Consider the following 57,671-nt stretch of genomic DNA (forward strand, 5'->3'; position numbering starts at 1 on the left):
CAGTTCTTGCCGGAGATGACCATGGACGCCTTCAGGATGGTGCCTTCCAGCAGTACGTTCTGCTGGTACAGCGCGTCGAACAGCGAACGCAGGGTGGCTTCGGTGACTTCGTAGCAGGTCTCGATGTCGTGGTCGCCGTCCATGATCACTTCCGGCTCGACCATCGGCACCAGGCCGCATTCCTGGCACAGGGCCGCATAACGGGCCAGCGCATGGGCGTTGGACTCGATGCAGGTGCCCGACGGAATGCTCTCGCCGATGTTGATGACCGCACGCCACTTGGCGAAGCGCGCACCCAGCTTGTAGTACTCCTGCAGGCGCTCGCGCAGGCCGTCCAGGCCTTCGGTGACCAGCTCGCCCGGGCAGCCGGCCAGCGGGTGCGCACCCTTGTCCACCTTGATGCCCGGAATCATGCCGTGGTCGGCCATGTACTTGGCGAACGGCACGCCGTCCCTGGTCGACTGGCGGATGGTTTCGTCGTACAGGATGGCGCCGGAAATGTGCTCGTTGAGCTTCGGCGTGGTCAGCAGCAGCTCGCGGTAGGCACGACGGTTCTCCTCGGTGTTCTCGATACCGACGCCGGCGAAACGCTTGGCGATGGTAGCGGTGGATTCGTCGATCGCGATGATGCCCTTGCCCGGGGCGACCATGGCCTGGGCGGTTTCGGCCAGCTGTTCGATGCTCATGTATTTCCTGTGGCGGGTGCGGGAAAAACGTAAGTATAGCCCCGCTGCCCGTTGCCCCGGTGTCGAGGCCAGGATGGAAACGATTCCAATGTCCGCGCAGGACAAGGGATGTCCTGCGGCATGGGGTCAGAGCCTCTTTGGGGATCTGACCCCGGGTCGGATCCGCGCAGCGGCTCCGACCCGAGGCCGACTGGGTTTACAGATCGCCCAGCCCAATGGCGCGGCCGTCTTCACCCACTTCCAGCAGGCGCAGGGTATTGGTGGCACCGTGGGTTTCCATGTGCTCGCCGCTGGTGAACACGACGCGGTCGCCGGCCTGCAGCAGTTCGGCTTCCACCAGCAGGCGGATGCTGCCGCGCGCGGCTTCGCGCGGGGTCAGGCCGCGGCTGTCGAAGTTGATCGGGAACACATCGCGCATCAGCGCCATCTGCCGGCGCGCGCCGTCATGGCGGGTCACCGCGAACACCGGCGCCTTGGCGCGGAAACGCGACAGGTAACGCGCGGTGCCACCGGACTCGGTCATTGCCACGATCGCGCGCACGCCCACGTGCTGGGACAGGAACATGGTGGCCATGGCAATGGCCTGGTCGGCACGCTCGAGGTTGCGCGGCGAAGCGTTGAAGTCGGTCTCGGTCTGGAACTGGCGCTCGGCCCCCAGGCAGATGCGCGCCATTGCTTCGACCGCCTTGACCGGCCAGGCACCTGCAGCGGTCTCGGCCGACAGCATCACCGCATCGGTGCCGTCGATGACCGAGTTGGCCACGTCCAGCACTTCGGCACGGGTCGGAATCGGGCTTTCCACCATCGACTGCAGCATCTGCGTGGCGGTGATCACCACCTTGTTCTGTGCCAGCGAGGCCTTGATGATCTTCTTCTGCAGGCCCGGCAGTTCGGCATCGCCGATCTCCACGCCAAGGTCGCCACGGGCGACCATCACCACGTCGCTGGCCTCGACGATTTCTTCCAGGTTCTCGATGGCCTCGGTGCGCTCGATCTTCGACACCAGTGCAGCATCACAGCCATGCGAGCGGGCGATGTCACGCGCATCGTTCATGTCCTGCGCGTTGCGGCAGAACGACACGGCGATGAAGTCGACACCGATCTTGGCGACGATGCCGATCAGCTCCTTGTCGCGCTCGGTCAGCGCGCCCAGCGAGAGGCCGCCGCCCTGCTTGTTCAGGCCCTTGCGGTCGGACAGCACACCGTCGTTCAGTACGGTATTGATGATGCGTTCGCCCTGCACCTCCACCACCTGCAGCTGCATCAGGCCGTCGTCGAGCAGCAGGACGTCGCCCGGACCCACGTCCTGCGGCAGGCCGAGGTAGCTCACACCCACCTGGGTGGCATCACCCGGGCCGGCGCTGGTGCTGGCGATCAGGTCGAAGCGGTTGCCCGCCTTCAGCTGCACCTTGCCTTCTGCGAAGCGCTCGATGCGGATCTTCGGGCCCGGCAGGTCGGCCAGGATGCCCACTTCCACGCCGACGCGGGCGGCGGCGGCACGCACTTCGGCGGCACGCTTGGCCTGGCCGGACGGGTCACCATGGCTGAAGTTGAGGCGCACCACGTTGACGCCGGCGCGGAACAGATCCTCCAGCACGCCCGGCGGATCAGTGGCCGGACCGAGGGTGGCAAGGATCTTGGTGCGACGCTGACGCTCGAACATGGTGAATGGGCCTCTCCCGATAAAGAACGGAAATTAGCACATCCTTCACGCCGCATGTATACGGTTACAGCCTTGTGCTGCCTGACTTCGCGGGTCATGGAACGGACATCACCCGGACATACGCTGGCGCAGGGTGTTCTGTAGAGCCGGGCCATGCCCGGCTGCACCGTGGGCCGCAATCAGCCGAGCGTGGGGCCAGCTCTCCAGGCGGGGTGGCTAGGCCAACAGCGTCGTCAGCTGTGCCGGCTCGCGAGCCAGCTGGCCCGCACCGGCTTCGGTCAGTTCGGCTTCACCGCCAAAGCCCCACAGCACACCCACGCTGCGCAGGCCGTGGTGGCGTGCGCCCTCGATGTCCATGCGGCGGTCGCCGATCATCCAGCACTGTGCGGGCTGCAGCTGCAGGCGGCGCAGTGCCTCCCCGACCAGCTCGGGCTTGTGGCTGCGCGAGCCGTCCAGGGTCGAACCGACGATCTCCTCGAACAGCCCGCCAAACGGCAGGTGCGCAAGGATGCGGCGCGCATGCGGCTCGTTCTTGGCGGTGACCACCGCCAGGCGGTGGCCTCGGCCATGCAGCGTGCGCAGGGTGTCTTCCACCTGCGGGTACACCGTGTGTTCGCGCCAGCCTTCGGCATCGAAGCGCTCGCGGTAATAGCCCACCGCCTGCTCCACCCGCGCTGGTTCGACGAACAGTGGCGTGAAGGTGGTACGCAGCGAAGGACCGATCCAGCCCAGCAGCGTCTCCTGCGGCGGCACCGGATGGTCCATCTTCTGCAGCGCATAGGCGATGCAGGCGGTGATGCCCACCTGCGAGTCGATCAGCGTGCCGTCCAGGTCGAAGAACAGGACATCCTTGCCGTGCCCGGCACTCATGCGCCGCGCGCGTCGAGTGCGGCCACCGCCGGCAGGGTCTTGCCCTCCAGGAACTCCAGGAACGCGCCGCCGCCGGTGGAGATGTAGCTGACCTGCTGGGCGATATCGAACTTGTCGACCGCCGCCAGGGTGTCGCCGCCACCGGCGATGGAGAACGCCTTGGAGCTGGCGATGGCGCGGGCCAGCGCTTCGGTGCCCTTGCTGAAGGCTTCGAACTCGAACACACCGACCGGGCCGTTCCAGACCACGGTGCCAGCCTTCTCGATCAGCTGCGCGTACTGCGCCGCGGTCTGCGGGCCGATGTCCAGGATCAGATCATCTTCGGCAACGGCGTCGACCACCTTCACCTCGGCGACCGCGTCGGGCATGAACTGCTTGGCGGTCACCACGTCCACCGGCAGCGGGATGTCGGCGCCGCGCGCCTTGGCATCGGCCACGATCTTCTTCGCGGTGTCCAGCAGGTCCGGCTCGTACAGCGACTTGCCGACGTTGTAGCCGGCGGCAGCGATGAAGGTGTTGGCGATGCCACCACCGACGATCAGCTGGTCGACCTTGCCGACCAGGTTGGCCAGCAGTTCCAGCTTGGTGCTGACCTTGCTGCCGGCGACGATGGCCAGCAGCGGCTTGGCCGGCGCATCCAGCGCCTGCGCCAGCGCGTCCAGTTCGGCCATCAGCAGCGGGCCACCGGCAGCAACCGGGGCGAAGCGGATGACACCGTGTGTGGAGGCCTGCGCACGGTGCGCGGTGCCGAAGGCGTCCATCACGAACACATCGCACAGGGCGGCGTACTTTTTCGACAGGGCTTCATCGTCCTTGCCCTCGCCGACGTTCATGCGGCAGTTTTCCAGCAGCACCAGCTGGCCCGGCTGGACCTCTACACCGTCGACCCAGTCGCGCACCAGCGGAACCTCGCGACCGAGCAGCTCGGACAGGCGCTGGGCCACCGGCGCCAGCGAATCGGCTTCGCTCCACACACCTTCCTTCGGGCGCCCCAGGTGCGAGGTGACCATCACCGCCGCGCCCTGCTCCAGCGCGCGCTTGAGCGTCGGCAGCGAAGCGGTGATGCGCTGTTCGGAAGTGATGCGGCCATTCTCGATCGGCACGTTCAGATCCTGGCGGATCAGCACGCGCTTGCCGGAGAGGTCGAGGTCGGTCATGCGGACGATGGACATGGGCAACTCTTTGGCTCGGGGACGGGATGCCGGGGTACGGCAGACGGCCATTGTATCGGGTGCGGGTGGTGGGAGGGTCGATGCCTGCGGCAGGCAGAGGCGCACAGCAACAGCAACGGCAACAGCAACTGCCAAAGCGCTGACGCTTCATGATGCTGGGGGTGGGCCGGGGCGGTGTGGGCTGGCAGGGGGCGCCGTGAATCCGTCCATGGAGGCTTGGCAGCCGCATCCATGCGGCTGACACCCCTGCCAACCCACACCGCCCCGGCCTCGACAGGTTCATGTGACGGAGCGGATGGCAAAGGCAAGAGCGGTTTCTGATGTCGGATGGAGAAAGAAGGGGTCAGATCCGTTTTCCTGCGGAAAACGGATCTGACCCCGAGGGCCCCGCTGTTCTGTAGAGCCGAGCCCATGCTCGGCTGGAGATTTCGCGGAGAGCAGCCGAGCGTGGGCTCGGCTCTACAAGAAGCGCCCAGCGAAGCTGCTTTGCTCTTGCTCTTCTTCTTTCTCTTCCGTGGGTGGAAGCAACCGGAAACTGTCAGAGGCCGGGCGGGGTGGGTTCGCGGGGGTGTCAGCCGCATGGATGCGGCTGCCAAGCCTACAAGGACGTACTTGCGGCGTCCCCCGCGAACCCGCCCCGCCCGGCCAAGCGCTGCTTTTGCTTTGCACGCCCCCCCCCCCACCCACGAGGGGCTCCGCCGTTCGCTGGACCCTATTCCGAAGGCGCCGGCTTCTGCCGAAGCAGGCTGACCGCCAGGCCGCCAACAACCAACACACCCAGCCCCAGCAACGCCCACAGCAACCACGCCTTCCAATCGTGCTGCGGCTTCAGCGCCGCGTCACCGGCCAGCGGCTCCGGGCTGCCCTCCAGGCGCGCCAGCGTCGGCTGCCACGACGGATCATTGCGCTGCCGCAGTTCCTCGATCAACACACCAATCGGCGCTTCCATGCGGCGCGCGGTCGCGCTGCCCACTGCCAGTGCATACGGTGCTGCCCCCTGGCTCAGGAACACCAGTACTTCCGGCTGGTAGCCCAAGCGCAGGGTCGGTGCGGTCGCAGTTTCCGCCGGGTTCGCCACCAGCTTCCAGTAGCGGTCACGATGCACGCCCCCCAGCGGCTGGGCCGCTGATTGCTGGCGCTGGCCCTGCGCGCCCTGCTGCAGTTGGTACGCGATCCATGGCGCACTGCGGCGCTGCCATTCCGCACTCTCGTCATCGCGGCTGAACAACGTCCACTGCACCAGGCTGTTGTCGGCGCTGGCCACATCCGCGCGCGCTACCGGGAAACGGCCGTCGAGTTCGAAGGTGTATTCACCCTTGCCCTTCGAGGTCGGTTCCAGCGACAGCCACTCCCACGGCAGCGTGGCCGGCGCCGGCGGCAGCTCGGCCAGCACGCTGCGCAGCGTCGGCAGGCGCGCATCGCCCTGCGCCAGCACGCGCAGATAGCGCGCCTCGCCGTCCACCTGCAGGCGGCGCTGCAGCAGGCGCTTGCCAGCACTCTGCAGGTCGACCAGCGGGATGTCACGCCCGATCGGACGCCAGTGCTGCAGGTCGTCGCTGGCATCCAGCTGCACCTGCGCCTGCAACGGCTGTCCGCTGTCAGCCCAGTCCAGCACCAGTGCCGCCAACGGTTGCTGGCCGAGCACGCTGGCATCGATCAGCCAACCACCCTGCCCGTTCGCTGCCGCACCGCCGCTCACGCGTGCTTCGACGCGACGGACACGGCCATCGGTATCGCGCTCGGTCAGCAACTGCAGATCGTTGCGCTGTGCTTCGGCCAGCGGCGGCAGCGCGAACCACGGCAGCTCACGCTGCACCGGCGGCTGTGCCAGCGGCTGGTCCGGCGCCAGCAATGCCGATGGCAACGATTGGCCGGCGGCGTTGAACACCTGCAGGTCACCCAGGTCTGCGGCACCTGCACGGCGATAGATCGCCGGCTCCAGAACCACCCTGTACGCACCGGACTGTGCGCTGGACAGCGTCAACGGCCACTGCTCGGCGTACTGCGTGCGGTAGTCGGCGGCCTGCACCGCGACGGCGGCCAGCATGCCGAACATCGCCGGCAGCAGCGCCCTGCTCCACTTCCTCATTGTTTTTCCTCCACGGACGGCGCCGCGCTGGGCGGTGCCGGTGCCAGATAACCCACGACCGTGCACAGCAGGCCGTAGGCGATGAACGATGCGATGCCCAGCAGGTTGCCCAGGTGCTGGCGATCGACGATGACCAGCTTGGCCAGCACCACGCCCATCAGCACGGCACCGACCATCCACAACACGCGCTGGCCACGGCGCGATCCCCACACCCAGGCAATCACGCCGAGCACGCTCCACAGCACGGTCAGGCTGGTCTGCGCCAGGCTGGAACGCATCATCGACGCACTCCACGACAGGCCGCCCCACTGATGCACGCCATGCAGCACCACGCTGGTCAGCGCGACGAACGTTGCCAGTGACAGCAGCGGCATGCGGATTCCCGACAGGGTCTTCGGCGCCTGATCGCTGTACAGCCAGCGTGCAAGCAGCAACAGGCTCAGCCACTGTCCGAGCTCGGCCGGATTCAATACCGGCAGCCAGAGCAGCGGCGCAGCATCGCCCGGCAGCAGCTGTCCGAACAGCCAGCCGATCGACAACAGGCCGAACAGCACGCACTGCAGCGGCTGGCGCACGCGATCGAACGCTGCACCCAGCGGCCAGCGCAGCGCATTCCAGCGCCACAGCGACAGCGCCGCCATCAACAGCCACGGCACCGTCACCAGCAACGTGGTCCAGCCCTGTGCCAGACCGGCCTCGCCACCGCCCCACAGGGCCAGCAGCGAAAGCAGAGACGGCCACAACAGCCACCACAGGAACTGCGCGATGCGCGCCACGCTGTCGCCCCCCTGGCGCAGGCAGAGCAGCGTGCGCACGCCCATCACCGCGAACACCGCCCAGGCCAGCGCACCGTAGCCGGCGAACGGCTGATGGTGCGCGTCGCTCTGCATCAGCGCCAGCGGGAAGCCCAGCGCCAGCATGGCCAGCGCGGTCACGCCCAGTGCGCGTGCCGGCTGACGGCGCTGCATTTCGGCGGCCAGCCAGGCAGTGACGGCGGCCAGCACCAGCAACGCGTCCACTTCGGTGCGGTACGGGAAGAAGCGGGTGATCTCATGCACCATGCCGCCCAGCCACCACAGCAGGCCCCACAGGTAGTAGACCAGGGCGATCTCGTGGCGTGACCTGCGCTGGTAGCTCCAGGCCGACGCGAAGCCGGCCAGGGCCAGCAGCAGCGCCCCGATGGCAGTCGGATTGATCAGGAAGCGCAGGTCCTCATGCCAGTGATCGCCACCGGCCACGAAGGCGAACGCAGCGCCCATCTGCAGCAGCGCGCCGGACACCTGCGGCAGCCAGCGCTTCTGGCGCAGGCCCAACCAGGCCAGTCCGGCGCCTTCCAGCGCGAACACCGCGCCGGTGGCCCGCGCCGACAAGGCCAGCGGCACCGCCAGCGTGGCAAAGCCCACCGCCAGCACCGCGTGCGACTGCGCCAGCACGGTGTACGACGCGCGCCTGATCAACGCCCACGCCAGCGCCGCGTAGATCGCGGCCAGGCCAAGTGCGCACAGCGCCAGCGTCATCGGCTGCTGGTACAGCATCCCCGCCTGCAACGAGAACGCGACCAACGGCGTACCGAACACCAGGCTGCCATCGACCAGGTCACGCTGCCCGGCGGGCTGCCGGCGTGCGTAGAGCAACGGGATCAGCAGGTAGAAGGCGAAGAACAGCAGCAGGAACGGCTCGGTGCTGCTGAACTTGTCAGGCGCGTACTGCAGCACGCCCCAGAACGTGCCGATACCGAAGGTGAAGGCGAAGCCCAGCAGGTTCAGCGCGCGCCACGGTCGGAACCAGGCAATGGCGAAGATGCCGGCGTTGAGCACGGCGTAGTAGCTGAACAACCCCACGTGGTTGCCGCTGCCGGTGGACAGCCACAGCGGTGCCATGAAGCCGGCGAGGATGCCCAGCACCGCCAGCGTACGCGAGTTCTGCACCACCGCCAGCACGCACAGCGCGGCCACCAGTGCAATGGAGCTGACGAAGGCGAAGCCCGGCGGAATCAGCTCGAAACGCTTGAAGGCCGCGAAGATGGTCAACAGCAGCACGCCGATGGCACCGCCCTGCAAGGCCAGCGCAAACAGGCGCCGGCGCTCGCGCTGGTGCCAGCCGAACGCCAGCAGGCCCAGTGCACCGACGGTGACACCGGCCAGGCGCAGCTCGATCGGCAGCACCAGCCAGCCCTGGTCGCTGACGTACTTCAGCAGCGCAGCGACACCGGCCAGCAGCACCAGCATGCCGATCTTCACCGGCACGTTGCCCTCGGTGAACCAGCGCTTGACCGCGCCACTGCCGCGCTCGATGAAGTTCGGCAGCGCCGGTCCGGAAGGCAACGGTGGCTGCATCGGCGCGGGTGGCACCGGCGGTGGTGCGATCGGGCGCGGCGCCTCCGTTGCCGCAGGCACCGCTTCGCGCACCGGCGTTGGCTGAGGCGGAGGCTGAGGCGGAGGCGGAGGCGGTGCAGCAGCCGCCACCGGCCGCAGGAACCGTGGATCGGCACTGGCCACAGGGGGGGCCGCAGGCCGTTCAGGCGCGTGCATGGCGGCGACCGGCGCGGCAGCCATGGCGCTTTCCAGCGCGGCGACGCGGCGGCGCAGGCCGGCAATCATCACCAGCGCCACCACCAGCAGCAGCGGGATGGCCAGCAGGACCAGTACGACCAGGGCAATCAGTGCTTCCATTGCGTGCTTCCATAGCGTTCCCGCGCCCCATCGGCAGCGGTCGACCGGCCCATGCTACGACAGGGCCGGCCCCATAAACGACGAACCCCGGCCAGGCCGGGGTCCGTGTGCGATCTTCGCCGGCCTTACTTGGCGGCGATGACCTTGGCCATTTCCAGGCACTTGTTCGAGTAGCCCCACTCGTTGTCGTACCAGGTGACCAGCTTGACGAAGGTGCCGTCCAGGGCGATACCAGCGTCGGCGTCGAACACCGAAGTGCAGGTTTCGCCGCGGAAATCGGTGGCCACCACCTTGTCTTCGGTGTAGCCCAGGATGCCCTTCAGCGGGCCTTCGCTCTGTGCCTTCACTTCCGCGCAGATCTCGGCGTAGGTGGCTTCCTTTTCCAGTTCGACGGTCAGGTCGACCACCGACACGTCCGAGGTCGGGACGCGGAAGCTCATGCCGGTCAGCTTCTTGTTCAGTTCCGGGATGACCACGCCGACGGCCTTGGCCGCACCGGTGGACGACGGGATGATGTTCTCCAGGATGCCACGGCCACCGCGCCAGTCCTTGTTGGACGGGCCATCGACGGTCTTCTGGGTGGCGGTTGCCGCATGCACGGTGGTCATCAGGCCGCGCTTGATGCCCCACTTGTCATTGATGACCTTGGCCAGCGGGGCCAGGCAGTTGGTGGTGCACGAGGCGTTGGAAATGATCGCCTGGCCGGCGTAGGTCTTGTCGTTCACGCCGTAGACGAACATCGGCGTGTCGTCCTTCGACGGCGCCGACATGATGACCTTCTTGGCGCCGGCATCGATGTGCTTCTGCGCGGTTTCCTTGGTCAGGAACAGGCCGGTGGCTTCCAGCACCACGTCGGCACCGACTTCATCCCACTTCAGGTTGGCCGGGTCGCGTTCCTGGGTCAGGCGGATCTTCTTGCCGTTGACCAGCAGGTCGTTGCCCTGCACCGCCACGTCGGCCTTGAAGCGGCCGTGCACGGAGTCGTACTTGAGCATGTACGCCAGGTAGTCCGGCTCCAGCAGATCGTTGATGGCCACGATTTCGATGTCGTCGCCGAAGTTCAGCACCGCCGAGCGCAGGACGTTACGCCCGATGCGACCGAAACCGTTGATACCAACCTTGATTGCCATTTCTCAAGCTCCTGCGGCCGCTACGGGTGCGGCGGGATGGATAGGGCCCACAAGTCTAGCAAACCGGGGCTGGCCACCGTGGGCCAGCGCCCGGGCCAGAGGGCCGGCGGACAGGATTTGATCCGGATCAAAGCGTTAGCACGGCGTGAGGCCGAGACTGTCGCCATCCACCCAGCAACGAGATCACCCCCATGCGCAAGACCTCCCCCCTGATCCTGGCCGGCCTGGCTGCCGCCCTGTCCCTCGCCGCCGCCCCGGCCATGGCCCAGTCAAAGGGCGACTGGACCGTCTCGGCCGGCGTCCACCAGGTGGCGCCGAAGTCGAACAACGGCTGGCTGGCCGGCCACACGCTGAAGGTCGACGTCGACAACGACGTCAAGCCGACCATCACCGGCGAGTACTTCATTGCCGACAACCTGGGCATCGAAGTGCTGGCCGCGCTGCCGTTCAAGCACGACATCAACATCAATGGCCTCGGCCGCGTCGGCAGCACCAAGCAGTTGCCGCCGGTGGTGACCCTGCAGTACCACTTCAACAGCAAGGGCAAGGTCTCGCCGTTCGTCGGCGCGGGCGTGAACTACACGACCTTCTTCAGCGAAGACACCACCGGTGCGCTGGCCGGCAGCAAGCTGAAGCTGCAGGATTCGTGGGGTCTGGCCGCGCATGCGGGCATCGACTTCGCGATCGGCGAGAAGGGCGCCCTGCGTGTGGACATGCGCTGGATCGACATCGACAGCAAGGTGAAGTTGAACGGCGAGAAGATCGGCACGGTCAACATCGATCCGCTGGTCTACGGCGCTTCGTACGTCTTCAAGTTCTAAGCGGTGTGTTGGGCGCGGGGGCTTCGCCCCCGCTCCCCCGCCATACGCAAAACCCTCGCAGCATGTTGCCCCGGTGATTGCCGGGGCTTTTTTGTGCCTGGGACAGAAGCGGTTCCGGAGCTGGGGCGAGGCGGGGAGCAGAGCCGGGACACGCCGCGCCTCCCGCTGCGCTCCCGCTTCGGAACAGGAACGCGCCGCTCTTCAATCCACCTACCCCGCTAGAATGTGCACATGAAAGCCCTGCATTCCCTGTTCCTCGCCGCCGCCCTGGCGCCGGCCCTGCTGTCCGCTTCCGCCCCGGCCCATGCCTGGGGCGCGCAAGGCCACCGCCTTGTCGCCGAAGTCGCCGACGCCCGCCTCAATCCCACCGCCCGTGCCGAAGTGGATCGCCTGCTGGCCACCGAACCGGACGCCACGCTGGCCAGCATCGCGCCCTGGGCCGACCAGTTGCGCGCCAAGGATCCGGGCCTGGGCCGTCGTTCGGCCGGCTGGCACTACGTCAACATCGCCGAAGACAATTGCCATTACGAAGCACCGAAGCACTGCAGGAACGGCAACTGTATCGTCGAGGCCCTGAAGGCACAGAGCACCATCCTCGGCGACCGCAGCCTGACCGATGGCGAGCGTCTGCAGGCGCTGAAGTTCGTCGTGCACCTGGTCGGCGACATCCATCAGCCGATGCACGCCGGTTACGCGCACGACAAGGGCGGCAACGATTTCCAGCTGCAGTTCGGCAACCGCGGTACCAACCTGCACTCGCTGTGGGACAGCGGCATGCTCAACACCCGCAAGCTGGACGACGCGGGCTACCTGCCGCTGCTGCAGAGCCAGCGCGCGCCGAAGCTGGCGCGCCAGTCCAACCCGCAGCGCGACCCGCAGACGTGGGCCGAGGCCAGCTGCCGCATTTCCATGCAAGCTGGCGTTTATCCGGCCACGCGTAAAATCGGTGACGAATACACCGAGCGCTACCGGCCGCTGGCCGAAGCGCAGCTGCGACTGGCCGGCGAGAACCTGGCGCAGTTGCTGAACCGCGTGCTCGGCGCGCGCTGAGGAGGGTTCCAATGTCGGTCCAGGTGCAGTCGTTCTTCCACCGTGACAGCAATACCTTCAGCTACCTGGTCAGCGACCCGGCCAGTGGCGAGGCAGCGCTGATCGACCCGGTCCTGGACTACGACCCGGATACCGACGCCAGCAGTGAAGCGCCGCTGCATGCCGCGTTGCAGGCCATCGAGCAACACCGCCTGCAGCTGCGCTGGCTGCTGGAAACCCATGCCCACGCTGACCATGTGTCGGCCGGGCGCCGCCTGAAGCATCGTTTCCCGCAGGCCACGCTGGCCATCGGCGAAGGCATCCGCGCGGTACAGGCAACGTTTGCACCACGCTATGGCCTGCAGCTTCCTGCCGCAGATGAAATCTTCGATCACCTGTTCAGCGACGGCGAAACCTTCGCTCTGGGCGAACTGCGCTGCCAGGTGATCGCCGTGCCCGGCCATACCAGCGACAGCATCGCCTACCTGATCGACGATGCGCTGTTCACCGGCGACTCGCTGTTCATGCCCGATGGCGGCACCGCCCGCTGTGACTTCCCCGGTGGTGATGCCGCGCAGCTGTACCGCTCGATCCAGCGCCTGCTGGCCCTGCCCGATGCAACGCGCGTGTTCGTCTGCCACGACTACGGCCCGGGTGGACGCAGTTTCGCCAACGAAACCACCATCGGCGAACAGCGCGCGCACAACATCCACGTGCATGACGGCGTAGCCGAGGCGGAGTTCGTCAGCGTGCGACAGGCCCGCGATGCCACGCTGGAAGAACCGAAACTGATGCAGCCCGCAGTGAAGGCCAACATCCAGGGCGGGGCCTGATCGACGCCGCTGTACTGGCCGGGCATGGCCCGGCGCCACCCGGCATCACGCGCGATCATTTTCCCTGCGTGCGGACCGTCTGCCGGCCCTTCACGACCTCGAAGGTGAAGGCGTACTGCAGGGTGACGGCCACCGGTTCGACCCGCTCGGCACTGCGGCAGTCGCCGCGATCAGCCGGCACTTTGCCTGCCGCGAAGTGACAGACTGCGGCGGACGAGTACTTCCACATGGCAACCGCCTCCTGCGCTGCCTGCAGCAAGGGCGCATTCTCCGGTGCCTCACCCGCACTGCATTCGCTGCGGTCGGTCAGCGGAATGCTGCGCTCAACGCTGCCCTGCGCATCCACCACCACCTGCAGGCAGACCGTAGTCGGCGGCAGCGAGGTGCGTGGATCACGCTCGCCCACCACCGGGTCCGGTGCCGTATGCAGTTGTGGCATGCGGTAGCCTTCGCTGGCGGCCAGCGCGTAGGGCTGGATCTGGCCGGTCCCTCCCCCCGCATCGGGTCGCAGGCGCTGGTGACCCACATTCTCGCTGCGGGTATCGGCGGTGGTCAGGCGATCCTGGGTTGCACATCCCGCCAGCAGCACCGCCATCATCAGCAGCGGCGCTCGCTTCACTTCGTGTCCTCGGTGTCATCCATGGCGTAGGTAATCGGGACGCGCACGGCACCGGCCACCGGCTTGCCGTTCTTCACTGCGGGCCGATAGGTCCAGCTGCGCGCCGCAGCAATCGAGACAGCATCGAACACCCCCGGATTGGTGGCGCTGAGCACCTGGACGTCGGTGGGATGGCCTTGGGCATCCACTTCCACGCGCAGGTTCACCACGCCCACCTGGCGCTGCTCGACCGCAGATTTCGGATAGGACGGCGGCGGCATCTTGTCGACCTGGATCTCCCGATCCATGACGGCCCCTGCCGCGCCTCCCGCGCCTCCGCCCTGGCTGGCCCACGCCACCGCTCCCATCCCCAGGCACACCCCGACCACCAGTACCTGTCCCGACACCCACGGCAATGCCTTCCGCTTGGACTGCTTCAACATGGCGATGCGCTCCTTCAACACGGGTTGGCTGCGCCAATGGCAGACCGCGGGCGCAACCGGGTGGACCAGCTGCGCCTTCAGCAGCGTGCTGGCGTAGAGGCCGCGCAGCGCAGGCTGCGGGCCGATGGTGCGGGCATCGCAGGCCAGTTCCTGGTCGCGCAGGAAGCGGCGTGCGGCCCAGGGCAGCAGCGGGTGGAACCAGAACACCGCGCGCACCAGCAACAGCGCGCCGTTGGCCCAGTGGTCGCCATTGCGACGGTGGCTGCGCTCGTGCTGCACGATCAGGTGCTGTTCCTGTGCACTGAAGTGCTGGTCGAAGTCAGGGCCGACCACGATGCGCGGCCGCCACAGGCCAACCAGCGCTGGCAGGCCCGGGTCGGCGCTGGCCTGCCAGCTGCCATCGGTGCGCGGCGTCAGTGGACCCATGCGCCGTTCGAAACGGCGCTGCGCACGCAGGTCGCGCAGCAGGCAGAGGCCCATGCCCAGCGCCCATGCCAGCAGCAGGGGTGCCCATGGCAGCGACTGCCCGCTCAGTCCATCCACGGCACCCGGCAGCACTTTCAGCGGCAGCGTGGGTACCTGCTGCAACAACGCAACCTGCGGCAACGGCAGCATCAGTGCCAGCAGCAGCATCGGCAGCAGCCACCAGCTGCGGTATGCCAGACCAGCGCCCCCCAATCGCACCAGCAGCGGCCGCATCACCGCCAGCAGGACCGCGCCCACCGCCAACCACAGGCTGGCCTGCCACACTCCGTTGAGCAGCTCAGTCATGGTCCAGCTCCTGGATCAGTTTCTTCAGTTCGGTGATGTCCTGCGCGCTCAACTGGCCGCGCTCGCTGAAGTGCGCGACCAGCGGCGCCACGCGCCCTTCAAAGACACGACCGATGAAATCCTGGCTCTGTGCCGCCACCCACGCCTGGCGCTGCAGCAGCGGCCGGTACAGGTAGCGCCGGCCATCACGCTCGGCAGCAATCGCGCCCTTGGTCAGCAGACGATTGAGCAGGGTCTTGATGGTCGGTTCGGCCCAGTCGCGGTGGGCCAGTGCGGCGACCACTTCATCGGCGCTACGCGGTGCCTGCTGCCACAGCACCTCCATCACAACGGCTTCGGCTTCGCTGATCGGAGTCATGGTTTACGTCCGTAATCGATAAACCGATTACGCGCGTAATCGAATCGCCTGTCAAGCCCCTCGACTCCAGGTTCATCCTGGCTGCGCCAGCATCGATGCCTCCCGCCCCAGGCCCCGGATGAAGCCGCTGCCCAAGAAGGATTTCCCGGTCGAGCAGGCCCGCCGCTTCCTCGAACCTGGCCCGATCGTGCTGGTCAGTACCGCCTGGCGTGGCCAGCGCAACCTGATGACGATGGGCTGGCACATGGTGATGGGCTTCTCGCCGTCATTGGTCGCCACCTACCTGTGGGACGCGAACCACAGCCACGCGCTGGCCCGTGGCAGCGGCGAATGCGTGATCAACGTGCCCGGCGTGGAGCTGCTCGACACCGTGGTGGACATCGGCAACTGCAGCGGCCGCGAGGTCGACAAGTTCGCCCGTTTCGAGCTCGATGCGCTGCCCGCGCGCGAGGTCGGCGCGCCGCTGGTCGGCCAATGTCATTCGAGCTTCGAATGCCGACTCTACGACGACAGCCAGGTGCAATCGAGCAACCTGTTCATCTGGGAAATCGTTCGCGCCCACGTCGCGCCCCGGCCGAAACTGCCGCGCACGGTGCATTACCGCGGCGATGGCCAGTTCATGGTGTCCGGCGCCGAAGTCTCGCGTCGACGGCGGTTCAAGCCCGACATGCTGTAATGCCAGCACTCCCCCACACGCAGGACCGCCGCGCATGACCGAACACCTCACCGACCTGGACGCCGCCGTCGACTGGTTGTTTGCGCGCGTGGACGGGCCGCTGCGGATCGGGGCACCGCTGGCACTGGGCAAGCCGCATCGGCTGCTCAATGCCCTTTATGCACGCGTCGAGCACGATCCGTCGCGACCGCTGCAGCTGTATACCGCGCTGTCGCTGAACCCGCCGAAGGCGCGCGGCAACGGCCTGGAAGCGCGCTTCATGGCGCCGTTCGCGCAGCGCCATTTCGGCGACGATTTCCCGCGCCTGGCCTATGCCGATGCGATCGCGCGCGATGCGCTGCCGGCACATGTGCAGGTGGAAGAGTTCTACATGCAGTCCGGCGCCCTGCTCGGTTCGCGCCAGGCGCAATCCAGCTATACCAGCCTGAACTACACCCACGCCGCCGATGCGGTCGCGCAGCGCGCGCCGCAGGTGATCGTGCAGAAGGTGGCGATGCGACCGAACGATCGCCGGCTTTCGCTGTCGTGCAACAACGACATCACCCAGGACACGCTGGATGCGATGACCGCGCGCGGGCTGCCGCGCCCGTTGCTGATCGCCGAGATCGATCCGCAGCTGCCTTACATGGGCGGCTCGGCCACGGTCGATGTGTCGTTCTTCGATCTGGTGATCACCCCGCCGCCGCCGCACCCGGCGCTGTTCGGGCTGCCGCGGCAGCCGGTGGGCGATGCCGACTACGCCATCGGCCTGTACGCCAGCACGCTGGTGCGCGACGGCGGCACCCTGCAGATCGGCATCGGCACGCTGGCCGACGCGCTCAGCCATGCGCTGGTGCTGCGCCACACCGACAACGCGCGCTACCGCCGCGTGCTGCATGCGCTGGATCCACACCTGGCCAGCCACCCGCTGGTGCAGGAGATCGGCGGACTGGATCCGTTCGAGGTGGGCCTGTACGGCTGCAGCGAGATGCTCAACGAAGGCTTCCGCCGGCTGGTGCAGACCGGGGTGATCAAGCGCAAGGTGCACGACGACCTGGCGCTGATGCAGCGCATCGAGAACGGCAGCACGCTGTCCATCGACCACGCCACCCTGGCCGCCGAGGGCGAGTACCTGCACGGCGCGTTCTACCTGGGCTCGCCGGAGTTCTACGAGTGGCTGCGCACGCTGCCGGAAGACGAATGCCGTGCGATCGGCATGCGCCGCATCAGCGAAATCAACCAGCTGTATGGCGGCAACGAGACGCTGGAGCGCCTGCAACGCCGCCATGCGCGCTTCTTCAACTCCTGCATGATGGCCACTGCACTGGGCGCGGCCGTGTCGGATGCGCTGGACGACGGACGTGTGGTGTCCGGCGTGGGTGGCCAGTACAACTTCGTGGCGATGGCACATGCCCTGCCGGAAGCGCGCAGCGTCTTGATGTTCCGCGCGGCGCGCGATGACAAGGGCCAGCGCGAATCCAACGTGCGCTGGAACTACGGGCACACCACCATCCCGCGCCACCTGCGCGACATCTACCTCAACGAATACGGCATCGCCGATCTGCGCGGCCTGACCGACGAGGACTGCGTGCATGCGATGACCGCGATCACCGAGGCCCCGTTCCAGGGTGGCCTGCTGCAGCAGGCACAGGCCTCGCGCAAGCTGTTGGCGGCGTCCCAGCCCGACCCGCAGCGCCTGCAGCGCAATACGCCGCAGGCACTGGCCGCGGCACTGGCACCGTTCCGCGCCGACGGCAGCCTGCCGGACTATCCGCTGGGCAGCGACTTCAACGAGGTCGAGCAGGTGCTGGTGAAGGCGCTGGGTTGGCTGAAGGCCAACACGCAGACCCGCGGCGACAAGCTGCGCACGGTCTGGGCGGCTCTGCGGCAACCGGCCGGCGACGGCGATGCGGTGTACCTGCAGCGCATGGGCCTGCAGGCCCCGAAGGATTTCGCCGAACGGCTGGACGCGCGCCTCCTGCGGCTGGCACTGGCGCGCACCGCCTGAGAAAAGGGGACGGAGGGGATTAAGTCGCATGTGCACAAACGACTTAATCCCCTCCGTCCCCTTTTTCCTGCGGCAAAGAAAAGGCCGGCGTGCGCCGGCCTTTCCTCATTACGCCGCGAAGCTGTTTACAGCGACTTGGCCGCTTCCACCACGTGGGCAGTGGTGAAGCCGAAGTGCTTGTACAGCTGGTCGGCCGGGGCCGAGGCACCGAAGGTGTCGATACCGATCACGGCACCGTCCAGGCCGACGAACTGGCGCCAGAAACCGGTGACGCCGGCTTCCACCGCCACGCGCTTGCGCACGGCGTTCGGCAGCACCGATTCACGGTAGGCCGCATCCTGGCGCAGGAACACGTCGGTGGACGGCATCGAGACCACGCGGGTCTTGAGGCCGGCCGCGTCCAGCTGGGCCTTGGCTTCGGTGGCCAGCGAGACTTCCGAACCGGTGGCGATCAGGATCACGTCCGGGGTACCAGCAGCATCGGCCAGCACGTAGCCACCGCGCTCGATCTGGGCGATCTGCTCGGCGTTGCGCGGCTGGTGCGGCAGGTTCTGGCGGCTGAACACCAGGCAGCTCGGGCCATCCTGGCGGGTGATCGCAGCCTTCCAGCTCACCGCCGACTCGACCGCATCGCACGGACGCCACACGTCGTTGTTCGGGATGTAGCGCAGCGAGGCCAGGTGCTCCACCGGCTGGTGGGTCGGACCGTCTTCGCCCAGGCCGATCGAGTCGTGGGTGTAGACGTGGATGGCGTGGGCCGGGATCAGCGCGCTCATGCGCACGCCGTTGCGGGCGTAGTCGCTGAACACCAGGAAGGTGGCGTCGAACGGAATGAAGCCACCGTGCAGGGCCAGGCCGTTGGCAATGGCGGTCATGCCGAACTCGCGCACGCCGTAGTACACGTAGTTGGCGTTGGCGTCGTCGCTGGCAACCGATTTGCTGCCCTTCCACAGGGTCAGGTTGGAGTGCGCCAGGTCAGCCGAGCCGCCGACGATTTCCGGCAGCAGCGGTGCATAGGCTTCGATGGCCAGCTGCGACGCCTTGCGCGAGGCAATCGTCGGGCCTTCGGCGGCCACCTGGGCGATGTAGGCATCGGCCTTGGCAACGAAGTCGGCCGGCAGTTCGCCATGCGAGCGGCGGGTCAGTTCGGCCGCTTCAGCCGGGTACTGGCTGGCGTACTTGTCGAACAGCTGTTCCCATTCGGCCTGGCGCAGCGTGCCGGCGCCGTTGGCGCGCCAGCCGTCGTAGATCGCCTGCGGGATCTCGAACGGACCGTATTCCCAGCCCAGCTGCTTGCGGGTGGCTTCCAGTTCGTCCTTGCCCAGCGGTGCGCCGTGGCTGGATTCCTTGCCCGCCTTGTTCGGCGAACCAAAGCCAATGGTGGTGCGGCAGCAGATCAGGGTCGGCTTGTCGCTCTGCGACAGCGCGGCCTCGATGCCGGCCTTGATGCTCTCCGGGTCATGACCATCGACATCGCGCACCACGTTCCAGCCATAGGCCTCGAAACGCTCCGGGGTGTTGTCGGTGAACCAGCCCTCGACGTTGCCGTCGATGGAGATGTGGTTGTTGTCCCAGAAGCAGACCAGCTTGTGCAGGCCCCAGGTACCGGCCAGCGAAGCGGCTTCATGCGACACGCCTTCCATCAGGCAGCCATCGCCCATGAACACCCAGGTGCGGTGGTCGACCACTTCCAGCTCCGGGCGGTTGAAGCGCTGTGCCAGCAGCTTCTCGGCCAGGGCGAAGCCCACGGCATTGGCGAAACCCTGGCCCAGCGGGCCGGTGGTGGTTTCCACGCCCGGGGTCTCGTGGCGCTCCGGGTGGCCGGCGGTGTGGCTGCCCAGCTGGCGGAACAGCTTCAGCTGCTCGATCGGCAGGTCGTAACCGCTCAGGTGCAGCAGCGCGTACTGCAGCATCGAACCGTGGCCGTTGGACAGCACGAAACGGTCGCGGTTGAACCAGTGCGGGTTGCTCGGGTTATGGCGGAGGTAGTCGTTCCAGAGGACTTCGGCGATGTCGGCCATGCCCATGGGCATGCCGGGGTGGCCGGACTTTGCGGTTTCAACCGCATCGGCGGCAAGGAAGCGGATGGCGTTGGCCAACTGGCGACGGGTAGGCTGCGTCATGGTTCTGTCGGAATCGGGAGGCGGCCGCGGACGTGCGGGCGGCCTATTGTCCCATAGTCGCCGGGCGGGGGGTCGGTTCACCTTGCCCGGTCGTGCCGGCCGCTGGCCGGCAACGTCGTCATCTCCCCCGGATTCCGCATGTGAAGCGGGGTCGGAGCCCTTTCCTTGCGGAAAGGAATCCGACCCCGATCAGGTCGCCAGCAGTGGCGTTGGACTCAGTCCTGCTGCGGGCCCAGCGCCGGGCCGTCGTGCGATTCGCCCTTGGCCACCAGGGTGGTCAGGGCCAGGTCGCCGGTCACGTTCAGCGCGGTACGGCACATGTCCAGGAAGTGGTTCACGCCCAGGATCAGGCCAATGCCCAGCGGGTTCACGCCCACCATCGCGCAGATCATCGCCACCACCGGCAGCGAGCCCGACGGCACGCCGGCGGTGCCGATGCCACCGAGGATGCAGACCGCCATCACCATGATCTGCTGGCCGATGCTCAGGTCCACGCCGAAGAACTGGGCCAGGAAGATCACCGTCACGCCCTCGAACAGCGCGGTGCCGTTCTGGTTGGCGGTGGCGCCCACGGTCAGCACGAAGCGCGACACGCGCTGCGGCAGGCCCATCTGGTCGGCCACGCGCAGCGCGGTCGGCAGGGTGGCGTTGCTGGAGGCGGTGGAGAACGCCATCACCGTCGCTTCCTGGGTATCGCGGAAGAACGACAGCGGCGAACGGCCGGACAGCCACACGGCGGTACCGTAGGTCACGATCATGTGCAGGCCGAGTGCCAGCACCACCACGCCCACGTAGGCACCGAGGCGGATGATCAGCTCGAAGCCGAACAGCGCGGCCAGGTTGAACATGAAGCAGGCCACCGCATACGGGGCCAGGCGGATGACCAGGTTGATCAGGGTCATCGAGATTTCGAACACGCCTTCAATGGCGCGGCGCAGCGGGGCCACCTTCTCGTTGTCGGTCAGCACCATGCCGATGCCGAACATCAGCGCGAAGAACATCAGCGACAGGATTGCGCCGTTGTCGGACGCGGCCTGCAGCACGTTGCTCGGCACGATCGACAGCAGCATGTCCATGCCCTTCGGCGTGCCATGGATGCCAGCAACGATTTCCTTGCTGCGCTCGGCGTTCTCCGAGAGCATCATCGCGGCGACCTGCGGATCGACGCCGGCACCCGGCTTGAGCAGGTTGACCAGCACCAGGCCGATGCCCACGGCAATGCCGGACAGCAGCACGGTATACGCCAGGGTCTTCCAGCCGATGCGGCCAAGGGCGCGGATGTCGCCCATCTCCGACACGCCCATGATCAGCGCCGAGAAGATCAGCGGCACGATCAGCATGAAGATCAGGTTGAGGAACAGGCCCGACGCCGGGGTGGTGATGTAGTCCATTACCCACTTGGCACCGGCCTGCAGACCATCGACGCTGCCGCCCAGGGCGTGCACGATCAGTCCCAGGATCAGGCCGATCGCAAAGCCGATGCCCATCTTCCAATGCAGGGGCAACTTCTTCTTGTCGGCAGCAGCTGCTGTCATGCGCGGGTTTCCTCGAAAAATGAATGCACTCTAACAAAGCGCGCAAGCGGCGCCGGTTCAGGTTCGCCGCGTTGGATACAGCGGCGCCAGGCCAGTGTCAGCGGCGCCGGTAGCCGCCGACCAGTGCGGTCCGTCACGGAAGACCTCGCGCAGACGCGCGCGCAGCGATGCCAGGTCGCCCTGCCCGCCCCAGCGTGCCTGCTGCAGGTCCTGCAGCACCTGGCGCTGGCGAGGGTCATCCAACCGCGCGATGACCTGCTCGATGCGCTCAACCCCGGCCATCGCGCACAGCTGCGCTTCCACCTGATCGAAGCCTTCGCCATCCAGCGTGCGGCGCAGTTCGGTCAGGCCGGCACGTCCGCGCGCCACAGTCGGCACAGAGGGCTTGCCGGCTGCAGGCGTCGCCGCACGCGGTCGGCGGCCTCGCTGCCAGCCCCACAACAGGGTCAGCAGCCACAGCAGCGCCAGGCCGATGGCCGCGCCCATCCACGGCCAAGGGCGTTCGGCCAGGCCGCTGGCGCGCGGATCGGTCGCGGCGATGCGGCTGTCCTGGCCATCGCTGCCGGGCAGCGCGGCATTGGTGTCGATCGGCGGCAGCGGCGCAGGTGAAGCACTGCCACCGCCATTACCGGCTGCGACAGCCAGTGTCAGGTCCGGCAGCTTCGCTTCCTGCGCCTTGCCCGCGCGCACATCCCACCACGGCAGGCGCGGCCCCGGCACCACCAGCGAGCCTGGCTGGCGCGGCACGATCGAATAGCGGCGGGTGATCTTCAGCCGCGGCGTGCTGCCATTGAACGATTCTTCGTACTGCGCAGGTTCGGCGAATACCTGCGCATGGGGGCCCAGATCCGGCACCGGCAGGTCGGTGAACTGTGCGCGGGTTGCCCCTTCGGCAATCGCCTCGACCACCACAGTGGCGGCCTCACCGGTACGGGCGCTGGTCGGCGCACTGGTGTAGCGCAGCTGGAGGCTCTGCAGCGGAAGCCATGGCTGCGGCGCCTGTGCCGGTTGCGCCTGCACCTGCAGCGTGCGATCGGCGCCGGTGGCATTCATGCGGCCGTCGCCGCCGCCGAAGAAGTCGTCGAAGAAGCCACCGGCACTGCGCCCACTGAAGCGCGCACCGGCCAGCCGAAGTGCACCGCTGCGCTCGGGGATCAGCAGGAAGCGGCGCTCGACCACGTTGTAGCGGCGGCCGTTGACCTGCCGCACATCGGTGCGGTCATCGCCTACCCGCTGCAGCGACGCACCTGCCGGTGTATCCAGCACCAGTTCGCCAGAGGCCAGCTGAGAGGCGAAGAACAGCCTCACCACCACGCCTACGCTCTGCTGCACATACGGCGTTTCGTCATCGACAACGGTTTCGATGAATGCCGCCGCATTGCTGTCGGGGCCGGCCACGGCAGCGGCATCCACCTGCAGGGTCAGCGGCGCGGTACGGACGCTGCCCACCTGCAGGCCCGGCACCACCAGTGCACCACTACGCCGTGGCGTCAGCGCCACGCCATACAGGTTGCGCTGCTGCATGCTGCCGTTGCTCCACTCCACCTGGCGGCTGCTGGTCTGCCCGCTGAGGTCGAAGTCGGTACGCAACGGTGTGAAGTCAGGGGCGCCCTGGTCGCTCTCGACATTGAGCGTGACCGTGTCGCCCATCGCGATGCGGTCGCGATCCAGCCACGCGCGCGGCTGCGCCCAGGCCAGCAGCGGCAGCCACAGCAGCAGCGCCGCCAGTACCTGTCGGGGCCAGTGCCCGTGCATGTTGATCGCCCGCGTCATCGCCCTTCCCTCTTCCTGCGTTCATTTTCCAGCTGGAACTTGGCCCGCAGCAATGCGCCCGGATCATCCGGCACGCGCCGCATCCACGCCTCCACCGCCTGTTGCTCCTCGCGTTGGCGCGGAGTAGTGCCGTCACTGCCTGGCACGGGTTTGCCATCCTGTTCGCCCTTGCCCTCACGTGCCTGCTGCATCGCCTGCTGCATGCGCTGGCGCTGCTGCTCATCAGCCTGGGCCTGCGCCTTGGCATCCTCCACCTGTGGTGGCGCCTGCTGTCCATCGCGGCCACGCTCGCCGGGCTGAGGCGCCGACTGCGCGTCGTCGTCACCCGCCTGGGGCTGCCCCTGCTGGCCCTGCTGAGATGGTGGCTGACCCTGTCCTTGATCCTTCTGACCCTGCTGCGGTTGCTGGCCCTGCGGGTTCCGCTGGCCCTGTGAATTGTTCTGCTGCTTCTGCTGCCCGTTCTGCTGCGGTTTCTGCTGGTCCTGGCCCTGCCCCCCCGACTGCTTGCGCTTGCGTGCGGCATCAACCACGGCACGGTTGGCGACCGCATCGGCCATGCCGGGATGCAGCGCCAGCGCGCGGTCGTAGGCGGCGATGGCTTCGTCGTAGCTGCCCTGGCGCGCCAGCGTGTTGGCCAGGTTGTACCAGCCCGCATCACTGTCGATGCCCTCGAACTGCTTGCGCGCAGTGGCGAAGTCGCCCGCGCGATAGGCCTGCACGCCGTCGGCCAGGCGCTGGTGCTGCAACTGGTCGGCGCGCTTCCACAGCGTGCCCTGCGATGGCGGCGAAGCGGGCGCTGGAGCTGCCTGCGCCTGCACATCCCCCATCCATGGCAGCAGGCCCACCGCCAGCACTGCGGCCAGCAGCGCGCGGCGGCGGAAGGCGAGCAGCGCCAGCAGCATCACCGGTGGCAGCAGCCAGAATCCTTCATCGCGCCATTGCCTGCCCTCGCCGGGCCGCTGCGCCGCAGTACCTTCGCGTGCATCAAGCACACCCAGTGCGCGCAGGTCACTGCCATCGGCGGTGATGCGCGCATAGCGACCGCCACCTGCCGTGGCCACCGCACGCAGGCGACCTTCGTCCAGCGCAGCCTGGCGGATCTGTCCGCTGTCGTCACGATACGCCGCACCCGCCGGTGTACCGAGCCCCAGCACCGACACCTGCAGGCCGAGCCCACGTGCCTGCGCGGCCGCCAATGCAGCTTCACCATCGGCTTGATCGGTGACCAGCAGGATCTGTCCCTGCGGTGCAGCGATCTGCCGCATCAGCCGCGTGGCCCAGTCGATGCCACGGTCGGCACGCTGGCCATCACGCGGCATCACATCCGGCGACAAGGCATCCAGATACAGCGCGACGTTGCTGCCGTCATCGGTCAGCGGCGCGACGGTGTAGGCATCTTCGGCGTACACCACCAGCCCCACCTGCCCACCCTTGCGTGCGCGCAGGAGCTCGCCGACCTTGGCCCTTGCCTGCAGCAGGCGCGACGGTGGCAGGTCGGTGGCAGTGATGCGGCTGGACAGATCCAGCACGATCAGCAGCGGTGCGCTGGGCTGGAACATCGGCTGTGCCTGCTGCCGCCAGCTCGGCCCCGCCATCGCCAGTGCTGCCAGCGTCCAACCCAGCAGCACTGCCAATGGCAGCCGCACGCGACGGCGAGCACCGGCCGCCAGCAGATGCGGCAACAGGTGCGCATCCACCGCCTGCCGCCACGCATCGCTGCGCCGCTGCCGGTACAGCGCCACGGCGAGAATCACCGGCAAGGCCAGCAAGGCCCACAGCCATTCCGGGCGCAGGAAGTGCAGTGCATTCCAGTCGGGAAGATGGGATGCCAACGCGATCATCGACGGCGCTCCGGCCACACCCATGCCAATGCCCCCAGCAGCAAGGCCAAGCCCAATGGCCACGCATAGCGCTCCTCGCGCGGGCGCAGGCTCGGCCCCTTCGCAGCGATCGGCTCCAGACGATCCAGTTCGGCGTAGATGCCGGCCAGCTGCGCGGTATCGCGTGCACGGAAGAACTGGCCACCGGTCAGGCTGGCAATCTTCTTCAACGTGGCCTCGTCGACCGGGTCCTGGTCAGCGGAAATCGGAATACCGAGGAAGCGCATGCTGCCATCGCCACCGAACGCGACGGTGTGGATGCGCACCCCTTCAGCTTGCGCGACTTCGGCCGCACGCAGCGGTTCCAGCACGCCGGCATTGCTGACGCCGTCGGTCAGCAGGATCAGTACACGTTGCCCTTCCGGCTGGCTGCGCAGGCGCTTCACCGCCAGGCCGATGGCATCACCGATGGCCGTCTCGCGCCCGGCCAGGCCGACCACGCTGTCGCGCAGCTGGTCGCGCACGCTGGCCAGGTCCGCAGTGAGTGGCGTGAGCGTATAAGCGCGGTCCCCGAAGATCAGCAGGCCGATGCGATCGCCGGCACGACGATCCAGGAAATCGGCCAGCACGGCCTTGGCTGCGGTGAGGCGATCCACCGCCTGCCCCCCCAGCACCATGTCGCCCTCGCCCATGCTGCCGGACACGTCCATGGCCAGCATCATCTGCCTGCCCTGCTGCGGTGGCGTGATCGCTTCGCCCAGCTGTTGCGGGCGAGCCAGTGCGACGCACAGCGCGCACCAGCCCAGCCACAACAGCAGCGTACGCAGCCACGAAACATCAACGCGGCCGCCACCGGCCAGCGCTTCCAGTTCCGTCGCCGCATAGGGCACGCGCAGCGCAGCGCCGGGATCGGCACGACGCTTCCACCAGCGCATCAGCAGTGGCAGCGGCAACGCCAGCAGGGCCAGCGGCCACGCCAGCTGCAGGTCAGGCCACGGCCAGTAACTCGCCAGCAGGTTCATCGGCGGCGCTCCAGCAGCATCGCCAGGTAGCGCTCGCGCGCCCAGCTACGCACGGCCGCCACTTCGCTGGCGTCCACGCGGGGACGATAGGCACCTTCGGCCAGCAGGCTGCGACGCGCATCCGGCAACGTGCCCTTCGGATCCACGCGCTGCCACCAGGCATCGTCACGCAGGGATTCACTGCCGGGCTGTGCCTGTCGCGCGGCGCGACGCAGCAGGCCGGCGATCGCCGCCAGTTCCGCGGTGGCATCGGCGGTGGTGGCCAGCTCCTGGTCGAACGCCTGTAACCAGCGTTGGCGACGACGGCGGCGCTGCCACCACAGCAGGGCCAGCGCCAGGATCACCAGCAACACCGCGCCACCGACCATCAGATAGCCGGGGGCCGGCGGCCACCACGACGGTGCCGGCGGCAACTGCACATCGCGCAGCGGAAGGTTGGCGCTCATGCCGGCACCTCGGTTACCGGTGGTGCCGACCAGGCGTCGCTGGGCGCATCGGTGGACAACACCTGCACGTCAACGCGGCGTGCGCCGAGCTGGCGGCGCAGCGCCTGCAGTGGTTCGACGAAGTGCGCCTGCCAGTGCGCCTGCACCTCGCTGCGACGCAGGTCGAGGCCAATGCGCTGCTGCGCGGTCTGGAACTGCAGGGCCGCCGAGGGCGGTTGCAGTTCGAGGGGATCGACCAGCAGCACCAGGCTGAGGTCATGGTGCTGGGCCAGCGCGCTCCAGCGCACGACGGGAATCCGCGCGGCCTGCTGCGGATCGGCCAGCACCAGCATGCGCGCCCCGGGGCGCAGCACGCGGGCGGCATGGTCCAGCGCGCGTTCCAGGCCGAGATCGTCGGCGGGTGGCTGTGTGTACCAGCGGGTGAGTGCGTCGAGCACACGCAGTACACCACGCGGCCCACCCGCAGGTGCAATCGGCGCTTCGCGGTCACTGCCGCGCAGGGCACCCACGCGGTCACCGCGGCGCTGCGCCGACCACGCGGCGACGGCGCCCGCGCGTGCCGCCTGCACCGACTTGAATCGCACGCGGGTGCCGAAATACAGCGCCGGCGACGTATCGGCCACGATCAGGCTGACCCGCTCGCGTTCGGCCTGGAAAAGCTTGGTATGGGCACGGCCGGTCCGCGCGGTCACGCGCCAGTCGATATGCCGTGCATCATCACCGGCCACGTACTCGCGTGACTCGGCGTACTCCATGCCACGCCCACGCAGCGGCGACGGCGCCTGCCCGGCGTTGCCGGCACGGCCACGGCGTGGCGGCGGCGGCCGCTGTGCCAGCCGGCGCAGGGCTACCAGTTCGGACAGGTGCGGGCGCAGTCCGTCGCCATCACTGACGGTGGATGCGGCTTCCAGGGATGGATCGGTCATGCGCGGGCTCAGGGTGCCGGCACCCGGGCCAGCAGCTCCTGCACCAGGCGTTCGCCATCCCAGCCTTCGGCGGTGGCTTCGTAGCTGGGCAGCACGCGATGGCGCAGCACGTCGGCGGCAACCGCACGCACATCGTCGGGGGTGACGAAGTCACGGCCGGCCAACCAGGCGCGTGCACGGGCGCAGCGTTCCAACGCAATGGAACCACGCGGGCTTGCGCCCCAGGCGATGCGGCGCCCGAGGCCGGCGTCATAGCGCGACGGATCACGCGAGGCCAGCACAAGTTCGACCAGGTAGCGCTCCAGCGCCGGCGCCATGTGCAGGTCCAGCACTTCGCGGCGGGCATCGAACACATCCTGCATCGGCAGCTTCTCCGGTGCGGGTGCCGCCTCGCCCAGGGCGCCACGGGCACGCTCGCGGGCGAGCCGCAGGATCTCCGATTCGGCGGCCTGGTCCGGATAGCCGATGCGTACGTGCATCAGGAAACGGTCCAGCTGCGCTTCCGGCAGCGGGAAGGTACCTTCCTGCTCGATCGGGTTCTGCGTGGCCATCACCAGGAACAGCGGCGGCAACGCATAGGTGTGGCGGCCAACCGTGACCTGGCGCTCGCCCATGGCCTCCAGCAGCGCCGACTGCACCTTGGCCGGCGCACGGTTGATCTCGTCGGCCAGCAGGATCGGGTGGAAGATCGGGCCAGGTACGAATTCGAAGCGCCCTTCCTGCGGGCGCCAGATCTCGGTGCCGGTCAGGTCGGCCGGCAGCAGGTCGGGGGTGAACTGCACGCGGGCGAAATCCGCCTCCAGGCGCGAGGCCAGTGCGCGGATGGCCGTGGTCTTGGCCAGTCCCGGGGCGCCCTCCACCAGCAGGTGCCCGTCGGCCAGCAATGCGATCAACAGGCGTTCGACCAAAGCCGCCTGGCCGACGATTTCGGCCGACAGCGCGTCGCGCAACTGGTTGAAGGCGCCATGCAGGCGGGAGGCGGCCGGCGCGGGCGGCGGCGAGACGGTTTCGGGCATCGGCGGTGGCAGGTTCATGGGGGCCTTTGACCGGCGCGGGACGGCACGGGTTCCCCACATCATCGCAGGGTGCCCTGCGATTGGCATCAAGAACGGCTGAACGGGCCTCTCCTCCACGCATGGCGTGGATCTACCGGATCATCCGCGGACTACGTCCGGCATGAACGAAGAAGGGCCGCACATGGCGGCCCTTGTTCGTGTCGCGGGTTCGCTGGCTCAGTTCTGCCTGGCCACGCGCAGCACCTTCGGGGTGACGAACACCAGCAGCTCGGCCTTGTCCTTGCTGCGGCCACGCTTCTTGAACAGGTTGCCCAGGAACGGTACATCGCCCAGGAACGGAACCTTGCTGATGCTGTTGCGGTCGGTGAACTCGTACACACCACCGATGACCACGGTCTGCCCGTCCTCGACCAGCACTGCGGTGTTCACTTCGCGGCGGTTGATCGACGGCACGGTGCCATAGCCTTCCAGCTGGATCAGCCGGTCCACTTCGTCCTTCTTCACCTGCATGTTGAGGAACACGCGGTTGTCGTTGGTGATGGTCGGGGTGACCTTCAGTTCCAGCACCACTTCCTTGAACTGCACGTTCGGCGTAGCGACACCGCCCGCACCGGCGCTGATGGTCACATAGCCGATTTCCTTACCCTGCTTGATCAGGGCCTCGCGCTGGTTGGTGGTGACCACGCGCGGGTTGGAGATCACTTCACCACGCGACTCCTCCTGCATGGCCGACAGCTCGACGTCCAGCAGGTAGCCGGCATTGAGGATCGACAGCGCAAGCGAGCCTGCCGGGTTGGTGGACGCCGCCGGCATGGCCCAGTTCAGGCCACGGGTGATTGCCGAGCCGACCGGCACCGGCGCCGGGCCCGTACTGCCACCGGCCAGCCAGTCGCGGTAGGCCTTGGCGTTGGTCGCATTGGCTTCGACCTGCGACTTGCGGGTTGCCTCGTTGGCTTCCAGATTGCCGCTGAAGTAGGCGTTGTCGCGGCTGCCACTGATGCCGAACCGCGCGCCCAGCTCACGCGCGAACGTATCGGTGGCGATCACGATGCGGCTTTCGATCAGCACCTGGTCGACCGGGCGGTCGATCACGTTGATCAGCTCACGCATGCGCGCGATCTTCTTCGGAATGTCGCTGATCATCAGCGTGTTGGTGCGCTCGTCGGCAACGATGCGGCCACGGCCGGACAGGAAGCCACTCTCCTCCTGCGACGACCCACCACCACCGCCACCTGCGCCACCACCGCCACCACCGCCGATGCCCTTGGCTTCGGTCAGGGCTTTGAAGATCTGGGTGGCGCTGTGGTAGTTGATCTGGACGTAATCGGTCACCAGGTCTTCGCGGTTCTCGATGGCGATGCGCGCGTCTTCCTTCTCCTGCTCGAACTTGGCCAGCTCGGCCTGCGGGCCGACCCAGATCACGCTGCCATCGCGTCGCTTGTCCAGGCCCTTGGCACGCAGCACGATGTCCAGTGCCTGGTCCCACGGCACGTTGACCAGGCGCAGGGTCACATTGCCCTGCACCGAGTCGGAGGCCACCACGTTGAGGTTGGACTCTTCGGCGATCAACTGCAGCACGGTGCGCACTGGCACGTCCTGGAAATTGAAGGTCACCGGCTTGCCGGTGAAGCCACGCTGGCCGACGGCCTTTGCGGCCTGGGTGACGCTGCCGGCGGTCACTGCACCGACGGCGGCCGGAGCCTGCCGCGCGCTGATCTCCACCACGTATTCGTTGCCGCTCTGGTAGGCCAGTGACTCCACCGCACCGCCGGTGCTCAGCACCAGCTGGGTGCCGGCGCCGGACGGCTTGGCGTCGATGCGCTGCACCGGCGTGGCGAAGTCGACGACGTTCAACGGCTTCTGCAGGTTGGCCGGCAGGCGGGCATTGCCCACGTCGACCACCACGCTGTTGCCCTGCGTGCGCAGGTCCGGGATCGCGCCCTGGCCGTCAAACTGCACGATCAGGCGGCCCGCGCCATCATCGCCGCGCTTGAAATCGATCTTGGCCACCGACAGGCCGGCCGGTGCCGCGGCCGGTGCGACGGTGGTGCCCACCGGCTTCTCCGCCGGTGCGGCGGCCAGCGCCGGAGCGCAGGCCAGCATCAGCGCGACTCCCAACGCGCTGACACGGTTCAAGGTAGAGCGCCGGTTGGGACGCAGCCCCTTGGCTTGGTGAAAGGTCATCGTGCTATCCCCAGTAAACGATCATTGATCTTCAAGCGAGAGCGTTGCCGGCCGTTCCAGCCAGCCACCCGCGCCATCCGGCACCAGTTCGATCAGCTCCACACGGTCTTCGAAGACCGCAGTGACCCGCCCGTCGCTCTGCCCCAGGTAACCGCCCGGGCGCACCCGGTAGGTCACCTTGTCCGGTCCCATCACCAGTGCGACGGTGCCGCCGCCGGTGCCGATGGTACCGACCATGTCCAGTGCGTCCAGCGGGAAGCCCTCCAGGGGCTCCTTGCGCCGGTTCGGATCCGGCCGCAATCCGCCATTCCCCTGCGGATTGGTCCAGGCATCGGTGAACGGATCACGCAGGCCCTGCGCGGAGTACTCGAAGGTCTCGAACTGCTGCATCACAGGCAACGGTTCCAGCGGCTGCGCCGGCCGGGCACGTTCGCCTTCCACCCACTTCTCGAGATTCGGCGCATCGCCCGGCGTGCTGGTCACGCCACGGCCGCAGGCGGCCAGCAGCAACACGGCAGCGGCCATCCCGCAGCGTGCAAAGAAGGAACGGATCACTTGCTGCCCTCCTTGCCGGCTTCAGCCTTCTGCTGTTCCTGCACCTCGGTTTCGTCGAGATACCGGTAGGTCTTGACCGTGCCGGACAATTCCAGCGCACCGGCACGCGAACCACCGCCAGCCTTGTCCGCCGGCTTCAGGTTGATGTCGTGCATGGTCAGGATCACCACGCGCGGCAGCGAGGCCACGCCACTGACGAACGCACCGAACTGGTGGTAGCTGCCCACCATCTTCAGCTTGATCGGCTTCTCGGCGTAGAACTCCTTGACCTGCTCCTGTTCCGGTTCGAACAGCTGGCTGGTCAGGCCGCTGGACAGCGCGGTCTGCGAAATGTCGATGATCAGGTCCGGCATTTCGGTCTTGCTGGGCAGCTGCCGCAGCATCTGCTGCAGGACCTGCTCCATCTGCGCCAGCTGCTGCTTCAGCGGCCCCAGGTTCACCGCGCGTTCCTGCTGCTTGGAGAACTCGGTACGCAGATCGCTTTCCTTCGATTCCAGGCTGGCCAGTTCATCGCGCTTGCCGCTGATCAGCAGCATCCATGCAACGAACATGATGACCAGGGCCAGCAACGTACAGAAAACGATCTTGGCCTTCTGCGGCCAGTTGCCGATGTCGTTGAAATCCAGGTTCTTCAGATCGATTTTCTGGCTCATGCGCGACCCCCCTGCAGCGGGGCGTAAGAGGCCTGCGGCGGCTGCGCCAGGCGGCTGCCCTCAGGCCTGGCGGCCGGTGCCGGTGCGGCGGGCTGGTTCGGCTTGGCCGGTGCAGGTGCAGGCGCCGGCGCAGTAGCCGGAGCGCTGGCGGGCGCTGCTGCCGGGGCCGCCGCCGGTTGGGCCGGGGCCGGTGCTGTTGCAGCAGCCGGGGCCGCGGCATCGGGGCCGGCGGCAAGCGGCGCCACGGCAGGCGTCGCAGCCGGCGTGGTCGCCACGCTGCCATCGGCGTTCAAACCGGGGGTGCCGGTCTCTTCACTCTGCGCAGGCAGCTTCACCGTGACCTTGAACATGTACGGCAGTGCCTTGATGTCCGATACCGGGCCGGCTGCACTCTTGTCTCCGGCGCTGGCCTGGATGATCGACAGCTCCGGGTTGGTCATCCAGCCGGAGGTTTCCAGGTTGCGCATGTAAGCCGACACGCGGGCATTGGACTGGGTGCGTCCCTCGAGGGTGAGCATGTCCCCCTCCTGCTGCAGGGCGGTCAGCACCACGCCGTCGGGAATCGTGCGCACCAACGCGTCGAACAGGTGGACCATCTGCGAGCGCTTGGCCTGCAGTTCCTCGATCACCTTCTTGCGGGCCAGCAGGCGGTCCTTCTGCGCATCGAGGCGATCGATCTCCTTGTTCTGTTCCTTGACCTTCTCGATCTCGGCTTCCAGATAGGCATTGCGGTCCATCTGGCCGCTCACCTGCCGGTCGTAATAGAACCAGATCAGCAGCGACAGCAGCAGGCCACCGATTGCGGCCATGCCCAGCATTGCGTAGAACTCGCGCTGGCGTTGCTTGCGCCGCTCGGCGCGCCAGGGCAATAGATTGATGCGTGCCATCAGTCGAAGCTCCTCAGCGCCAGACCGGTGGCGATCATCAGCGCGGGGGCATCCTGGGCCAGCGCATGTGCGTTCACCTTCGGGCCCAGGGTCATCTGTGCCAGCGGGTTGGCGACCACGGTCGGCACGCCCAGCTGTTCCTCGACCATTTCCGGCAGCCCGCCCAGCACGGCGCAGCCGCCGGCCAGCACGATGTGATCAACGCGGTTGAACTCACTGCCTGCATAGAAGAACTGCAGCAGGCGGCTGATCTGCTGGACCGTGGCTTCCTTGAACGGCTCCAGCACTTCCATCTCGTAGCTTTCCGGCAGCCCGCCCTGACGCTTGGCCAGGCCGGCCTCCTCGTAGCTCAGGCCGTAACGGCGCATGATCTCGTCGGTCAGCTGCTTGCCACCGAACACCTGTTCGCGGCTGTACAGGCTGCGGCCGCCGCGCAGGACGTTGAGGGTGGTCATGGTGGCGCCGATATCGACCAGCGCGACCACGCCGTCGATGGACACCGGCAGCTCGCTGGCGACCAGTGCGTAGGCGTTCTCGACCGCGAAGGCCTCCACGTCCATCACCTTGGCCTGCAGGCCACCCAGTTCCAGGGCCGACTGGCGCAGTTCCACGTTCTCCGAACGCGACGCGGCCAGCAGCACCTGGACCATCTCCGGGTTGTTCGGGATCGCCCCGATCACCTCGAAGTCCAGGTTCACTTCCTCGATCGGGTACGGAATGTAGTTGACCGCTTCCAGCTCGATCTGGGCTTCCATGTCGTTCTCGTCGAGCTCGGCCGGCATCGGGATCACCTTGGTGATCACCGCCGACCCGGCGACGGCGGCAGCGGCCAGCTTGGCCTTGCTGCCTGAACGGTTCATCGCACGGCGGATGGCCTCACCCACGGCCTCCACTTCCACGATGTTCTTCTCTACCACCGCATTCGGCGGAAGAGGTTCCACAGCGTAATGTTCCACACGGAAACGATTGCCGCTGCGGGACAGCTGCAAAAGCTTTACCGCAGTCGAACTGATGTCGACGCCTACAAGCGGCGACTGACTTTTTGGGATGAGCCCCACGGTTTCTCCCCTGCCGACGGGCACTTGGACGCAAGACCTGCGCCCGAGCATTAATAACGTATTCTTAGCAAATGGCAACGGCCCTGCTGTGAAGTTCCTCACGGATTCACGATGCAGCCCCTGACTGTTCCCCTTGCGCTCCCCGGTGCCGACCCCAGCCGCCACCTTGCGTAATCTATACTCTGCGACCACGAAATTCGCAATCGGAATCTGAACCCGATGACTCGACTCCGCCGCTGGCTGCGCTGGATCTTCCTGATTGTCCTGGTCCTGGCGCTGATCGGCGCGGCCGCCGTGGGCGGTCTGTACTACGCTGTGTCCTCCAAGCTTCCCGACGTGCAGACCCTGCGCGACGTGGAAATGCAGGAGCCGATGTACGTCTATGCTGCCGACGGCAAGCTGATGGCGGTGTTCGGCGAAACCCGGCGCACCCCGATCACCATGAAGGACGTGCCGGAAAAGCTGAAGCAGGCGTTCCTGGCCACCGAGGATGCCCGCTTCTACGAGCATGGCGGCGTGGACTACATGGGCATCGGCCGTGCGGTGTGGCTGCTGGCCACCACCAGCGACAAGCGCGTGCCGGGTGGCTCCACCATCACCCAGCAGGTGGCCCGCCAGTTCTTCCTCAGCTCCGAGTACAGCTACACCCGCAAGCTGGCCGAGATCCTGCTGGCGCGGAAGATCGAGTCCGAGCTGAGCAAGGACGAGATCTTCGAGCTGTACCTGAACAAGAGCTTCTTCGGCAACCGTGCCTACGGCGTGGCCGCCGCGGCCGAGTTCTACTACGGCAAGAAGCTGAACGAGCTGGACCTGGACGAGATGGCCTCGCTGGCCGGCATCCCCAAGTTCCCCTCCTCGGGCAATCCGATCTCCAACCCGGAACGTGCCCGCCAGCGCCGCGACAACTATGTGCTGCAGCGCATGGCCGACCTGAAGTTCGTCAGCCAGGCCGAGGCCGACGCGGCCAAGGCCGTGCCGATGCACGCCACCGCCCATGAGCCGCCGGTGCAGGTCGACGCGCCGTACGTGGCCGAGCTGGTGCGCCAGGAAATGATCGCCCGCTTCGGCGGGGATGTGGTCAACAAGGGTTACCACGTCACCACCACCATCGACTCCACCCTGCAGACCGCCGCCAACCATTCGGTGCGCGACGGCCTGCTGCTGTACGACCACCGCCACGGCTGGCACGGCGTGGAGAAGCAAGTCCAGGTGGGTGCCGGCGAAGACGCCGCCGCCCTGGCCGAGCACCTGCGCGGCATGTACGGCCAGGCCGGCCTGCTGCCGGCGATCGTCGCCAGCACCGGCGCCGATGGCAGCGCCACCGTGGTGCTGGCCAACCGCAGCGAGATCGTGCTGCCGGCCGGTGCCGCCAAGTGGACCAACAAGACCCCGGGCAAGCTGGTGCAGCGCGGCGACATCGTGCGCGTGCGTGCCGGTGCCAAGGAAGGCGAGTGGCTGCTGGACCAGATCCCGCGCGGCCAGTCCGCGCTGGTCTCGCTGGATGCCCACAACGGCGCCCTGAAGGCGCTGGTCGGTGGTTTCAGCTTCTCCGGCAACAAGTTCAACCGTGCCACCCAGGCCCGACGCCAGCCGGGTTCGAGCTTCAAGCCCTTCATCTACGCCGCGGCCTTCGACAAGGGCTACAACCCGGCCTCGATCGTGCTCGACGCGCCCGTCGTGTTCCGCGACCGCCGCGGCAAGACCTGGGCCCCGCAGAACGACGGTGGCGGCTTCCGCGGCCCGATGCGCCTGCGCGAAGCGCTGGTGCAGTCACGCAACCTGGTCTCGGTGCGCCTGCTCGATGGCATGGGCGTGGACTACGCGCGCAAGTACATCAGCGAATTTGGTTTCGCCGAATCCGAACTGCCGCCGAACCTGTCGATGTCGCTGGGTACCGCCTCGCTGACCCCGCTGTCGGTGGCCCGTGGCTACGCTGTGTTCGCCAACGGCGGCTCGCGCGTGGACACCTGGCTGATCGACCAGGTCAATGACCGCGACGGCAACCTGGTGTTCAAGGAAAACCCGGCGCTGGCCTGCCGCGACTGCGCCGGCAGCAGCGACCAGCCGGTGAACCAGGTGGTGGACGGCTTCAACTTCGGCGCCCCGGCCCCGAAGGTGGACCCGGCCGCTGCGGCCAAGGCCGAAGCCAAGACCGAAACCCCGGCCGCGCCGGCCAACCCCGATGCCCGCACCGCTCCGCGTGCGATCGACGCCCGCACCGCCTACCAGCTGGTATCGATGATGCGCGACGTCGTCCAGCGCGGTACCGGCGTGCAGGCCAAGGTGCTCGGCCGCGAGGACGTGGGCGGCAAGACCGGCTCCACCAACGACCACCGCGACGCCTGGTTCTCCGGCTTCGGCGGCCCGTACGTGACCACCGTGTGGGTGGGCCGCGACGACTTCCGCTCGCTGGGCTACCGCGAGTACGGTGGCAAGGCGGCCCTGCCGATCTGGATCGACTACATGCGCACCGCGCTGAAGGACACCCCGATCGCGCAGAACGAGCCGCCCAGCGGCATGGTCCAGGCCACGCTCAACGGCGCGACCGAGTGGGTGAAGGTGGAAGACATGGATCGCCTGACCGACTACGACCTGAACCTCAATACGCCGCAGGCCGACGCCGCCGCGTTCGATATCTTCTAAGAGGCAGGTATGGGTGGGTGCCAACCGTTGGTTGGCACCGATGCGACCCTGGTAGAGGCCAACCTTGGTTGGCGCCCCGTGCCGACCAAGGTCGGCACCTGCCAAAGCATCGGTGGGTGCCAACCGTTGGTTGGCATCTCCGCGCCATACCCACGCAGATGTCACATCCGTGCGCTAATCTGTAGCCAGGTCGCAACAGGGAGTCATCGCATGCATCGCGCCCGTCAGCATGCTGCCAGCCAGACCCGCGAGCGGCGTCACCGCCTCGCCCACGAAGCCGCCCGCCTGATGGCCGAAGGCGGCATCCGCGACTATCACCAGGCCAAGTTGAAGGCCGCCAGCCGGCTCGGCATCCACGACGATGCCTCCCTGCCCCGCAACACCGAGATCGAAGACGCCCTGCGCGAATACCAGCGGCTGTTCGCTGGCCCCCAGCACGGCAGCGAACTGCAGCGCCGCCGCGAGGCTGCCATGCGTGCGCTGGAGTTCCTGCACGGCTTCTCCCCGCGCCTGGCTGGCCCAGTGTTGGAGGGCACCGCCGACGCCAACAGTCCCGTGCAGCTGCACCTGCACAGCGACGACCCGGAAGCCGTGCACCGCTTCCTGGACGAGCACGGCATTCCCGCCGAATCGCGGACGCGCCGCCTGCGCATGGACCGCGAACGCTGCCTGGACGTGCCGGTGTGGGTGTTCAGTGCCGAGGAGCTGACCTTCGACCTAGCGGTGCTGCCGTACGACGCCCTGCGCCAGGCCCCACTGTCACCAGTGGATGAGAAGCCGATGCGACGTGCGTCTGTCGCGCAGTTGCGGCAGGTGCTGGCCGAAGCGGAGATCAGCGCGTACATCGGCGGATGACGGTAGCGCCGGCCCATGGCCGGCGAGCGCAGCGGTACCTGCCTTTGGTGGGTGCGGACCGTTGGTCCGCACCGTGCTTCAGGCAATCGATTGCTGGCCGAAGAGCAGTCGAGCGCGGCTCGACTCTACAAAAGCTGCGCTACCTGCTCTGGCAGATGGCGCCCATCATGCTCCCGCTACCAGACGAAACGGGTATCGCGCAGCGGGTCGCTGAGCAGCCGCGGCAGCCACGGTACTGGGGCTCGCTGCGGATACTCCCGCATCATCTGTGCATGCATGACCTGCAGGCCCCGCAGCAACCAGATCTGGTCATAGATGTCGTTGAACCCATCCGACCACCCACTCTTCACCCGCTCATGCTCGACCGCCTCCAACGACGGCATCTGGTCCAGCGACACCTCCAGGATCGTCAACAGTGCTGTGTTGATCTGCGCATTCTCAACACCCGCCCTGCGCACATCCTCCAATCGAGCGCGAATCCGTCGGCAGTCGTACGGGACGCACCCACCCGTGGCGGTGATGTAGTCGGCGATGTCCGCCAGCATGTCGGCTTTCAGCCGCCACACCACTTCGCTGTCCATCACCTGCCGCACCCGCATCGTGCGCAACGTGCTCGCCCTTACCTCCTCCGGCGTGGTGAACGGTGCACCCGGCGTGCGGCCCGCGTGGCGCACCAGCACGATGCGATGGATCGCCTCGCTGGTGACGCCCTCGATCCGCAGCGCCGCTGCCTGAGGATGCACGCGCGGCGGCGGCACGCCCAGCATCTGCCACAGGTACCACAGCACCAGCAGCAGACCGGCGATGCATAGCCCGCTCATCAGCGTCCACAGGTCCAGGTTCCGGGTGTAGTAGCGAAAGCGCGCCCGCCAGATATAGAACGTGCGATAGCTGACGATTCCACTTACCCATCTGTACATTGCCTTCTCCTCGGCAAGGACCCCGGCGCGGCGGGGTTCATTACGCGCACCACGCCGGGGCCGCATGGCTTACCAGCCGATGCCCACGCCGACGCCCATGCTGCGTTCACCGCTGTTGGTGAACGCGCCATTGAGGCTGAAGGTGGCCGAGCCCTTCTCGTTGAGCACACGCTGGTAGCCCACCGCCATCGCCGACTCACCCTCGCTGTAGCCCACGCCCGCACCCAGGCGGTTGTAGGTGGCCAGGCCGGCGGTGTTCATCGCCATCGCGGTCTGTGCGCTGCTCATCGCCGCCATGCGGTTGAAACGCTTGTCCATCTTGTCCAGGCGACGTTCGAAATTGCTGATCGCCCCATCGGTGTACTCGTTGGCGCGTGCCAGCATCTTCTCCAGTTCAGCGGTATCGACCTGGGGCTTCGGGGTGTCCTCCTTCGTCTTCGGCTGCGGTGCAGGTTTCTCACCCTCGCCGACCGACGCCACCTGCTGGCCGCCTTCGGCCTGCGGCACCGGCGCTTCCGGTTCGGGCACTGAAGCCACCGCCATTGCCTGCGGCTGCGGCTGCGGCGCATCGATGCGCTGCTCCAGCCCGTCCATGCGGCCGTTGAGCTGCTGCTGCATCGAGTGCAGCTGGCCGCCATTGACCGCGTCGCGGCTGCCGGCCGCGATCAGGCCATTGGCAACGTTGGAAATGACCATGCCGTGGGTTCCGGCCAGAGTGAGCTGGTTGAGACCGTCCGCGCGGACCGAGGGCGTGTCCTGGAACACGCTGCGCAGCTGCGACTCGACCTGGTTCACCCGCGAGCGGTTGCTGACCACTGCGCCGTCGAGCGCTTCCAATGCACCATTGAGCGTGGACTGGGACTGGCCCTGCACGGCGAAGCTGGGGCCGACGATGTTGCCGTTGGCATCGACTTCACCGCCGAGCGCGGACAGCGCGCCGCGCAACTGGCCGACGGTGGCGGCGTTGTGGTTGGCGGTGCCGTTGGCGATGTTTACGAGGCGGCGTTGAATGCTCCCGCTACCAAACGAAACAGTACTTTTCTCAGTTGCCACTGCACCAACTCCCAACGCGAGGGAGCTATCTGCACCCTTAAGGACCATAGCGCTCTCCCCAATGGCAATGCCGTTGCGTTCCCACACCTGCGCACCAGCTCCTACGGCAAAGCCACCACTCGAATCTTCGGAAACCCAAGACCCACGTCCAAGAGCCACCGAATTCACCCCCAGCGCAGCTGCATAGGAGCCAATGGCTGTTCCACCGTCAACTCCCGTTCGGGCAGAGTCGCCAATTGCCACTCCGAGGAAGCCAGCCGACGCGCCTTCACTAAGCTGATCTGTATCGATCTTGAAGAAGCGGTGCTGGTCCTCAATCTGCGATACCCGATCGCTGACACTAAACAACTGGCGCCCGGTAACTACATCTCGACTATCCGTGGAGAGCGAGCCGTCGGCCACACCAGTCAAACGCGCACCGCCGAAATCGATCGGACCGCCCGCATCGAATCCACGCATCGCCCGCTCGCGCATCTCCCGCTCCTTGCGCATCGCCTCCAGATCATTTCGATTCTGCGAGATCTTCTGCTCTGCGGCGTACAGCTGATTTCCCGTTACGGCGTCACGGCTTCCAGGGGCCACCCGACCGTCAGCCAGATTGGTCAACACCATGCCGTTCGCGCCATTCAGTGCGATCTGGTCCATGCCATCGCCACGGGCCGAGGGTGAATCCTGGAAGATCGAGTTGAGCTGGCCTTCCACCTTGTCCGCACGGCGGCCTGCGGTGGTGACAGCTCCATCGAGCGCCATCAGTGCGTCCTGCACGGTGTTCTGCGTTCCGCCCTGCACCGAGTACGTCGGGGCAATGATGTTGCCGTTGGCATCCATGCCTGCTCCGCCGCCAAGGGTAGCGAGGGAGTCTTTGAGCTGGGAGACGGTAGTGGCATTGTGGTCGGCAGCACCTCGAGCAACGTTTACTAAGCGGCGATAAGCAGTTGCGCTTCCAAATGATGCAACGCCAGCCTCATTCGCTTGCGAGCCTTCACCGATCGCCAGTGATCCATCCGCCCCTTTCCCAACCTTCGCTCCAGCGCCAATCGCAACCCCCCCCCTTGCACCACCCTCCGAAATACCGACCTCAGCGCCCGCCCCAAGGGCAAAGCCATTGTCGGAACCTTCATGTACCGTTGAAGCACGTCCAACGGCCACCGAATTTCTACCCAGTGACTTCGAGTGTGTTCCCACTGCAGTCCCACCCTCGTTGCCTGTCTTAGCCGAATTACCTATAGCGACACCCACTGGTCCTGCCTCAGCAGGTTCGCTGGTAGGAGCCGCACCGATGCTCACGAACTGACTTACGTCCTCTAGAGCTGATACCCGTGAATTGGTTGAGTAGAGCTGTTTCCCAGACACTGCTTCAGCGCTGCTGGCGTTCAACAATCCATCCGCCACACCACTGATCCTCCGGTTGGCATTGGCGCTGTTGCGCACGTCCAACGTCGTACCGCCGTTCTTCTCACCCAGACGCACATTGCCAGTCGTAGACACTTGTGCCACCAGCCCGCCAAGCGCTGCGGTCTCGACCAACGCCTTGGCTGCATCCGTCTTTGCCGCCGCCGCCTCTGTGCCCGCAGTTCTGGCAACACTCTCCACCGCCGCCACCTTGTCATTGGTGGCATTGAGCTGCCTGCCGTTGACGGCCTCAAAGCTGCTGTCGCTGACCACGCCTTCGGCCACGCCGGTCAGTTTCCGGTTCGCATTGGCGCTATTGCGCACATCCAGCACCGTTCCGCTGTTCTTCTCACCCAGGCGGACATTGCCGGTTGCCGACACCTGCCCCACCAGGCCGCCCAGCGTCACCACCTGAGTCAGCGCCTTGCTCGCATCAGCTTTGGCCTCTCCCGCAGCGGTCTGTGCCTTGGCAACATTCTCATTGGTCGTGTTCAACTGCCTGCCGGTCACTGCTTCCGTGCTGGAGGTGCTTAGCGTGGCATCGGCCACACCGGTCACCTTGCGGTTGGCATTGGCACTGTTGCGGATATCCAGCGAGGTACCGCTGTTCTTCTCGCCCAAGCGGACACTGCTGGTGGACGAAGCCTGGCCGATCAGGCCGGTCACCGTGGTGACCTGGGCCAGGGCCTTGCTGGCATCAGCCTTGGCCGCATCCGCAGCGGTCTGCGCCTTGGTGACATTGCCATTGGTCGTGTTGAGCTGGCGTCCATTCACAGCGTCGGTGCTGGTCGTCGTCAGCGCGCCGTCGGACACGCCACTTACCTTGCGCGTGGCCAGCACCGCATTGCGCATGCTGACTTCCGTACCGGTATTGCTGTTGGCGATGCGTACGACGCCACCTGCGGAATCCTGCTTGATCATGCCGTCAACCCGCTCGTTCATGGCATGCAGCTGCTTGCCGGTGACCGCATCGGTGCTGGAGGCCGTAATGCGGGCGTCCGCCACGTTCACGATGCGACGGCGCACCGAGGCGCTGCCTACCGACACCGTATTGGCTTCCGTGGCCACCGCGCGGACGCCCAGGGCTACGGCGCCCTGTGCGGACGCAGACGCCGCATAGCCCAGGGCAACGCCGTCCGTAAGGGCACGGCTCTCACCGCCGATGGCGATGGCACCGGTGTAGCCCAGGCTTCCCGCACGGGCACCGCCCCCGATGGCAACACCACCTGTGCCTGCACCGGTGTCTACCCTCGCTCTGCTTCCAAGCGCCACTCCGTCAACACCATTTGAGAACGTACTTGCACCCAAGGCCACCGCATTCTCCTGCTGCGCCACCGAGCTCAATCCCAGGGCGATTGCATTTGTGCGGGTGGCAGACGAATTTGCACCAACCGCCATCGAACCCGCAGCCGAAGTGCTGGAGTTGGCACCGAGCGCAAGGGCATCCACGCCACGCGACGACGAGCCGCTGCCGAGTGCGATGGCATTTTGTGCCCTGGCCTCTGCTTTGTTCCCCAAGGCAGTGGCACCAATGTAGGCGGCATAGGCATTGGCACCAACGGCCACGTTGTGGCCGCCATCAGCGGAGGTCCTGGCGTTGTAGCCTACCGCCACGCTATCCACGGCATAGGTGCTTGCCTTGAATCCGAAGGCAGCGCTGTTCTGGCCGTTGATCCGGGCACCAATACCAAAAGCGGTGGTGTTGTCGCCCTTCATGTTCACGCCTGCACCGTAGCCAAGCGAATTCCGGCCACTGCTCAACGCATAGCCGATAAATGTGGAGTCCTCATAGGAACCAGTAATGGGCGAACAGGAGACAAACTCGCCATTTCCCAGATTGAAGGGATCGCACCCAATGTAGTAACGGGTCTTGGCGTGCACCTCTCCGCCCGCCAACATCAGCGCGACCATCAGCAGTCCACCGGCGCCAGCTGCGCGGCTCGATTTCCTGCCACAGGGCCTGGTCAACTCGCTGGCCACCTCCCAGCAGCCTTTGGCGTGATTCCAGATACGACGATAGATTCGATTCATGTGTTTCTCCTTAACAGGACAAGGAAAGTGAGGCCCCGTGCCGGGCACGGGGCGGGCAAAGTGCGGGCTCAAGTCGTTGTCGGCGCGATCGTCCGCACGTGTTCGCGATAGCCATCGCGGGTGAGCCGGTAACGCAGTTGCAGCGAGTTGCCCGGCTGAAGCTGGAACGGCAGCGTCAGTGCGGCATCGGGGTAGAGGCTGTGCGATACGGGGTGTGGCGTGCAGGTGCCCGCGGCCGTGCACTCCTCGGCACCGATGATTCCCACGCGCAGCGTGCCGGTGTTGTGCAGCGTGTTGTCCTGGAGGCGCAGATCCACCACACCGTCGTCGGGGGTGACGTTGACCAGCGCCCCCCAGACCAGGCTGACGCCGATGTTTGCCTGTGCGCCCTCGCCGTCTTCGAGGGGAGCGTCATCCGGCCCGCGCACACCTTCGAAGTAGAGGCGGTAGGCTGTTTCCTTCTGGACCTGCTGCAGCGGAATTACCCGGATCAGGCGGTTGCCGCCGCCGGAAAGTGCGAACTTGCCGGGGGTGATGGCAATCGCCGCATCCGAGGCCTCCATCTCCTGTTCTTCTTCGGCAGGCGTGGCGGGATTGACGATGCGCCGCAGGCGGGTCTGCACGTACTGCGGAATGGTCGACTGCGAGTACACCCGGATCTGGGTGCCGCGCTTGGCTTCCACCGCTGCGCGCATCGGGTGAATGGAAAGGTTGGCGTGTGCCGGCAGTGCAAGCAGGGCGCTCACCGGCAGCAGGCAGAACAGCAGCTTCTTCATGGCAGGCTCCTCGGGATCAGGGTTTGGCAGTAGGGACATCCAGCACCACGGTCAGCTCGCCCTCGTAAAGGCCGGGGCGCTGGCTGGCGATAGGGGTGGGCGGTGTTTCCAGGGTCAGCGGCGTGGGCACGCAGTACACCGGCTGGCTGATGCCCGGCAGCATCACCAGCCGCAGCTGTGCGCTGTCGATGCCGCGCAGCTGCTGCTTGACGTTGTGCTTCATCGCCAGGCGATGGCCGCCGTAGTCCAGGTGGACCCGGTAGTCCAGGCGCTGGCTGGCATCGCTGCCGCCATCGCGGTGCCAGAGCGAGAAGTCCGATCCCGCAGGTGGGCGTGGACCGCTGTCGCGAACCGTGACGTCGAGGTACTCGCTCTGCGAACCCAGGCCGTCGTACAGGCACATGTCCAGTTGTTTCCTGCCACCCACGACCTTCTGGATGGGGTCGTAGCGCAGATCGAGATTGACCAGCGGCGCGACGGTGTCGAAGGTCGGGAAGTAGATCGAGATCGCGTCGTAGTCGGTGACGGTGAAATCGAAGTTGAAGGTAGCTGTGGCGACGGGTGCTGCGGCGGGGTCGGCCTTGATGTTCAGGCGCATCGTGGCCTTCCAGTGGCCTGCGACGAGTCTGGAGAGCTCGGTCGCTGGGATTTCCAGATATACGCCTGTACCAACTGGCTGTCCGGAACTGCATATGTACCAGAACGACGCATTCAACTGCCTTCTGAGCGTGTCCCAGTAGTCGATAGCGCAAACCCAATCCGACATGACTCTCTGTAAATATCCCTGCGCCCGAAGTTCGCTACGTAGGCCAGTCCTCTGCTCCACGAACAGCAGATCGACATTGCTACTGCCAAGTGACACTCCCGGTTCACCATCAAGAGGGCACCGACCGAATTCACTGTCAGAAGCAGACTCACAAACCACATGGATCTGCCCATACTTCAGCGCCAGGTCGTGACTGAATCCCAACACCGTCCGCGGCGCCCACAACTCCACATCACCGGGTACCGCCGAGCGATCCCAGCTCATTACGATGTCCCGGCTCTGGTCGGACGGATGCGTTTCCGGCGGCCACTGCGCCCACGCCCGCGGCATCACCAGCACCAGCGCACACACCAGCATCAACACGAACATCCAACGCCGGTTCATGGCGTACCTCCTGCAGCAGCGGTCCGGGGCGTGGCGGCAATCAACGCGCGTTCCTGCAGCAGGCGGGTCACGCGGGCCTGCTGGCGGATCTCGGCCGGCAGCTGGGCCACGGCCAGCGGCTCGCAATGCACGGCACCGACCAGCAGCACCACCTGGCGGCGCTCGCGCACCTGCAGCGGGCAGTGCAGCAGGCGGTCGTCCTGCAGCAGGTACAGCGTCGTTTCGCGACGCGGGAAATCGGCGACGAAGCCGCCGTTGGCGCTGGTGCCGGGCACCGGCGCGTTGAGAATGCGGGCACCGCCCAGCGGCGCACCGGCCAGGTCACGGGCATGGCCGATGAAGGTGTAGGTCACTTCGATCGGCACCGGCATGCGCATCAGCTTGCCGGGCGTCAGGAACATCGGCCGTGCACCGCCCACACCGGTCACGCGGATGGCGGCGACGCTGTCCAGCGTGCTGGCGTCCTGCACTTCGGCACGTTGCGATTGATAGGCCGGCAGCGGCAGCAATCGGCGTTCGCCGATCTGCAGGCGTTGCCTGCGCAGCCCGCCCACCTGCAGTTCGGCGGCCACGCCGCGCAGGTCGGCGTCATCGGTATCGGCCACCTGCACGGCGAGGCCGGCATCGGCGCCGTTGGCACCGCTCCAGTAGAAGCCGCGACGGCCGAGCGCGAAGCCGGAACTGTGTGCGCCGCTGTAGCCGGTCTCGCTGCGGCCACGCTGCTGGTAGCGCGCCACGCTGGCGCTGGTGTGGCCGATGCCATTCTGCAGCTGGCCACCCAGTGAAGCGCTGTAGCGCTCGTTGTTGTTGGCGCGCAGCTCGGCGGACAGCTCGCGGTACTGTGTATCCAGTTCCTGGCGCAGGCTCTGGCCAATGCTGTAGTCGATCGCCGGGCGCTGATGCTGCGGCTGGCGCACATCCACGGCATAGCGGCGCTGTCCATCGCCGGCAGCACTGCGGTGCCGACGGCTCAGGCTGAGGTTGACGTAGATGCCACGGTCGCGCTCGGTGCTGCCACGCACGCTGTCGGTGCTGTTCTGCCGCCACACGCCCACGCGCGTGGAGACACTGAAATCCTGCCAGCGATGGCTGCGGCTGAAGCTGGCCTGCCAGGTGCGGCTGAGCAACGGCTCGCGGCGCGGTTCCAACGGCCCCGGCGGCAACAGCGGCTCAAGCCCGAACGACGGATCCTGCTCGAACGCCGGCCGGTGCCAGCCGGTGCGCCAGGTCTGGCGCCGGGTGTAGCCCACGTAAACATTGCCGCCCGCCAGCGGCAGCGACATCGAGCCACTGAGCGCATTGGTGCACCCCAACTGGTCGCGCGCCTCGGCCTCGAACTGGCAGGCCTTGCCACGCATGCGCTGCTGGTAGAGATTCCACGACGCCGTGCGCCGGTACGACAGCTGGTGCTGCTGCCCGTTGCTGCCGTCGCTGCCACGCATGCCGCTGAAGGTGGCGCGTACTTCCTGCGTGGCCATCACCCTGCGCAGGTCCAGGCGGAGCTCGCCGTAGCGGTGCCCGCCGAACGTGGCGGCACCGGCGGTCATCGCCGCGTCGCGGCCCAACGGCACGCGCACGCCGGCCATCGCGATACGCTCGCCATCGAAAGCATCGCTGCGGCGTTCGTTGCGGTGGCCACCCTGCACGAACCATTGCCACTGGCTGTTGGTCCAGTCGCCGCCCTTGTCGAAGGGCGCCTCCTCGGTGCGCACCAGCACACCGTCCTCGTAGATGCGCATGCGCACCAGGTAGTTGCCGAACGGGAAATTGCGGGTGTCGATCTGGTTGATGCCGGCCTGCAGGTAGAAGGTCTGCAGCAGGCGCTCGCCATCGAACACGTCCACCCGCGCATCGTGCGCCAGCAGCACGGTCAGCGGGCTGGCCTGCACCGCCGCGTCGGTGTCCACATAGGCCTGGGTGGTACCGAGGCGTGCGCCCTGGAAGCGGTCCAGCGGCAGCATGCTGAAGCTGAAAGTGCCGCCCTGCGGGCTGGACAGGTTGCGGCGGTCCATGCGCCCGGCCTGCAGGTAGTGCGCCGGCCCCAGGTCGTGGCGGTAATAGACGTTGTCGAACTGGAAATCGTCGTCGCTGTGGCTGCGATAGCGCTGCTGGTTGTAGTACCACTCGGCCGACAGGTGGCCGCGATCGAACAGGCCCAGCGTGCCGACGCCGCGTGCCGACAGCGACTGGTAGTCACGGCCACCACTGAGGTTGAGCGTCTGCTGATGCAGGAACGCGTTCTCGGCATTGGCGGTGACCGTGTGGAAACGCTCGGCGGCAGGCTTGCCGGGAATCCACTGGCGCGCCACGAACAAGCGCACCGCGCCCTCGCCTTCGTCATACAGCGCGCGCACCTCGTCGGGAGCTTCCGGCGGATCGATGTAGCCGCAGCCGGCGCTGGCACCACCGAAGCGGCAGGCCAGATGGCTGTTGCGCGGCAGCGGCTGCGACAGCGCAGGCAGCAGGGCGGCCTGCGCCTCGGCAGGCAGGTCCAGTGACTGCAGCACGCGCGCGGGATCTTCCAGCTGCACGTGCTCCAGGGTCACGCGCACCGGCGACAGCCCGGCCGAGCGGCCGAACAGCTGGATGTCGAGTTGTTCGGTCTGGCCTTCGACCAGATCTTCAAAACCGGGCGGGACGCCGCGCGCGGCCGCCAGCGGAGTGGACAACGCCAGGGCGAGCGCGACCGCCAGCCGGGTGACGGCGGGGGCGTGTAGGGTCATGGGGGCACCGCTGCAAGCGGCCGGCCCGGGATGCGGGCCGGCGCGGGGGATTACGGCGTAGCCGCCTTCTGGTTCAGCACGACGTTGACCAGGCCGCTGTACGCGCCCTTGGTGAGGATCGGCGCCGGCGTGGTCTGTACGATGGTCAGCGGCATCGAGATCGAGGCGCCCGGGGTCGAGCCCGCACCGTTGAACAGGTCAGCGGCCTTGTACTCGATGGCGGCTGCACCCAGCGCGCGGTTGTTCAGGCTGATGGTCATCGGCACGGTCACGGTGCCGGTCTCGTTGGCCAGGAAGAAGCTGCCATCGATACGCGCTTCGATATCCGCCTTGTCATCGTTGGAATGGATACGCACGCGCTGCGTGTTCGGAATCAGGCCACGCAGCGGATCGTGGGTCAGGGTGACCATGTCCGGCAGCGGGGTGCCGTCATCGCGCAGCAGCGCCAGGGTCGGGTCGACGTCGGCGTAGACGGAGATCTTGGTTTCCACGGCGTGCGCGGACAGCGAAGCAGTGGCCAGCGCTGCAGCGAGCGCGGCCTTCTTGATAATGGCGTGCATGGGTGTCTCTCTCGGACAGGGGGAATATGAAAGCCCCCCTCCCCTAAGGAGAAAGGGAGGGAGGCGCCGCCCGCAGAGGTGGTTGCGGGCGACGGAGAGAATGTTAGGAATCCATTGCCATGCAGGCCATTCAAGCATTCCTAAAACGTTGGAGGTTAAGGAGGATTCTTGAAGGCGCTCAATGTTTGAGGGTTATGCAAACTCCCTCACTGCTTGAATGCAATAAACCTCATTGCCTTGGGTTTGTAGAGTCGGCTGTTAGTCGACTGCTCTTCCGATACTGCGCGAAGCACACACGCTGCGCGCGTGAGTCGAGTACGGCTCGACTCTACAGCGGGTCATCCACGCATGGCGTGGATCTGCTGGATGGCATCAGGCCGCCCTTCGGCGGCCTGATGAGACATCGCGTTGGCGCACGATCAGAAGAAGATCGCGTACAGGATCAGCAGCGGAATCGGTACGCCCAACAACCAGAGCAGAATCATTTTCATTGCAGGTCTCCTTGCGTGGAAGGCGGGTTACAGATCGCGGCGGCGGCCGCCCCAGGTGGCGCTGAGGCTGGCGAAGAACGCACCGATCAGCAGGGTGATGAACAGCCACAACGCGGCATAGGCGGTCGCCTTTCGGGCATCGTCGGCGGCCTGCTTGGCGGTGTTCCTGGCCTTCTCCAGCGCCGCACGCATGCGCGTCTGCACATCGGTCACGCGCGCCTGCGCTTCGGCCGGGCTCATGCCGGTTTCGCGCGCGATCAGCTGCGCCAGGTACTGGGTGTCGGCCGGATCCAGGCCATCGCCCTGCAGGCTGTTGACGATGATGCGGTTCACTTCGGCACGCACTTCGCGGCGGTCACCCATCGGGCCATTACCCGGCATCGGGCGCGGCGGCAGGCCTACGCGCACATCGCGCGGCCCGACGCTTGCAGCCAGCGGCGGTGGGGCCGGATCTGTCGCCGCCACGCCGGACGCTGCATCAGGCGCGCCCGGGGCCGGCGGCGCGCCTGCAGCTGCCGGACCCGCATCGGTAGCGTTGCGGAACAATGAATCCACCCAGTAGTTGAGGTCGCCTTCCGGGGCCGCCGCGGCAGTGCTGCCCGCGCCCGCGGCAGCAACGCCGGCCGTGGATGCGGCAACGCCCGCGGCGGCACCGGCCACCTTTGCGCCGGCGCCCAGCACGCCACCGATTGCCGATGTGAGCAAGCCCGCGGTCAGCAGCGTGGCGACGGCCCACGACACGAAGCCATGCGCGGTATCGCGGAAATAGGTTTCATCGCCATGGATCTGCGTCCACTTGGTACGCAGGCGGCCCGCCAGATAGCCACCCAGGCCGGACGCGGCCAATGCGGTGAAGGTGAGCCAGATGATGCTGGACCAACCGAAGGTCTCTTTGCTGACGCCTTCGAACGACCATGGCGACACCGACGACAGGCCGAGGCCAACACCGAGGATCAGCAGGATGAGGGAGAGTGCAGCGGCAGCGGTGGCGCCAGCGAAGATCGCGCCCCAGGAAACGGCGCTTTCGCTGGGAGGGGCGACGATCGGGGCGGTGACGACGGCGGCGACGTCAGGGCCGAGCGGTCCGCGCTCGGGTGGGTCGAATCGGGTACTCATCGGGATGGACGCTCCATTTCAGGTGCTGCGGATGCAGCTGGCGTCCTGAGGCTGCGCGAGCGCTTGTGAAGCTGGCGAGACCCTTGAATCACGCGGTCTTGGCACGATGAAGCGCGTGCCAACCAAGGTTGGCACCTACCGAAGGCGGGTGCGGCGGTAGATCCGCGCCATGCGTGGATGGGAAAGCGTGCCAACCAAGGTTGGCACCTACCGAAGGCGGTTGCGGTGGTAGATCCGCGCCGTGCGTGGATGATTTTTCGCGGGCGCCGAAATCGTGCGGACCAACGGTCCGCACCCACCAGGTCCGCTCAAAAAAAAACGCCCCGCGGATGCGGGGCGTTCTCGGCACAACCTACGCGGGGCGATCAGCCCTGGTAGTCGCGCACGTCGCTGCCGGTGTAGACCTGGCGCGGACGGCCGATCTTCATTTCCGGATCAACCTGCTGTTCCAGCCAATGCGAGACCCAGCCGGAGGTACGGCCCAGGGCGAACATGACGGTGAACATTTCGGTCGGGATCTGCAGCGCCTTGTAGATGATGCCGCTGTAGAAATCGACGTTCGGGTACAGCTTGCGGGCGACGAAGTACTCGTCCTGCAGGGCGGCCTGTTCCAGCTTCACGGCCACGTCCAGCAGCGGATCCTGCACGCCCAGCTGCTTGAGCACCTTGCTGGTCATCTCGCCGATGACCTTGGCGCGCGGGTCGAAGTTCTTGTAGACGCGGTGGCCGAAGCCCATCAGGCGGAAGCCGGAGGTCTTGTCCTTGGCCTTGACCACGGCGGACTCGACGTTGTCGGCGCTGCCGATTTCTTCCAGCATCTTCAGCACGGCTTCGTTGGCACCACCGTGGGCCGGACCCCACAGCGCGGTGACACCCGCAGCAACCGACGCGTACGGGTTGGCACCGGTCGAACCGACCAGACGCACCGTCGAGGTCGAGGCGTTCTGCTCGTGGTCGGCGTGCAGGATGAACAGCAGGTCCAGCGCCTTCACCACGTCCGGGTTCAGGTCGTACTGGCCGTCAGCCGACTCGAAGGTCTGCTTCAGGAAGCGGCTGACGTAGTCCAGCGAGGTGTCCGGCTTGTTGGCCGGCAGGCCCTTGCCATGGCGGTAGATCAGCGCCGACAGGGTCGGCACCTTGGCGATCAGGCGCACGGCGGCCTGGCGGCGCTGTTCGGCGTCGGACAGGTCCAGCGAGTCGTGGTAGATGGCCGACAGCTGCGCGATTGCAGCGGCCAGGATGGCCATCGGATGGGCATCCTTGGCGAAGCTGCCGATCAGGGTGTTGATCGACTCATCGACGTTGGCTTCGGCGGTCAGCTCATCGGTGAAGGCCTTCAGCTGCTCGGCGCTCGGGCGCTCGCCGTTGATCAGCAGGTAGGCCACTTCGACGTAGCTCGACTTTTCCGACAGCTGTTCGATCGGGTAGCCGCGGTACAGCAGCACGCCCTTGTCGCCGTCGATGTAGGTGATGGCGGACTTGCAGCTGGCCGTCGCGGTGAAGCCGGAATCGTAGGTGAAGAACCCCGTTTCCTTGGTCAGCTTCGCGATGTCGACGCAGTCGTTGCCAAGGGTGGGTTTGATGACGGGCAGAACGACCGACTTGTCGCCGGCGTTGAGCGTGACCTGATCAAGATCGGACACTGTGTGCGCTCCTTCATGGGAAGGCGCCTGCCCAAGCGCATTGGTCAGGCACGTGAATGACGTCCTCGGCCTGTGCCGGGGATCAGGTCATTATCGCACAGCAGCATTTGCCCGGCGCTAGACAGAAGTCGTATACGACAGGCAGCCAGACACCGGCCATTGAGCGGCCCGGATCGGCAAAAGCGTTGTCACACGAACGCAGTGTTCCGCCCATCCAAACGCCCGTTGGGTTGGCGTTGGGGAAAAACAAACGGCCGCGCAGAGCGCGGCCGTTGGTTCGAAGCTGGATCGACAGATCAGCGCGCGTAGCGCTTCTGGAACTTGTCGATACGGCCCGAGGTGTCGATGACCTTGTGCTTGCCCGTGTAGAACGGGTGCGAAGCCGAGGAAATTTCAACCTTGACCAGCGGGTATTCGTTGCCGTCTTCCCACTGGATGGTTTCCTTCGTCGCCATGGTCGAGCGGGTCAGGATCTTGAAATCGGAGGTGACGTCATGGAAGACGACGTCGCGGTAGTTCGGATGGATATCGGCCTTCATGGGCTCACACCGTAAATGGGCTGGTGGTCAAGAGCGGCATTATAAGCACCGGTTGCCGCCCGGGGCAACCGGTGCCGGTCAATCGACGTCAGTCCGCACCCAGGGCCTGGCGCACCAGGGCCTCGAAACGCTGCTGGTCGTAGGCCATCAGCAGATCGCAGTTGTCCGGCTGGCCGGTCTGGCGGTTCCAATCGACGATGGTGGCGCCGCGGCTGAACGTGCCGTTCAGCTCCACGTTCAGCGGGCGCGACTCGACCCGCAGCTGCCCTTCGGGGTTCAGCGCCCAGGCCATGGCCACCGCATCGGCGGTGTACCAGCGCCCGCCCTTGCTGTCTTCGGACAGGCCACGGGTCTTGCGCGAGATCAGTTCGTAGAAGCGGGCGCGATCGGAATCGGCCTGCAGCCACTTCTCGGCGTCCTGCAGCGGCAAGCCATGGGCGACGGTGGCCTCCCAGTCCGACACCAGCAGGTGCTTGAACGAGGTGAACACCACGTGCGCCGCTTCCGGGTCGAACGCAATGTTGAATTCGGCCGCCGGGGTGATGTTGCCGTGGCAGGTGACCGCGCCGCCCATCACCACGATGCGCTTGATGCGCTCGGGCAGGGTCGGGTCCAGCTTCAGTGCCAGGGCAAGGTTGGTCAGCGGGCCCAGCATCACCAGCATCAGTTCGCCGGCGTGCTCGTGCGACAGGCGCAGGATGGCCAGTGCGGCGTGTTCGGCTTCAGCCTGGCGGCTCGGCGGCGGCAGGTCCACGTCGCCGTAGCCGTCACGGCCATGCACGTGGGCAGCGTCAACGGAGGGATGCAGCAGCGGATCCGGGCTGCCGGCAAACACCGGTACGTCGGTGCGGCCGACGATGTCGCAGAGCTTGAGGGCGTTGCGGACGGTGTACTGCAGGCCGACGTTGCCGGCGGCGATGGTCAGGGCGACCACGTCATGCCGTTCGTCGGCAAAGGCCATCAGCAGGGCCAGGGCGTCGTCCACACCGGGGTCGGTGTCGATCAACAGGGGGATCTTGTGGGTCATCGTTGCCGTCTTCAGATCGGCAACGAAGTGTGGACCGGGATGATGACCGTTGCAAGTACGGGGGTTGGGGTTCGGCAGGGCTGCGCCCTGCACCCGCCGAATCAACGGCAAACGCCGAATCAACGGCAAAAGCTGGTTTCCTGGGGGATGGCGGGGTGGGTCCGGTTGCGGGGGACGCTGCAAGTACGTCCATGTAAGCTCGGTCGCCGCATCCATGCGGCTCACGCCCCCGCAACCGGATCCACCCCGCCTTCGACAGATTTCCGCGGCTGTTGGTGGGTGTCGACCTTGGTCGACACATCCATGCAATGCGTGGATGAACATGGAGTAGATCCACGCCACGCGTGGATGCGTGGATGCGTGGATGCGTGGACCAAGGTCCACACCCATCAAGGTGGCGCTACGCCGAGGCGTAACGCACGGCGGTGCCGATCCAGCGCTGCACCACACGATCGGCCAGCGCGGGTTGCTGGTCCAGCAGGCGCTCGGCCAGGTCATGCACGCCGGGCAGCAGGCCGGCGTCACGGGCCAGGTCGGCGATGCGGAAACCGGCCAGGCCGGTCTGCCGGGTACCCAGCAATTCACCGGGACCACGCAATTCCAGATCCTTCTCGGCAATGACGAAACCATCGTTGGTTTCGCGCATGGTCTGCAGGCGCTCGCGTGCCATCTGCGAGAGCGGTGCCTGGTACAGCAGCACGCAGCGCGATACCGCAGAACCACGGCCGACGCGGCCGCGCAGCTGGTGCAGCTGGGCCAGGCCCAGGCGCTCGGCGTTCTCGATCACCATCAGCGAGGCGTTCGGCACATCCACGCCCACTTCAATTACCGTGGTCGCCACCAGCAGGTCGATGTCGCCGGCCTTGAACGCCACCATCGTCGCCAGCTTTTCGGCGGCTTTCAGGCGACCATGCACCAGCCCCACGCGCACGCCCGGCAACAGCGCCTGCAGCGATTCGTAGGTGGCCTGCGCCGGGGTGGCATCCAGTTCTTCGCTCTCCTCGATGAGGGTGCACACCCAGTACACCTGCCGCCCTTCCTGGCAGGCCAGTGCGATGCGCTCGATCAGCTCGGGACGACGATCGTTGTTGAGCGCGACGGTCTGCACCGGGGTGCGGCCCGGCGGCAGTTCGTCGATGGCCGACACATCCAGGTCCGCGTATTCGGACATCGCCAGCGTGCGCGGAATCGGCGTGGCGGTCATCACCAGCTGGTGTGGCACGCTGTTGCCGCCTGCGCCCTTGTCGCGCAGCGCCAAGCGCTGGTGCACGCCGAAGCGGTGCTGCTCGTCGACGATGGCGAGCGCCAGATCCTGGAACACCACCGCCTCCTGCATCAGCGCGTGGGTACCAACCACCACCTGCGCTTCGCCGCTGGCGACCTGCTCCATCACCTTGGCGCGCGCCTTGCCGGTGACTTTGCCGGCCAGCCAGGCGATGCGCACACCGAGCGGCTCCAGCCAGCCGCGCAGGTTGTTGAGATGTTGTTCGGCCAGCAGCTCGGTGGGCGCAGCCAATGCAACCTGCTTGCCCTGCTCCACCGCCAGCATCGCCGCCAGCGCGGCGACCACGGTCTTGCCGGAGCCCACATCGCCCTGCACCAGCCGCAGCATCGGGCTGGGCCGCGCGAGGTCTTCGCGGATCTGCTTGAACACGCGCGCCTGCGCGCCGGTGAGCGCGAACGGCAGCTGCTTCAGCAGCGCCTTGGCCAGCTTGCCAGGACCGGCCAGCGGCGGCGCATGGTGTGCCTGCAAGGCAATGCGCTGGCGACGCAGGCTGAGGTGATGGGCCAGCAGTTCTTCCATCGCCAGGCGACGCTGCGCCGGGTGGGTGCCGGCGGCCAGCGCGGCCAGATCGGCATCTGGTGGCGGCCGGTGCACGGTCAGCAGCGCGCTGCGCAGTGACGGCAGCCCGAGGCCATCGAGCCAGCCGCTGGGCAGCAGTTCCAGCGCGCTTTCCTCGGGCAGGCGGTCCAGCGCCTGGCCGATCAGCTTGCGCATGGTCATCGGACCGACGCCTTCGACGGTGGGATACACCGGGTCGAGGCGGTCGCCGAGTTCGGGATCGTCGTTGCGGCCCAGCACCTGGTAGCTGGGGTGGACGATTTCCAGGCCGAGCTGGCCCGGTTTGGGCGTGCCGAAGCAGCGCAGCCGGTTGCCGACCGCGAACTGGCCGACCTGCTGCTGGCGGAAGTGGAAGAAGCGCAGCACCAAAGTGCCCCGCCCTTCGTCTTCCACCGCCACTTTCAGCATCGGCCGGTAGCGCATGCCGCGCTCGACCGCGACCACCCGCCCTTCCACCTGCGCCGGTACGCCGTTGCGCAGGTCTTCAATGCGGGTCAGCCGGGTCCGGTCTTCATAGCGCAGCGGCAGATGAAGCCAGAGATCCTGCAGGGTGGCCAGGCCACGCGCCTGCAGTTTGGCGGCCACGGCCGGACCGACGCCCGCGAGCATCGCCAGGGATGCTTCGCCGGACGGTGACAGGACCGGGGTGACCGCCGCCTTGCGTGCCACGTGGCGGTCAGTCGATGACCATCACCGCGTCGACCTCGAAGTTGGCGCCCTTCGGCAGGCCGGAGACTTCGATGGTGGAACGGGCCGGGTACGGGGCCTGGAAGTAGTCCTGCATGACCGCGTTGACCTTGGCGAACTCGCCCAGATCGGTCAGGTACAGGCCCAGACGCACGACCTTGTCCAGCGAGCCACCAGCGGCTTCGGCCACGGCCTTGAGGTTGTCAAAGGCGCGGCGGGCCTGTGCTTCGACGTCGCCGGCGCCGACGATGTCGCCGGTGGCCGGGTCGAGCGGGATCTGGCCGGAGAAGTACACGGTGTTGCCGGCGCGCACGGCCTGCGAGTACGGGCCGATGGCGGCGGGGGCCTTTTCGGTGTTGATGATCTGGCGGGACATGGGTCGCTCCGGTGCTTGGGGGAAAACAGAGCGGTGATTGTACCGGGTGGGGGAGCATCCACGCATGGCGTGGATCTACCGCACCGCTCCGGTAGTGCCGGCCGCTGGCCGGCAACCTCATGAACATCGGAAGCACCGCGACGTTGCCGGCCAGCGGCCGGCACTACCGGTCCGCGCAGGACCTACTGGCGGCGTACCGACTGCACGACCGACAGGCGGCGCAGGCGGCGCATCACTTCGGCCAGGTGGTTGCGGTCGCGCACCTGGATGTTGAACGCCAGCACGGCGGCGTTGAAGTCGCGGTCCAGGTAGTCCACGCGCTCGATGTTGGAATGGCTCTGGGCGATGGCGGCGGCCAGTTGCGCCAGCACGCCGGTGCCGTTCTCTACTTCCACCACCAGCGAAGTGTCGTAGTCGCCGGAAACGGTAGTGTCCCAGCCGATCGGCACCCAGCGCTCGGGCGACTTGCGCAGCTCGGCCAGGTTCGGGCAGTCCATGCGGTGCACCACGATGCCCTTGCCGGCGGTGTGGTAGCCCATGATCTCGTCGCCGGGAATCGGCTGGCAGCAGCCGGCGAAGGTGACCACGCCGCGCTCGCTGCCGTTGATCAGGATCTTTTCCTGCGAATGGTGGCGCGAATGCGGGCCGCCACGCAGTTCGGCGTAGGCCATCAGCGCCTGCGCGGCCTGGGTCGGCATCCAGTTGCCCAGCGCCACCTCGGCCAGCAGCGCCTCCAGGCGCGGGAAACGATGCTCGGCCAGGAACGCATCCAGGCGCCCCTTCGGCAGCCGTTCCAGCGACGAATCCATCGCCTCCAGCGCACGGTCGAGCATGCGGTGGCCCAGCTGCACGGCATCTTCGTGTTCCAGCTGCTTGAGCTGGTGGCGGATGGCAGTGCGCGCCTTGCTGGTGACCACGAATTCCAGCCACTGCGGTTTCGGCGTGGCCGAGCGTGCGGTGATGATCTCCACCGACTGCCCCGACACCAGCTTGGTGCGCAGTGGCACCAGTTTCTTGTCCACGCGCGAGGCCACCGCCATGTTGCCGACATCGGTATGCACGGCGTAGGCGAAATCGAGCGCGGTGGAATTGCGCGGCAGGGCCAGGATCTTGCCCTTCGGCGTGAACAGGTAGACCTCGTCCGGGAACAGGTCGACCTTGACGTTGTCGAGGAACTCCAGCGAGGAGCCGGCAGCGCGCTGCGAGTCGATCAGCTCGACGATCCAGGCGTGGGCACGGCTCTGCGCGCTGTTGGGCGAATCGCCACCAAACTTGTAGGTCCAGTGCGCGGCCACGCCGCGCTCGGCGATCAGGTCCATTTCCTCGGTACGGATCTGCACTTCGATCGGCGAGCCATACGGCCCGAACAGCACGGTGTGCAGCGACTGGTAGCCGTTGGCCTTGGGAATGGCGATGAAGTCGCGGAAGCGGCCATCCAGCGGTTTGAAGGTGGCATGCACCGAACCCAGCGCGTGGTAACAGCTGGGCACGCTGCGCACGACCAGGCGGAAGCCGAACACGTCCATCACCTGGTCGAAGGATTTGTTCTCGTCGCGCATCTTGTTGTAGATGCTCCACGGGGTCTTGATGCGGCTGATCAGCCGATGCTCGATCCCCTCCTTGGCCAGGCGCTGCGACAGCTGCACTTCCACCTGCGCCATCGCCTCGCGGCGCACCACCGGCTGGCTGCGGATGTGTTTTTCAATGATGGCGTGGCGCCACGGGTAGAGCGCCTTGAAGCCGAGGTTCTGCAGCTCGCTCTTGACCAGGCTCATGCCCAGGCGCTGGGCGATGGGCGCGTAGATCTCCAGCGTCTCGCGGGCGATGCGGCCGCGCGCTTCGCGGCTCTGCGCGCCCAGCGTGCGCATGTTGTGCAGGCGGTCGGCCAGCTTGATCATGATCACGCGCAGGTCGCGCGACATCGCCAGCAGCATCTTGCGGAAGCTCTCCGCGGCCGCTTCCTGGCGGTCGCGGAACTTCAGCTTGTCCAGCTTGGTGACGCCGTCGACCAGTTCGGCCACGGCTTCGCCGAACTCGGCAGCCAGCGCCT

General features: G+C 66.8%; 43 protein-coding genes (2 of these 43 running past the window's edge). 7 read left to right on the top strand and 36 right to left on the bottom strand.

Going from position 1 to position 57,671, the window contains the following annotated elements:
- The 7 genes from AC5P9N_RS11725 to gap form a co-directional block, all read right to left on the bottom strand.
- Positions 1-686, bottom strand: partial view of a class I fructose-bisphosphate aldolase gene (locus AC5P9N_RS11725; RefSeq protein ID WP_005410832.1) — the 5' portion only. 319 nt of this gene lie to the left of the window's left edge; 686 of the gene's 1,005 nt are visible here — the first part of the coding sequence; its start codon is at positions 684-686; its stop codon lies off the left edge, out of view.
- 196 nt (positions 687-882) lie between these two features.
- Complete coding sequence (gene pyk, locus AC5P9N_RS11730; protein WP_005410833.1) at positions 883-2,349, bottom strand: pyruvate kinase; 1,467 nt, start codon at positions 2,347-2,349, stop codon at positions 883-885.
- 216 nt (positions 2,350-2,565) lie between these two features.
- On the bottom strand, positions 2,566-3,219 hold the full coding sequence (locus tag AC5P9N_RS11735; protein WP_005410834.1) for an HAD hydrolase-like protein: 654 nt from the start codon (positions 3,217-3,219) through the stop codon (positions 2,566-2,568).
- Positions 3,216-4,391 carry a phosphoglycerate kinase gene (locus AC5P9N_RS11740; RefSeq protein ID WP_099484799.1) on the bottom strand — a complete coding sequence of 392 codons (1,176 nt, stop codon included), beginning with the start codon at positions 4,389-4,391 and terminating at the stop codon, positions 3,216-3,218. The genes AC5P9N_RS11735 and AC5P9N_RS11740 overlap by 4 nt, the downstream gene beginning before the upstream one ends.
- A 712-nt stretch (positions 4,392-5,103) precedes the next feature.
- On the bottom strand, positions 5,104-6,480 hold the full coding sequence (locus AC5P9N_RS11745; RefSeq protein WP_099484118.1) for a DUF3999 domain-containing protein: 1,377 nt from the start codon (positions 6,478-6,480) through the stop codon (positions 5,104-5,106).
- Positions 6,477-9,152 (bottom strand): DUF2339 domain-containing protein, encoded by a 2,676-nt coding sequence (locus tag AC5P9N_RS11750; protein WP_099484117.1) that lies wholly within the window; start codon positions 9,150-9,152, stop codon positions 6,477-6,479. Before AC5P9N_RS11750 ends, AC5P9N_RS11745 begins: the two co-directional genes overlap by 4 nt.
- A gap of 125 nt (positions 9,153-9,277) precedes the next feature.
- The gene (gene gap / locus AC5P9N_RS11755; protein WP_005414333.1) at positions 9,278-10,282 is read right to left on the bottom strand and encodes a type I glyceraldehyde-3-phosphate dehydrogenase; all 1,005 of its coding nucleotides are present in this window, start codon (positions 10,280-10,282) and stop codon (positions 9,278-9,280) included.
- Positions 10,283-10,473: 191 nt separating this feature from the next.
- Between gap and AC5P9N_RS11760 the strand changes: the two genes are divergently transcribed.
- The 3 genes from AC5P9N_RS11760 to AC5P9N_RS11770 all read left to right on the top strand — a co-directional run bounded on the left by AC5P9N_RS11760 (position 10,474) and on the right by AC5P9N_RS11770 (position 12,965).
- Entirely contained in the window at positions 10,474-11,103 is a 630-nt protein-coding gene (locus AC5P9N_RS11760; RefSeq protein ID WP_005410839.1) for an OmpW/AlkL family protein, read from the top strand.
- A gap of 231 nt (positions 11,104-11,334) precedes the next feature.
- Positions 11,335-12,153: a S1/P1 nuclease gene (locus tag AC5P9N_RS11765; RefSeq protein WP_005410840.1), complete on the top strand. Its 819-nt coding sequence runs from the start codon at positions 11,335-11,337 to the stop codon at positions 12,151-12,153.
- Between the two features lie 11 nt (positions 12,154-12,164).
- On the top strand, positions 12,165-12,965 hold the full coding sequence (locus AC5P9N_RS11770) for an MBL fold metallo-hydrolase (RefSeq protein WP_043035653.1): 801 nt from the start codon (positions 12,165-12,167) through the stop codon (positions 12,963-12,965).
- Positions 12,966-13,020: 55 nt separating this feature from the next.
- Here the strand turns inward: AC5P9N_RS11770 and AC5P9N_RS11775 are convergent, their stop codons facing one another.
- Genes AC5P9N_RS11775 through AC5P9N_RS11785 form a run of 3 tightly spaced genes read right to left on the bottom strand, consistent with a single transcriptional unit; the run spans position 13,021 to position 15,135 of the window.
- Complete coding sequence (locus AC5P9N_RS11775) at positions 13,021-13,584, bottom strand: hypothetical protein (RefSeq protein WP_024958475.1); 564 nt, start codon at positions 13,582-13,584, stop codon at positions 13,021-13,023.
- Positions 13,581-14,777: a M56 family metallopeptidase gene (locus tag AC5P9N_RS11780; RefSeq protein ID WP_060381110.1), complete on the bottom strand. Its 1,197-nt coding sequence runs from the start codon at positions 14,775-14,777 to the stop codon at positions 13,581-13,583. Before AC5P9N_RS11780 ends, AC5P9N_RS11775 begins: the two co-directional genes overlap by 4 nt.
- Entirely contained in the window at positions 14,770-15,135 is a 366-nt protein-coding gene (locus AC5P9N_RS11785) for a BlaI/MecI/CopY family transcriptional regulator (protein ID WP_049450457.1), read from the bottom strand. The genes AC5P9N_RS11780 and AC5P9N_RS11785 overlap by 8 nt, the downstream gene beginning before the upstream one ends.
- A 118-nt stretch (positions 15,136-15,253) precedes the next feature.
- On the opposite strand from AC5P9N_RS11785, the gene AC5P9N_RS11790 reads away from it, so the two are divergent.
- Together AC5P9N_RS11790 and AC5P9N_RS11795 are read left to right on the top strand one after the other, a co-directional pair.
- On the top strand, positions 15,254-15,811 hold the full coding sequence (locus tag AC5P9N_RS11790; RefSeq protein ID WP_060381111.1) for a flavin reductase family protein: 558 nt from the start codon (positions 15,254-15,256) through the stop codon (positions 15,809-15,811).
- A 34-nt stretch (positions 15,812-15,845) separates the two neighbouring features.
- Positions 15,846-17,798, top strand: coding sequence for an acetyl-CoA hydrolase/transferase C-terminal domain-containing protein (locus AC5P9N_RS11795; protein ID WP_060381112.1), 1,953 nt, complete (start codon positions 15,846-15,848; stop codon positions 17,796-17,798).
- 125 nt (positions 17,799-17,923) lie between these two features.
- Here the strand turns inward: AC5P9N_RS11795 and tkt are convergent, their stop codons facing one another.
- The 13 genes from tkt to AC5P9N_RS11860 form a co-directional block, all read right to left on the bottom strand.
- Complete coding sequence (tkt, locus tag AC5P9N_RS11800) at positions 17,924-19,921, bottom strand: transketolase (protein WP_099484116.1); 1,998 nt, start codon at positions 19,919-19,921, stop codon at positions 17,924-17,926.
- A gap of 215 nt (positions 19,922-20,136) precedes the next feature.
- Positions 20,137-21,456: a dicarboxylate/amino acid:cation symporter gene (locus tag AC5P9N_RS11805; RefSeq protein WP_005410848.1), complete on the bottom strand. Its 1,320-nt coding sequence runs from the start codon at positions 21,454-21,456 to the stop codon at positions 20,137-20,139.
- A gap of 57 nt (positions 21,457-21,513) precedes the next feature.
- The gene (locus AC5P9N_RS11810) at positions 21,514-23,229 is read right to left on the bottom strand and encodes a BatD family protein (protein WP_099484115.1); all 1,716 of its coding nucleotides are present in this window, start codon (positions 23,227-23,229) and stop codon (positions 21,514-21,516) included.
- Positions 23,226-25,070 carry a VWA domain-containing protein gene (locus tag AC5P9N_RS11815; protein WP_060380748.1) on the bottom strand — a complete coding sequence of 615 codons (1,845 nt, stop codon included), beginning with the start codon at positions 25,068-25,070 and terminating at the stop codon, positions 23,226-23,228. Before AC5P9N_RS11815 ends, AC5P9N_RS11810 begins: the two co-directional genes overlap by 4 nt.
- Positions 25,067-26,071, bottom strand: a complete 1,005-nt coding sequence (locus tag AC5P9N_RS11820) for a vWA domain-containing protein (protein ID WP_005410851.1) — start codon at positions 26,069-26,071, stop codon at positions 25,067-25,069. Before AC5P9N_RS11820 ends, AC5P9N_RS11815 begins: the two co-directional genes overlap by 4 nt.
- Positions 26,068-26,517 (bottom strand): DUF4381 family protein, encoded by a 450-nt coding sequence (locus AC5P9N_RS11825; protein WP_012481140.1) that lies wholly within the window; start codon positions 26,515-26,517, stop codon positions 26,068-26,070. Before AC5P9N_RS11825 ends, AC5P9N_RS11820 begins: the two co-directional genes overlap by 4 nt.
- Positions 26,514-27,443, bottom strand: coding sequence for a DUF58 domain-containing protein (locus AC5P9N_RS11830; RefSeq protein WP_099484114.1), 930 nt, complete (start codon positions 27,441-27,443; stop codon positions 26,514-26,516). Before AC5P9N_RS11830 ends, AC5P9N_RS11825 begins: the two co-directional genes overlap by 4 nt.
- Positions 27,444-27,451: 8 nt before the next feature.
- Entirely contained in the window at positions 27,452-28,477 is a 1,026-nt protein-coding gene (locus tag AC5P9N_RS11835) for an AAA family ATPase (protein ID WP_005410854.1), read from the bottom strand.
- A 198-nt stretch (positions 28,478-28,675) separates the two neighbouring features.
- Entirely contained in the window at positions 28,676-30,643 is a 1,968-nt protein-coding gene (locus AC5P9N_RS11840) for a type IV pilus secretin PilQ (RefSeq protein WP_005410855.1), read from the bottom strand.
- Between the two features lie 21 nt (positions 30,644-30,664).
- Positions 30,665-31,168, bottom strand: coding sequence for a pilus assembly protein PilP (locus AC5P9N_RS11845; protein ID WP_044571441.1), 504 nt, complete (start codon positions 31,166-31,168; stop codon positions 30,665-30,667).
- Positions 31,169-31,194: 26 nt separating this feature from the next.
- Positions 31,195-31,851, bottom strand: coding sequence for a type IV pilus inner membrane component PilO (locus AC5P9N_RS11850; protein ID WP_099484113.1), 657 nt, complete (start codon positions 31,849-31,851; stop codon positions 31,195-31,197).
- Positions 31,848-32,738, bottom strand: coding sequence for a PilN domain-containing protein (locus AC5P9N_RS11855; RefSeq protein WP_012481141.1), 891 nt, complete (start codon positions 32,736-32,738; stop codon positions 31,848-31,850). Before AC5P9N_RS11855 ends, AC5P9N_RS11850 begins: the two co-directional genes overlap by 4 nt.
- Positions 32,738-33,796 carry a pilus assembly protein PilM gene (locus AC5P9N_RS11860; RefSeq protein WP_005410860.1) on the bottom strand — a complete coding sequence of 353 codons (1,059 nt, stop codon included), beginning with the start codon at positions 33,794-33,796 and terminating at the stop codon, positions 32,738-32,740. Before AC5P9N_RS11860 ends, AC5P9N_RS11855 begins: the two co-directional genes overlap by 1 nt.
- Before the next feature lie 219 nt (positions 33,797-34,015).
- Between AC5P9N_RS11860 and AC5P9N_RS11865 the strand changes: the two genes are divergently transcribed.
- Together AC5P9N_RS11865 and AC5P9N_RS11870 are read left to right on the top strand one after the other, a co-directional pair.
- Complete coding sequence (locus AC5P9N_RS11865) at positions 34,016-36,439, top strand: penicillin-binding protein 1A (RefSeq protein ID WP_060380570.1); 2,424 nt, start codon at positions 34,016-34,018, stop codon at positions 36,437-36,439.
- Positions 36,440-36,649: 210 nt separating this feature from the next.
- The gene (locus AC5P9N_RS11870) at positions 36,650-37,294 is read left to right on the top strand and encodes a hypothetical protein (RefSeq protein ID WP_060380571.1); all 645 of its coding nucleotides are present in this window, start codon (positions 36,650-36,652) and stop codon (positions 37,292-37,294) included.
- A gap of 176 nt (positions 37,295-37,470) precedes the next feature.
- On the opposite strand, the gene AC5P9N_RS11875 is transcribed toward AC5P9N_RS11870, so the two are convergent.
- The 13 genes from AC5P9N_RS11875 to AC5P9N_RS11935 all read right to left on the bottom strand — a co-directional run.
- Positions 37,471-38,214 (bottom strand): hypothetical protein, encoded by a 744-nt coding sequence (locus AC5P9N_RS11875; RefSeq protein ID WP_060380572.1) that lies wholly within the window; start codon positions 38,212-38,214, stop codon positions 37,471-37,473.
- A gap of 69 nt (positions 38,215-38,283) precedes the next feature.
- A complete protein-coding gene (locus AC5P9N_RS11880) occupies positions 38,284-42,690 on the bottom strand; it encodes an ESPR-type extended signal peptide-containing protein (RefSeq protein WP_099484112.1) in 4,407 nt (1,468 codons plus the stop codon).
- 68 nt (positions 42,691-42,758) lie between these two features.
- Positions 42,759-43,466, bottom strand: coding sequence for a pilus assembly protein (locus AC5P9N_RS11885; protein ID WP_060380230.1), 708 nt, complete (start codon positions 43,464-43,466; stop codon positions 42,759-42,761).
- 16 nt (positions 43,467-43,482) lie between these two features.
- Positions 43,483-44,616 (bottom strand): CblD like pilus biogenesis initiator family protein, encoded by a 1,134-nt coding sequence (locus AC5P9N_RS11890; RefSeq protein ID WP_060380231.1) that lies wholly within the window; start codon positions 44,614-44,616, stop codon positions 43,483-43,485.
- Positions 44,613-47,339: a TcfC E-set like domain-containing protein gene (locus AC5P9N_RS11895; RefSeq protein ID WP_060380232.1), complete on the bottom strand. Its 2,727-nt coding sequence runs from the start codon at positions 47,337-47,339 to the stop codon at positions 44,613-44,615. Before AC5P9N_RS11895 ends, AC5P9N_RS11890 begins: the two co-directional genes overlap by 4 nt.
- 50 nt (positions 47,340-47,389) lie before the next feature.
- The gene (locus AC5P9N_RS11900) at positions 47,390-47,899 is read right to left on the bottom strand and encodes a CS1 type fimbrial major subunit (protein WP_099484111.1); all 510 of its coding nucleotides are present in this window, start codon (positions 47,897-47,899) and stop codon (positions 47,390-47,392) included.
- Positions 47,900-48,417: 518 nt separating this feature from the next.
- A complete protein-coding gene (locus AC5P9N_RS11905; RefSeq protein ID WP_099484110.1) occupies positions 48,418-49,506 on the bottom strand; it encodes a hypothetical protein in 1,089 nt (362 codons plus the stop codon).
- 365 nt (positions 49,507-49,871) lie between these two features.
- Entirely contained in the window at positions 49,872-51,149 is a 1,278-nt protein-coding gene (locus tag AC5P9N_RS11910) for a citrate synthase (RefSeq protein WP_005410870.1), read from the bottom strand.
- A gap of 296 nt (positions 51,150-51,445) precedes the next feature.
- Positions 51,446-51,688: a type B 50S ribosomal protein L31 gene (locus AC5P9N_RS11915; protein WP_005410871.1), complete on the bottom strand. Its 243-nt coding sequence runs from the start codon at positions 51,686-51,688 to the stop codon at positions 51,446-51,448.
- 88 nt (positions 51,689-51,776) lie between these two features.
- Positions 51,777-52,715, bottom strand: coding sequence for a nucleoside hydrolase (locus tag AC5P9N_RS11920; RefSeq protein WP_005410872.1), 939 nt, complete (start codon positions 52,713-52,715; stop codon positions 51,777-51,779).
- Between the two features lie 400 nt (positions 52,716-53,115).
- Positions 53,116-55,227 carry an ATP-dependent DNA helicase RecG gene (gene recG / locus AC5P9N_RS11925; protein ID WP_005410874.1) on the bottom strand — a complete coding sequence of 704 codons (2,112 nt, stop codon included), beginning with the start codon at positions 55,225-55,227 and terminating at the stop codon, positions 53,116-53,118.
- Positions 55,228-55,234: 7 nt separating this feature from the next.
- Complete coding sequence (locus AC5P9N_RS11930) at positions 55,235-55,621, bottom strand: RidA family protein (RefSeq protein ID WP_005410875.1); 387 nt, start codon at positions 55,619-55,621, stop codon at positions 55,235-55,237.
- A gap of 182 nt (positions 55,622-55,803) precedes the next feature.
- On the bottom strand, positions 55,804-57,671 hold the 3' portion of the coding sequence (locus tag AC5P9N_RS11935) for a RelA/SpoT family protein (RefSeq protein WP_005410876.1). Its footprint extends 295 nt past the window's final position; 1,868 of the gene's 2,163 nt are visible here — the last part of the coding sequence; its start codon lies beyond the right edge, outside the window; its stop codon occupies positions 55,804-55,806.

Source organism: Stenotrophomonas sp. YJH_SMC_6 (assembly GCF_059371335.1).

Coding starts and splice junctions, on each gene's coding strand:
- pyk (WP_005410833.1), bottom strand. CDS start 2,349: ATGTTCGAGCGTCAGCGTCGCACCAAGATCCTTGCCACCCTCGGTCCG.
- AC5P9N_RS11735 (WP_005410834.1), bottom strand. CDS start 3,219: ATGAGTGCCGGGCACGGCAAGGATGTCCTGTTCTTCGACCTGGACGGC.
- AC5P9N_RS11740 (WP_099484799.1), bottom strand. CDS start 4,391: ATGTCCATCGTCCGCATGACCGACCTCGACCTCTCCGGCAAGCGCGTG.
- AC5P9N_RS11745 (WP_099484118.1), bottom strand. CDS start 6,480: ATGAGGAAGTGGAGCAGGGCGCTGCTGCCGGCGATGTTCGGCATGCTG.
- AC5P9N_RS11750 (WP_099484117.1), bottom strand. CDS start 9,152: ATGGAAGCACTGATTGCCCTGGTCGTACTGGTCCTGCTGGCCATCCCG.
- gap (WP_005414333.1), bottom strand. CDS start 10,282: ATGGCAATCAAGGTTGGTATCAACGGTTTCGGTCGCATCGGGCGTAAC.
- AC5P9N_RS11760 (WP_005410839.1), top strand. CDS start 10,474: ATGCGCAAGACCTCCCCCCTGATCCTGGCCGGCCTGGCTGCCGCCCTG.
- AC5P9N_RS11765 (WP_005410840.1), top strand. CDS start 11,335: ATGAAAGCCCTGCATTCCCTGTTCCTCGCCGCCGCCCTGGCGCCGGCC.
- AC5P9N_RS11770 (WP_043035653.1), top strand. CDS start 12,165: ATGTCGGTCCAGGTGCAGTCGTTCTTCCACCGTGACAGCAATACCTTC.
- AC5P9N_RS11780 (WP_060381110.1), bottom strand. CDS start 14,777: ATGACTGAGCTGCTCAACGGAGTGTGGCAGGCCAGCCTGTGGTTGGCG.
- AC5P9N_RS11785 (WP_049450457.1), bottom strand. CDS start 15,135: ATGACTCCGATCAGCGAAGCCGAAGCCGTTGTGATGGAGGTGCTGTGG.
- AC5P9N_RS11790 (WP_060381111.1), top strand. CDS start 15,254: ATGAAGCCGCTGCCCAAGAAGGATTTCCCGGTCGAGCAGGCCCGCCGC.
- AC5P9N_RS11795 (WP_060381112.1), top strand. CDS start 15,846: ATGACCGAACACCTCACCGACCTGGACGCCGCCGTCGACTGGTTGTTT.
- tkt (WP_099484116.1), bottom strand. CDS start 19,921: ATGACGCAGCCTACCCGTCGCCAGTTGGCCAACGCCATCCGCTTCCTT.
- AC5P9N_RS11805 (WP_005410848.1), bottom strand. CDS start 21,456: ATGACAGCAGCTGCTGCCGACAAGAAGAAGTTGCCCCTGCATTGGAAG.
- AC5P9N_RS11810 (WP_099484115.1), bottom strand. CDS start 23,229: ATGACGCGGGCGATCAACATGCACGGGCACTGGCCCCGACAGGTACTG.
- AC5P9N_RS11815 (WP_060380748.1), bottom strand. CDS start 25,070: ATGATCGCGTTGGCATCCCATCTTCCCGACTGGAATGCACTGCACTTC.
- AC5P9N_RS11820 (WP_005410851.1), bottom strand. CDS start 26,071: ATGAACCTGCTGGCGAGTTACTGGCCGTGGCCTGACCTGCAGCTGGCG.
- AC5P9N_RS11825 (WP_012481140.1), bottom strand. CDS start 26,517: ATGAGCGCCAACCTTCCGCTGCGCGATGTGCAGTTGCCGCCGGCACCG.
- AC5P9N_RS11830 (WP_099484114.1), bottom strand. CDS start 27,443: ATGACCGATCCATCCCTGGAAGCCGCATCCACCGTCAGTGATGGCGAC.
- AC5P9N_RS11835 (WP_005410854.1), bottom strand. CDS start 28,477: ATGAACCTGCCACCGCCGATGCCCGAAACCGTCTCGCCGCCGCCCGCG.
- AC5P9N_RS11840 (WP_005410855.1), bottom strand. CDS start 30,643: ATGACCTTTCACCAAGCCAAGGGGCTGCGTCCCAACCGGCGCTCTACC.
- AC5P9N_RS11845 (WP_044571441.1), bottom strand. CDS start 31,168: ATGGCCGCTGCCGTGTTGCTGCTGGCCGCCTGCGGCCGTGGCGTGACC.
- AC5P9N_RS11850 (WP_099484113.1), bottom strand. CDS start 31,851: ATGAGCCAGAAAATCGATCTGAAGAACCTGGATTTCAACGACATCGGC.
- AC5P9N_RS11855 (WP_012481141.1), bottom strand. CDS start 32,738: ATGGCACGCATCAATCTATTGCCCTGGCGCGCCGAGCGGCGCAAGCAA.
- AC5P9N_RS11865 (WP_060380570.1), top strand. CDS start 34,016: ATGACTCGACTCCGCCGCTGGCTGCGCTGGATCTTCCTGATTGTCCTG.
- AC5P9N_RS11870 (WP_060380571.1), top strand. CDS start 36,650: ATGCATCGCGCCCGTCAGCATGCTGCCAGCCAGACCCGCGAGCGGCGT.
- AC5P9N_RS11875 (WP_060380572.1), bottom strand. CDS start 38,214: ATGTACAGATGGGTAAGTGGAATCGTCAGCTATCGCACGTTCTATATC.
- AC5P9N_RS11880 (WP_099484112.1), bottom strand. CDS start 42,690: ATGAATCGAATCTATCGTCGTATCTGGAATCACGCCAAAGGCTGCTGG.
- AC5P9N_RS11885 (WP_060380230.1), bottom strand. CDS start 43,466: ATGAAGAAGCTGCTGTTCTGCCTGCTGCCGGTGAGCGCCCTGCTTGCA.
- AC5P9N_RS11890 (WP_060380231.1), bottom strand. CDS start 44,616: ATGAACCGGCGTTGGATGTTCGTGTTGATGCTGGTGTGTGCGCTGGTG.
- AC5P9N_RS11895 (WP_060380232.1), bottom strand. CDS start 47,339: ATGACCCTACACGCCCCCGCCGTCACCCGGCTGGCGGTCGCGCTCGCC.
- AC5P9N_RS11900 (WP_099484111.1), bottom strand. CDS start 47,899: ATGCACGCCATTATCAAGAAGGCCGCGCTCGCTGCAGCGCTGGCCACT.
- AC5P9N_RS11905 (WP_099484110.1), bottom strand. CDS start 49,506: ATGAGTACCCGATTCGACCCACCCGAGCGCGGACCGCTCGGCCCTGAC.
- AC5P9N_RS11915 (WP_005410871.1), bottom strand. CDS start 51,688: ATGAAGGCCGATATCCATCCGAACTACCGCGACGTCGTCTTCCATGAC.
- AC5P9N_RS11920 (WP_005410872.1), bottom strand. CDS start 52,715: ATGACCCACAAGATCCCCCTGTTGATCGACACCGACCCCGGTGTGGAC.
- AC5P9N_RS11930 (WP_005410875.1), bottom strand. CDS start 55,621: ATGTCCCGCCAGATCATCAACACCGAAAAGGCCCCCGCCGCCATCGGC.